The organism is Vibrio sp. 1402, assembly GCF_033340275.1.
Genome location: NZ_JAWOWE010000005.1, coordinates 87,432 through 145,102, shown reverse-complemented (window position 1 = coordinate 145,102; position 57,671 = coordinate 87,432). Strand labels below are relative to the sequence as shown.

Genomic DNA, 57,671 nt, shown 5'->3' with positions numbered 1-57,671 from the left:
GCATACGAACGACATCAAGACCAGTACGAATACCAGAGTCTACGAAGATCTTAAGATCACCTTTTACCGCATCCGCAATGCTTGGTAGTGCTTTAGCGCTTGAAAGTACGCCATCTAACTGACGGCCACCATGGTTAGATACCACAATGCCGTCCGCGCCGAAACGTACCGCATCTTTCGCGTCTTCTTCATCTAGAATGCCTTTGATAACCATTGGACCATCCCAAAAATCACGAATCCACTCAAGATCTTTCCAGGAGATAGAAGGGTCGAAGTTTGCGCCTAACCAGCCGATGTAATCTTCTAGCTTTGTTGGTTCGCCACGATAAGTTGAGATGTTACCTAAGTCGTGCGGTTTACCAAGTAGACCCACATCCAGCGCCCAGCTTGGGTGGCGCATCGCCTGGAATACACGACGCATGGCCGCGTTAGGGCCACTCATACCTGAATGCATGTCACGGTAACGTGCGCCAGGAACTGGCATATCAACGGTAAACACCAGCGTTGTTACGCCTGCTGCTTTTGCACGCTCAAGTACGTTCTTCATAAAGCCACGGTCTTTAAGTACGTAAAGCTGGAACCACATTGGACGTTCAATTGCAGGTGCGACTTCTTCAATCGGACAAACCGAAACAGTCGACATAGTAAACGGGATGCCTTTTTTCTCGGCTGCTTTTGCTGCTTGCACTTCGCCTCGGCGCGCGTACATACCAGTTAGACCAACAGGAGCTAGCGCGATTGGCATTGCCAGTTTCTCACCGAAGATCTCGGTTTCGAGGCTCAAATCTGTCATATCGCGTAGGACGCGTTGGCGAAGAGCGACATCACCTAAATCGTCAGTATTACGCTTCAGCGTGCGTTCGTCGTAAGAGCCGCCATCAATATAATGGAATAGAAACGGGGGAAGCTTGGCTTTCGCGGCAGCGCGGTAGTCAGTAGAAGCTGAGATAATCATAATGGTGTCCTAGCGGTTATTCTAAGCAAAGTTGTGGAGCAATTTGCTCTTTCGTTGAGCCTTCATCGCAAAGCAGTGAAGACATCAAAATGAGTATAGTTACCTATGGTTCACTTACGTTTGAATCGGTGATGTTGGTAACCCATTTACATAATTGGTTGAAAAATTTTATTAAATCACTCAATCAGTTATGCAAACTGGAAAGGGTGACACAGCTGTCGGGGGAATTGATGTAGCAAGCTAAATCAACATGTCGGGGTAGTAGTGCAGACAGCTGTGTCAAATTAGGCAGGGCTGTAAACCCTGCATTTCGCGTTACTTCATTAAGACATCTGTCATTTGGAAGCCATAAATCAGCACCAATCCAATAATGCCTGTCATTACAATGTAGTAGAACGTAGGGATAATCGTTTTACGCAATGTTGCGCCTTCTCGACCAAGCAAACCTACCGTGGCTGATGCGGCAACAACGTTGTGAATCGCAATCATGTTACCTGCAGCAGCACCGACGGCCTGGAGTGATACAACAATCACACTCGAAATAGACAACGTTTGTGCCACTTCGAATTGGAACTGGCTGAACATCATATTTGATACCGTGTTTGAGCCAGCGATGAACGCACCCAGTGCACCAACGGTGGCACTCAGCGCTGGGAACGCAGAACCAACAAGGTCAGAGGCGAAGTTTGCGGTTGTGACGGGCATACTTGCTAGGTCAGCACCGTTGATGCCTGAGTTGATAAAGATACGAACCATCGGAATGGTAAATACCAAGACAAAACCCGCCCCAATCAGTGTTTTGCTTGACTCGCCAAACGCTTCACGCAATGGCTTTACACTGCCGCTTTGTAACATTGCAGCAAGTAGTGCGACAAACACCAGAATGCCACCAGGAAGGTATAACGGCTGAATAGCAGCGCTAACGCCAGTCTCACCAAGAATGTTGCTGAACGACAAACTTACGCTTTGTACAAAGCCTTTCAGCTCAGGGCTAACGCGGCTTGCGACGAGAATAACTGCCAGCATTACATATGGAACCCAAGCTTTTACGATGCTCATTGGCTTGCCCGGATTGTCGTTTAGATCGACTTTTAGCGAGCCTAACCACTCTGCAGGCCATTTGTCTTCGCTTTCGAAATCCCACTTAGTCTTTGGTACTAAGAAGCCTTTTTTCGCTGCGGTAACAACGATAGACAGACCAACCAAACCACCGATAAGTGAAGGGAACTCTGCGCCCAAGAATACGCCGGTTAACGCGTATGGAACGGTGAAAGAGACACCAGCGAATAGCGCAAATGGTAGAATATCCAGGCCTTCACTCCAGCTTCTGTTCTTGCCGAAAAAACGTGTTAACATCATCGCCATTAATACTGGGATCATCGTACCTACGACTGCGTGAATGACAGCAACGTGCGCTGTGATATCTTGCAGGTACATTTCCCACGTTGCACCTTGTGCGGCCAACGACTCACTGATGTTATGGGTGTCTAAACCTTTGTTTACACCTACGATGATAGGCGTGCCTACCGCGCCGAATGAAACAGGCGTAGACTGAATCATCATGCCCATTAGGACAGCGGCTAGCGCAGGAAAGCCGATTGCAACCAGTAGTGGTGCAGCGATTGCTGCCGGGGTACCGAACCCAGAGGCGCCTTCAATGAACGAGCCAAAACACCAAGCAATGATGATGGCTTGTACACGGCGGTCAGCCGAAATATCGGTAAATCCATTACGGATTGTGGTGATCGCTCCAGTGTGTTTTAAAGTGTTGAGCAAGAAGATGGCACCAAACACGATCCATAGAACAGAGACAGTAATGCCCAGTCCTTGGAATACGGAGGCCAGTACGCGATTGGCTGACATATCCCAAAACATTAGTGCGATAGCGACGGTTAGACCGAACGCAACAGGCATGGCTTTTTTAGCAGGCCAGTTGAGACCAACCAATAAGATGGCGGCAACAACAATTGGCGAAAATGCCACTAGGGCAAGTAGGGTTTCACTCATTTGTACATCCTTCGTACGCTGACTTCTCGAACGGTGTCAATCCGCTGTAGAGGTGACTTTTTGTTGTAATGGTTTTGTTAATTTGGCGTGAATTTACTCCTTTATTTTTTGTTGATATAGGGAAATAATGAAAATAATTAATTCCAAAAGTGACATAATGGTATGAGAGCAGACGACTTAATCCTATTTTCTCAAGTAATCGAACTTGGCAGCTTTAGTAAGGTTGCAGAGGCAAATAACCTTACAAATTCGGTAGTTAGCAAAAGAATGGCGAGGTTGGAGGAAGAAATAGGGGCTCAGCTATTATATCGAACAACGCGCAAATTAACCTTGACCGAGGCAGGTAAGGTGTTACTCCACAGTGCTAAAAATGTGAAGCAGGCCACTCAGGAGGCTATGGATGCTGTTGCAGGCTTTGGAGAGAATGTGAGCGGTCATATAAAAATGTCCGTGCCGTGTATCTCTGGAGATTTGATACTTGCTGATGCTGTTGCCGAGTTTTGTAACCTTCATCCGGGTCTGACCGTGGACATGTCATTGGATAATCGCTTTGTCGATTTAGTGGCTGATGGTTACGATTTAGTCATTCGAACTGGCTACCTAGCTGACTCTAGTTTGATCGCACGACATATTCTCGATTCCCAATGGGTGGTATGCGCGTCACCTTCTTATATTGCGAAAAATGGGAAACCGATCGAGCCGATTGATCTCACCACGCACAATTGTCTGCAATACGCTTACCAAACCACAGGTGCAACGGATTGGGAGTTTAAAGGAGAAGATGGCAATTACATCGTCAAAGTATCGGGCTGCTTTTCTACTGATAACGCGACCGCATTACGTAAAGCCGCTCTGGGCGGCCATGGTATTGCTTACGTCCCGCGCTGCTTGGTGTATCACGATATTCGTAATGGTCAACTGGTGGATATTTTTCCTGAATTAGTAGGTAAAAAGTTGGGTATCTACGCGGTGTATCCGTTTACTCGTCAACCACCGAACAAAGTGAAGCTGCTTATTGAGCACATTCGTGACCGGTACTTAACGATATCTCATTATTTCTAGGTTCTTCATAGATTTAAAACAATGTCGTTGAAATCAAAATTGGGTGCTCTAAGGTAATCACCGCAATAAAACGATTGAAGATAAACAACTTAATAAAAACAACGGAGTAACACGGACGTTATGCATTACCCAAAAACACGTAAAGATTCTGTCGTGGACACTTATTTTGGTCACGACATTGCCGACCCTTATCGCTGGTTAGAAGATGATCGCAGTGAAGAAACCGCACAATGGGTTTCGGGTCAAAATTCGGTCACCTTCGATTTCCTTGGTCAGATACCGTACCGCCAACAAATCCGTGACTTAGTGGCGAACAGTCAAAACTACGAAAAATATTCCCAGCCATTTGTACGTGGTGACTACACCTACTTCTACAAAAACGACGGTTTGCAAAATCAAAGCGTATTGTATCGACGTAAAGGCGAGGGAGAAGCCGAGGTTTTCCTTGATCCAAATACTTTCTCCGAAGAGGGCACGACCTCTCTTGGCGAAGTCAGCTTCTCTAAAGACTACCGTTTGGTCGCGTATTCCATCTCGGAAGGGGGCAGTGATTGGCGTAAGATCTTTGTCATTGATACGGAAACCAAAGAACAGTTAGAGCCTGAGATTGTTGATGCGAAGTTTACGTCGATTTCTTGGCTGGGCAGCAAAGGCTTCTATTACTCAAGCTACGATAAGCCGCAAGGCAGTGAGTTGTCTGCTCGAACTGAGCATCACAAGCTTTATTATCATGAACTTGGTACCCCTCAATCTGAAGATAAAGTGATTTTTGGTGAGTTGGATACGCAAGTTCATCGTTATGTGTCTGGTACGACGACGACAGATGATCGCTTCCTCATTATTTCTGGCGCAGAATCTACATCGGGTAATCGTCTGTTTTATATCGATTTACAGTCTGACTCCCAAGCAATTGTGACGCTGCGCGATACAACGCAAGGCGACACCTACTTAATTGATAGCCAAGACGCAACCTTGCTGCTTTACACCAACCTAGACGCGCCGAATGGCAAAGTTGTCAGCTACAACACTCAGACAGAACAATGGGCTGACGTGATTGCTGAACAAGAACAGCCGTTAGAAATCAGCAAAGGTGGCGGTTATCTGTTTGCGACTTATATGGTAGATGTGCTTTCTAAAGTGCAGCAGTTTAACTACCAAGGTGAGTGGATTCGAGATGTACAATTGCCGGGAGAAGGCACGGCTTATGGTCTGGCGGGTAAAAAAGAAGAAACCACACTTTATTACACATTCACTAACTACGTGACGCCTCCGACGATCTTCTCATTTGATGTCGAATCTGGTGAATCCACACTGTTTCAGGAATCAAAGGCACCGTTCGATCGTAATGAGTATGAATCAAAACAGGTGTTTTACACCTCAAAAGACGGCACGCAAGTTCCGATGATCATTTCATACAAGAAGGGCGTTGCACTTGATGGTAGATCACCAACCATGTTGTATGGTTACGGCGGTTTTAACATCAGCCTTACTCCAATGTTTTCTGGCAATGTAGCCAACTGGCTAGAGTTGGGTGGTATATACGCTGTCGCCAACATGCGAGGCGGCGGTGAATACGGTAAAGCCTGGCACAACGCAGGCACTCAGCAGCAAAAGCAAAACGTGTTTGATGACTTTATTGCGGCGGCGGAATACCTGATTGAAAACGACTACACTAGCTCGGATCGCCTAGCGATTCGCGGTGGTTCTAATGGTGGTTTGTTAGTTGGAGCGTGTATGACGCAACGCCCTGAACTATTCAAAGTCGCGCTGCCTGCGGTTGGCGTGCTTGATATGCTGCGTTATCACACGTTTACTTCTGGAGAAGGCTGGAAGTATGACTATGGCACGTCGGAGCAAAGTGAAGCGATGTTCCAATACTTGCTTGGTTACTCTCCTGTTCACAATGTAAAAGAAGGCGTGCAATATCCTGCTACCTTGGTGACAACTGCTGATCACGACGACCGAGTTGTGCCAGCACATTCGTACAAATTTATTGCGGAGCTGCAAGACAAACAGCAAGGCGCTAATCCAGTATTAATACGCATTGATGTCAATGCAGGTCATGGTGCAGGAATGCCGCTGAGTAAGCAAATTGACCTCACCACAGACATGTATGCATTTACGTTACATAATATGGGTATTGAGTCGATTTAATGCCCTAGTTGTTCGAAGCTTCTGAGAATAAAAAAATGCCGCGACAGTGTCGCGGCATTTTTCATGGTTGGGGGAACTCAATTCATACTGTTTGCCAGTATTTGAGCCAGGTTGACTAAGTCTGACTCTTGAACCAACCAGTCTCGGCGGCCAAACCGAAAGGCAGCTACGCCATTCTTAAGACAAGATGAATTTATCACCTTTTCTTAATCCTAGTTTATGAATATGAAACTGTGATGAACCTAAGCCGCATTGTGCTGATTTTCACTGTTTTCAAGATCAAATGAGGCATCTATCAGTTTTTTCGTGTAGTCATTTTTAGGGTTTTGGAAAATCTTTTCGGCCGTACCTTGTTCCATGACCTCGCCCTTTTGCATGACTAGAACACGATCAGAGAGTGCTTTAACTACTGATAGATCGTGGCTAATAAACAAGTAGCCAATATTGTGTTTTTTCTGCAAATCTTTCAGAAGGTCAATCACTGTCAGTTGCACCGAGCGGTCTAATGCAGAGGTTGGCTCATCAAGCAGAATAAACGAAGGTTCAAGGATCAGTGCTCGCGCGATAGCAATACGCTGACGCTGGCCTCCTGAAAACTCGTGCGGATAACGGTTGATGGACGCGGGATCTAAGCGGACCTCACGGAGCACGTCGCGCGCTTTCTGCATACGTTCTTTTTTACTCAACATTGGTTGGTGGACAGTTAATCCTTCTGTGATGATCTCGCCGATAGTCATACGAGGAGAAAGCGAACCATAAGGGTCTTGGAATACCATCTGAACGTCTTTTTTCAGCTCAAAACGTTCTTTGTTTGTCAGCAAGGCCATATCTTGGCCTTTATATTCTATTTTGCCAGTTGAGGGCAGAAGACCTATCAAAGCTCGGCCGAGTGTAGACTTACCTGAACCGGACTCCCCAACGATCCCGAGGGTCTCTCCTTGTTTAAGCTCAAGAGAAATGCCTTTTACCGCTTCGAAGTACTCATTCTTGCTCGCAATAAAATGCGACTTTACCAAGAATTTGACTCGTATATCGTCGGCCTTTAAAAGCTGTGTAGCACTTTCGCTAATAGGCTCCTTACTGCCTTTAGGAATCGAGTTGATTAGCATACGTGTGTATTCGTGCTTTGGGTCCTCGAAGAGTGTTTGCGTTTCGCCTTCCTCGACGACTTCTCCTTTACACATCACAATGACACGATCTGCAAAGTGTTTTACGACGCCTAAGTCATGAGTAATAAATAGGATTGCCATGCCCATCTGAGCCTGAATTTCTTTAATCAGGTGCAACACTTCTGCTTGAACCGTGACATCCAACGCTGTTGTAGGTTCGTCGGCGATCAAAATATCGGGCTCGTTAATCAGTGCCATCGCAATCATGATGCGTTGCAATTGACCACCAGAAAATTCGTGTGGGTACTTGTTGTACGCTTTTTCTGGGTTTGGCATATGAACCAATTCAAACAGCTCTAACACCTTTGCTTTTGCTGTTCGTTTGTCGACCGGGCGGTGACACATGATGGCCTCAGCGACTTGGATACCCACCCGCATGTACGGGTTTAGTGAGGTCATCGGCTCTTGAAAAATCATGCCAATGCGATCACCGCGAATACTTTGCATTTCACGCTCTGTTTTATCCAAGATGGAGCTACCCTCAAACATGATGGATGAGCTTTCATGCAAAATAGCGTTGTCTGGCAGTAGTTTCATCAGTGCATTGGTTGATACTGACTTGCCAGAGCCAGATTCGCCAACGATGGACAGCGTCTCGCCTGCTTTTAAATCGAAGCTAACATTCTTTACTGCATCGACGATACCATCGTTTGTCGTAAAGCTGACTGATAGGTTGTTCACCGAAAGAATGGTTTTAGAAGACATCACAGATCCTTGTGGTTGATAAAGCAAATGATACTCAAGTAATGGACAGCACAAACCTAGTTGTCCTCAATGCTTGAGCTTTAGATTAATTATACAGGTGAGAAGGCGAAGATTTTGCCGAACTCATTGCTTGCAAATGTAAGAACTGCTCATGTGCGCGCGTTACGTGCTCGAGTTCTATCATCCATTGAGCATTACGTTGGGCAGAGCAAAATGCCGCCATGTGAGCTAACAAGTCTTCGCTCTGTTGACCAAGTAGGTGACCTACGCGCTCAATCAGTTCATGGCTCTCTAGCTGCAAAAATTGAAATAGCGCGTAAGTTTGATTGAGTATTGAGAACGCATCATGCTGTAAGCCGAGTTTGTTGAGAATCTCTGATTGCGTCACGCTGGCATCTCTAAGCCCCGTAATGAGACATACAAACTGGCAAGGTTTAGTTTGTGCATTTTCTAGCGCTAGATGAATGTGGTTGGGTAGATTGTTGAGCACGTCGTCATATAAACGATGAGCTTCTGGCCAATGGCCTTGTTCCATCAGTTGCTCCGCTTTTAAGTAGCGCATCCAGCATTGCTCAATATTCATATCCATCTCCACAACATTTGATTTGTTTAGATATTAAATGAAATTGATTATCAATTGCAAGTGCGTGTTAATATCACTTATGTGTTCATAAAATGTCCAATCAATCTAGGGTGGAAGGTAAATCACTTAAAATTAAGCAAATAATCTCTACACTCAAATAACGAAAATAAGAAAAAAGGAAGTGGATATGGCAATACTAAGATTGGAAGCTAAGCAGCTATATTCTGTAGCAGATCTAGAGAATATGCCATGTAAGTCGACCAAGGAGTTACCTCCAATTGATGAAATCGTGGGCCAAGAGCGCGCGCAAAAAGCGGTCGAGTTTGCGATGTCCATCAAAGAGAAAGGGTATAACATCTACGCCATTGGTCAGAATGGGCTAGGTAAACGCACCATGATCTTGCGCTATCTGAATCGTCACCAGCACGATGCAGCAGCCCTGTTTGATTGGTGTTACGTTGCGAACTTTGAGGATACCCGTACACCAAAGGTATTAAAGCTGCCTTGTGGTATCGGAAATAAGCTACGTGTTGATATTGAAGCTTTAATGGGCAAATTATTAAATGCTTTACCCCTAGCATTCGACAATGAAATGTACTTTAGCCGCGCTGAGCGATTAAAAAATCAATTGGCAGCTAAGCAACAAAACGAGCTGGATCGTATTAGTCGAGAGGCAAAAGAAAAGGGCATCAGCCTAACACTGACTACGCAGGGGGATTATCAGTTTGTCGCCATGAACGGTGATGAGCTTCATACGGAAGAGTCTTTTGATGTACTAAGCAAAAAAGAACAAGAGCAATTCAGCGATGCTATTGATGAACTCGAAGTGCGATTGCGCTCGATGGTTCGTGAGCTTACGGAGTGGGAAGAGACATACAGCGATAAAATCAAAAAGCTCAATGATGAAGTGACGCTTGATGTGATTACTCACTTCATCAAAAAACTCAAAGTGGATTACGCGCAATATTCCGAAATCAAAACCTACTTAACTGAGCTGCAAAAAGATATTGTTGAAAACGCAGATATCTTCCTTGACCAAAGTGGCGAGCAAGGCGAAATTGCGACGGCATCCTTGGATAAAAAATTGCCACGTCGTTATAAAGTGAATGTCTTGGTAAGCCGTAAAAGCAGCGAATTTCCTATCGTTGTTGAAGAAAATCCCAACTATCATTCACTCTTCGGGTCGATTGAGACTGCCACTTTCAAGGGAACGGTGTTTACCGACTTCTCGCTGATTCGTGCAGGGAGCTTGCATAAGGCGAATGGCGGCGTTCTATTAATGGATGCTCAGAAAGTACTTGAACAGCCTTACGTTTGGGATGGTTTGAAGCGCGCATTGCGTGCTCGTCAATTGAGTTTTACGTCTCTAGAAAAAGAAGTCACATTGACGGGAGCGGTATCACTCGATCCTGAACCGATTCCGCTTGATATCAAAATTATCTTATTTGGTGATTACCGAACTTACCAATTACTCCAACATTACGATCCAGAGTTCAGCGAGTTGTTCCGTGTGACGGCAGATTTCGAAGACGAAATGAAACGTACGCCGGAGTCTGAGCTGCATTACGCGCGCTTTATCTCTAGCGTGGTGCATGACAACAATATGCTGCATTGCGATCGCAAAGCCATTGCTCGGATCATCGAATACAGCTCACGTTTGTCTGGCGACCAATCCAAGCTATCTCTACATTCGGCTAATATCGCCAACTTGCTTCGAGAGTCGAACTACGTTGCTCGTCAAGCCAACTCCAACATGATCCGTATTGGGCATGTTGAAGAGGCGCTCAATAACCAAGAAATGCGAGTAAGCCGATTACGCGATAACGTAATGGAAACCTTTATTAACGGCACAACGCTGATTCGCACCGAAGGAGAAGCCGTAGGCCAAGTGAACGCACTTTCGGTATTGAGCACTAGTGACTACATGTTTGGTGCACCGAATCGCATCACAGCGACGACGTGTTACGGTGATGGGGATGTTATCGATATCGAGCGCAGCGTGGATTTGGGGGGCAGTATTCACTCTAAGGGCGTAATGATTTTGTCTGCCTACTTATCTTCCGTATTTGGTAAAACGGCACGAGTGCCATTAACGACAACCATTACCTTTGAGCAATCTTATGGTGGTGTTGATGGTGATAGTGCCAGCATGGCTGAGTTATGTGCGGTTGTGTCTGCTTTTTCAAAGCAACCAAACCGACAAGACATTGCGATAACAGGGTCGATGAATCAATTTGGTCAAGCTCAGCCTATTGGTGGCGTAAACGAAAAGATCGAAGGCTTTTATGATGTGTGTGTAATTAAAGGTCGTCATGACGGGCAGGGAGTCATTATTCCGCGCTCTAATGTTCACAATCTAATGCTTCGTTCCGACATCGTGAAAGCAGTCGAAAAAGGCGAGTTTAATATTTGGGCGATTGACCATGTTACTGAAGCTATCGAATTGTTTACGGGGAAAGTTGCTGGTGAGCCAACCGATGAAGGTTCTTATCCAATCGATACCATTTTTGGCCTTGCTCAAGCTAAGCTCAATTCGTTGAGAAAATAGGCTGAAACCGTCCTAAATGTGAATGTATCTCATCATAAGTGATCATAAGTTATCATAACGACAATATCCCGACGCCACTGTCGGGATATTGTCAATAACAGATTGAAAATGGAGAGTTTTTGTACTAGACAAAAGTGTGATCGACCTCTAATATTCGCCACTTGTTTATTCGTCTGGGATTTATCCCGTCGCAAGGAAGCATAGATATTCAAACTGCCGAAAAGTAACGTTGTTATAAGCACTGCTCGAGTTTGTTTGGATATAGACATCACGCATACAACTGAGGCCCTGTCATGCAGTTATCACTGAAAAATTTGTCAGTACGAACGCAAATTTTGGTTCCGGTATTATTTACCGCGATTGTTTTGTTTATTGCTCTTTGGATTACTAAAAACAACCTTCAAGCAGAGCAAGATGTTATTGCTTCCAACCAAGAATCTTTGGTTTTTCACAAAGACACATTGGCGAGTATTGACGACCAAATTTACCCTCTGCGCATAAGCGCGGTTTACGCTATTTACGATGCTTCTCGTCGTGAGAATTTTCTAACCGAATTGAAAGAAGGCTTAAAGCAAGTTGATGCCGATTTAAGCGCAATTGAAGCCCGAAACCTATTCCGTGACGATGCCGTTAAAGTTCGCCAAGCAATTGAATCCTATGTGCGATATTCAGAGCGCTCAGTTGCTTTCTTCAACCAATACGATCAAGGTTTGAAATCGGATAGCGAGTACCGTGCATTTGTCAAAGAGTATCGCAATGTTGGCCGAGAAATGGTCCAACAAATTAACACGCTATCAAAGCATGTAAACGAGCAAGCTGAACAATCTACTATCAGAAGTCATCAGCAAAATGAACGTGTGCAAAATAACGCTATGTTGACGGTTTTAGCGGTATTTGCTTTCTCATTGATAGGCGCTTGGTTCCTATCTGGCATGATTGTTACACCAATCCAAAAGCTGCAAGAAGTGATGCGTCAGTTAGCAATGGGTAATCTATCAGTACGTGCAGATGTCGATGGGGACAATGAGATCTCTAAGCTGAGCAAAGATGTAAACCAAACCGCAGAGCAGTTATACAACACTGTGGACCAGTTAACCCGTATTAGTGAGGAAGTTGCATCTGCATCGACCGAATTAGCTGCGGTAATGACGCAAGCGGAAGCGAACGCTCAACAAGAGTTGGCGGAGATCGAGCAAGTTGCATCTGCGGTTAACGAGCTTGCAAGCACTGCGAATAATGTGAGTGATAACGCGACCTCTGCTGACGCAACCGCGCGTGAAGCTGATGGACTTGCTCAATCAGGTTTGGCTATCTTCCAAGAAAGTGCGGAAGCAAGTGCGCAAATGTCTCAAGCATTGAACGATGCAGCGCAAGTTGTTTTGCGTCTAAAAGAGCAATCTGTACAGATCAACGATGTTATTGAAGTGATTCGCGGCGTATCTGAGCAGACCAACTTGCTAGCATTGAATGCTGCGATTGAAGCGGCGCGAGCTGGTGAGTCTGGTCGTGGTTTTGCGGTAGTAGCTGATGAAGTACGCATGCTAGCAGCGCGTACTCAAGACTCGACACAAGAGATCCAAACGATCATTGAAGAGCTTCAAGCGCAGTCTGGGCTGGCGAATGACAGTATGCAAGTCAGCCTTGATATGCTTAGCCGCAACAACGAGCTGACGCAACAAGCGAATGAGGCGTTGGTTGGAATTACCGAGTCGGTCGCCAACATCAACGATTCAAACACGCAAGTCGCAACCGCAGCCGAAGAGCAGTCTCAAGTTACTCAAGATATCAATCGCAACGTGGTTAACATGTCGGAGCTTGTAAACCAAAACGTAGCGGGCATCAGCCAAAGTGCAAGTGCGAGTACTGAGCTTTCATTACTTGCAGAGAAGCAGAAAGAGCAATTAAGTTTCTTTAAGCTTTAATTTACCATCTACTTATCAAATCTCTAAATCCCTGAGTGAATGCTCAGGGATTTTTTTGTTTGTAATAATCGGATTTATTATCAATAAGTCTATCTAAAACAGTCAGTTAACAAGATTTTTTGCGGGCAATATCACGTTTTGTGATATTGTTTTTACATTTTTTTCGTCAATTTTTTTTTGACGCGAACATTTTTTTTAACTCAACCGATAACTTGATGGTTGAGAGGTATTCATATCGTCATTTTAAGTGGTGTTTTCTTCTATAAGTGCTGTTTATTCAACACGTTGCGTGAAAAATAACAGCTGCTACTATGCCGCCAGTTTTCTCGTTGGTACAGAAAAGTCCTGTTTTTCTGGTGAGAAAACACATATAAAACAATGATATGGAAAATAACAATGAAATTAAAAACTTTAGCTGTAGCAGTGGCGCTAATGGCATCAGGATCTCAAGTTGTCGCTTCAGAACTATACAACCAAGATGGCACTTCTCTTGAGATGGGCGGCCGCGCTGAAGCGCGTCTTTCTATGATGGATGGTAAGGCAGAAGACCGTACTCGCATCCGTCTTAACTTCCTAGGCAAACAGGAAATCAATGAGAACCTATACGGCGTTGGTTTTTGGGAAGGTGAGTTTGTAACTGAAACTTATGATGTATTTGATTCTAAAGGTAACAAAGTTGGTGAGACAGACAGTCTTGAAACTCGTTACGCTTATGCGGGTCTGGGTGGCAAATACGGTGAAGTAACTTACGGTAAAAACGACGGCGCACTAGTGGTTCTTACTGACTTTACTGACATTATGGCTTACCACGGTAACACAGCAGCACTTAAACTGCCTGTTTCTGACCGTACAGATAACATGCTGTCTTACAAAGGCCAATTCGAGCAACTAGCTGTACGCGCTAGCTACCGTTTTGCTGATCGCACAACAGATGCACAAGGCTTTACAGACAACGAGGAAGATGGCTTCTCTCTATCTGGTGTTTACGCGTTTGCTAACACTGGTTTTGAACTAGGTGCTGGTTACGCAGATCAAAACGACAGCGATGAGTTCATGCTGGTAGCTGCATACTCTGTAGGTGACTTCTACTTCGCTGGTAACTACACTGGCGCGGATATGGATGTTGCAGGTAAGACTTTTGATTACAAAGGCTACGAACTAGCCGCTGCTTACACTATGGGTCAAACTGTATTCACTTCTACGTTCAACAAAGGTGAACTAGAAGACGCAGATACTGTAGAAAACCTAGCTGTTGATGTAACTTACTACTTCAAGCCTAACTTCCGTGGCTACGCATCATACAACTTCGATCTAATGGATAACGAAGGCGCGGCTGAAAAAGATGAGCTAGCGCTAGGTCTACGTTACGACTTCTAAGTCATGACTCTTATCTAAGATACTGCCTTATTCTTAGTAAATAAAAACCCCTTACTGAAAAGTAAGGGGTTTCTTGTTTTCTAGCACTTCAAAGCTTCTTGATAAGCGATAGGGGTTATCAAATCTATCTTTTTAGTGTGAGCTTAGTCCCATCAAATTTGAGGTGACTGAGGAGGTTTTTAGCGTTGTTTTTACCAACCTCATCAAACTCCATTCCGTAGCGAGCATAATGCGTTGATTTTTGTAAATTACAAATACGACCTCGCAACGGCGCTAGCATACGACTTTCTCCGGGCATCGTTAGATCCAATGAAACGTGGTCACCAACCTGAAGTGGTCGGCTCATTGGTGATGTTACAAAACGACAGCCACTACGAGATAAATCTCTTATTTCGCATTCAGTTCGATAGGCTTCTAAACAAACACGCGCTCTCAAATTTACTTCGTAACGCACTTCTTTGCGAAGCTGAAAGACCTGCATAGTGTTGGGTAGGTCTAGCACCAAAATTGGGTACGGATCGCCTAGTCGATGCTGTAATTGGGCCCGAAATGGGATAACGGCCCCTTCACCTCGATGAGAGTAGGCTTTTACATTGATCCAAAAGCCTTCTTGAAAATAGAACTTCAAGTCTTCATCGGAGATGTTCGGAACCTCTATCAATGCAGTATTATTTGAGTGACAGCCAACAAATGTGCTGGTTGTAATAAACTTTGTACCAACGGGGGTGGTGACGTTTAAGCTCACTTCACTGCCATGTTCGACCATTGCCATTGCATCGGTGCTATTTAATGTACTTGCCTGACGTTCTGGTGCCTTCTTGCTTTGCAGAGGTAGCTTGCCGTCTCTGGCAATTGGGCTCATATTTCTCATTATAATTGTCGTACCTGATGTAAGAAGGTAATCGCGTGAGGCGAAGCAGCACTCTCGCATGGTATCGATTTTATTCAGTGATATAGTTTGATTCAATCAATCTGTAACAAAAATTAGAGAGCAAGATATGCATGAAGTAACTCATGAGACCACGAATAGTACATTCTGGGTTGATTTAGAGCAGGGTTATAAAGCCAAGGTGATTTATCAGCTTAAGGGTAATGTCATGCACATTACATCAACGGTTGTTCCTGAAGCACTGCGAGGTAAGGGGTACGGAAAAGTGATGATGGAAGCGGTGTTGCCAGAAATTGAGTCACTCGGTTATCAAATCAAACCAGTTTGCCCATATGTTATTCACTATATGGAGAAGAACCAAACGTGGTCACATCTGATCGCATGATGAGTAACAACCACCAATGCTACCAAAATATTGGCCAGGAACTCAATCTCGGTAATTACCGCTCTGTAGAAGTCATACAATCGCTATGGGGAGGCTATGGGGAGTTAGTCCGAGTTACTTATTCTACTCGTTCGGTGATCATTAAGCATGTAAAACTCCCTAAGCCTTCAGAGCATCCTAGAGGCTGGAATACGGACCGTTCTCATCAAAGAAAGTTGCACTCTTATCAGGTGGAAGTGAATTGGTATGAGTATTTTTCCGGAGGGGTGGATACTCGCTGCCGAGTACCGCAAGGTCTAAAAACGTTCCAATCGGAGAATGAATGGCTCATTGTGATGGAAGATCTCGCCGAGGTGGGCTTTCCAAAAGTCATCACAGATGCACAGCTAAAGCATCTACAAGCCTGCCTCACTTGGTTGGCGAACTTTCATGCGCGATACATCGATGTTCGTTCTGATAAGTTGTGGCATATCGGTACATACTGGCACTTAGCAACCAGACCCGACGAGCTTGAAGCATTGCAAGACACTGAGCTACAAAATGCGGCTCAATTGATTGATCAAACGCTTTCGCAAGCTAAGTTTAAAACACTAATACACGGTGATGCCAAATTGGCGAACTTCTGTTTTGATGAAGAAGAATCAAACGTTGCTGCGGTTGACTTTCAATACGTTGGATGTGGGTGTGCCATGAAAGATGTGGCACTGTTTATGAGTAGTGCCGTTAAGCCAGAACGTTGTGCAGAGATGGAAGTTTGGGTTTTGGATACGTATTTTGCTCAGTTGCAACACGCGCTAATAGGCTATCAACCGAATCTTGACCCTAATGAAGTCGAGCGTGAATGGCGTCCTTTGTTTGCTGTGGCTTGGGCAGACTTTCAGCGCTTTGTGAAAGGTTGGAGTTCCGACCACTGGAAGATCAATCCCTACACAGAAGCATTGACTCGCAGAGCGTTGGCTTACTTACGAAAGTGAGTCGAAGTTTAAAAAGAAAAGCCTCCAATTAGTAGGAGGCTTTGTTTTATCTTTGGCCTGGTCTGATGCGCGCCATGTAATAGGTATTGATGAATTCACCATCGCGGAAGGAACCGTCAATCGCTTCACCTTCAATTTGAAATCCATGCTTTTTATAAAGCCCAATGGCGGCGTCGTTATCGGCATTGACCTCTATCTGAATTCTTCTCACATTTAACCAGTTATCTGCTAGTTCAGTGACTGTTTCTATCAATTTGCTACCAATACCGAGTCCATGGAAACTATCATGTACTCCGATGCCAAACGATGCCGTGTGCATCGTTCTTGGACGTAGAGAGTGGTGAAAGCCAATATTTCCGACGACTTTACCATCAATTTCAGCGACATAGCTATAAACACCATCAGGTATGTTTGACAACCTTTCCACCCACATCGCGAGCGAAGGCTTTGGGAGTTGCAGGGTTTCACGTTGTGCTTTTGGTTGTGAATAGATTTCTACGAGTGCCGCTGCGTCTTCGACGGTCGTTGGACGTACGATAATTTCCATGCCTCTCTCCTTCGCTTTTTAGTTTTAATTTTTAATCTAACCACAGTTTTCTTATTTGGATAGTGTTTTTTTATGTTTAATGGATAAATGCCTTTTAAATTAGCTTGTTATGATGTGTTTTTTTGAATTTTTAGTAGTGATTTGTCATCGAATTGAACGAGTAGATTGCAAAGGTGTTGAATTATTGTACTGAGAATGGCGCGTACTGCAGAGTATCGTGGTGAATTTCATGTCGCAGTAAATAAACGCATTTAGTCAAACTGTGACGACGGCACTGTGCGTCAGTTGACTTGAATCAATAGAGGATGGAGTTACCTCCTATGAGGTATAGGGAAACGACACGTTTAGGGCTATTTATGCTTAACTTGATAAGGGAGTTTTGTTGAGGAAATAGCATGAAATCCTCTCAGTCTAAAATATCGCAAAGTCGGCGCCGATTTTTGCGTGATACAGCTCGAACTGCGGCTGGTGTTGGCGCAGCTGCGTGTGTATTGGGCTTACAATCGCTACAAAGCCAAGCTCGAGAAACCAAAGGTGTGCCTATTCGTCCGCCTGGTGCATTGCCGGAAGGCGATTTCGAATCAGCTTGTATTCGATGTGGCTTGTGTGTTCAGGCATGTCCTTACGATACCCTGAAACTTGCGACATTACTTTCACCCGTCGCGACTGGCTCACCTTACTTTACTGCACGCGATATTCCCTGCGAAATGTGCGAAGACATTCCTTGTGTTGTCGCTTGTCCGAGTGGGGCGCTGGATCCGAAACTAACCGATATTGATGATGCTCGAATGGGTACAGCGGTTCTTATTGACCATGAAACTTGCCTTAACTGGCAAGGGTTACGATGCGACGTTTGTTATCGCGTTTGTCCGCTGATTGATGAAGCCATCACGTTAGAGATGGTTCACAACGATCGAACTGGCTATCACGCCAAACTTATCCCTACAGTGAATTCCGAAGTGTGTACCGGATGTGGTAAGTGTGAACAAGCGTGCGTGTTGGATGTCGCTGCTATTAAAGTCGTCCCGACGGATTTGGCGAAAGGCAAAGTGGGCAGCCACTACAATTTTGGTTGGAAAGAGCTCGACAAACCACTCGAAAATATCCTCCCTAGTGAGACGCCTGTGCCGGAAGGTGCGCTTGAATCGCTAAAAGGAGGTAAGTAATGGCAAAGAATTTAGCTCAAAATGCTGGCAAAGAAGCGCTTGAAAAGCTTGGTTGGTGGCGCGCGCATCGGTTTTTGATTTTACGTCGGCTATGTCAGTTCACCATCATTGCGCTATTTATGGCTGGGCCGACGCTGGGAATTCTAACTGGTAATCTGTCATCAAGTATGTTGCTCGATACCGTGCCGTTAAGTGACCCGTTAATCGTGCTTCAAGCTTTGGCGACAGGGCATGTTCCGGAGTTTAATGCGTTGTTAGGCGTAGTGATTGTCGTGGTATTTTACGCGATTTTGGCGCCGCGCGCATTTTGTGCTTGGGTGTGCCCGTTGAACATCGTGACAGACTTGGCGGCGTGGTTGCGTCGAAAGTTCAACATTAAAGCGAGCTATCGTTGGTCTCCCATGATTCGTTATTGGCTGATCCCTGTTTTGATGTTGGGCAGTGCGCTATCTGGCGCGATTCTTTGGACATGGTTAGATCCAGTTGCGGCACTGCATCGCGGGTTGGTGTTTGGTATGGGCGCAGGTTGGGTGCTAATCGCCCTAGTGTTTGTGTTGGATTTACTCTTGGTTGAGCATGGGTGGTGTGGGCACTTATGTCCACTGGGGGCTACCTATGGCGTGATAGGCCGAAAAAGCCTGTTGCGCGTTACTGCTGTTCGGCGCGAAGATTGCACCAAATGCATGGATTGCTTTTACGTTTGCCCAGAACCAGAAGTGCTTCGGCAGCCTTTGAAAGAGGGAGATCGTCGAGTTATGGATCAAAACTGCATTAGCTGTGGCCGTTGTTTGGATGTGTGTCCAGAACATGTGTTTGAATTTAAAAATCGCCTATCAGTAAAAGTCATTGATTAAGCCACTGAGCACATTTACTCATGCTTTAGTTCTCTTGATACTTGAACATCGCGCTTAGCCAAGGAATTGAGTGCGATGTTTATCTTCATAACAATATTCCTCAGCCATATCAGCTTGCTCTGGGTTGAAAATAATAATGATATTGCGAATTTGTTACATTTAAAGCTATGATGATGCCTTCATATTTAAAGGAAACATCATGACTACCTCATCGCACGGCTGGAGAACGCCGCAAAATTTCCTCCTGTTAATTTCCATTATCGTGCCCATTGCTTTTTCTACCTGGATGGCGTTGTTGAACAACTTTGTTATAGAGAAAGCAAACTTTGATGGTGCCGACATAGGCCTATTGCAAAGTGTGCGCGAAATTCCGGGTTTTTTGGCCTTTACCGCCGTGTTTGTATTGCTGTTTATCCGAGAGCAACGCTTTATGCTCGTCTCTTTGGCGATGCTTACGCTTGGTACGGCATTAACAGGTTATTTTCCCACTTTGTACGGTCTACTTTTTACAACCTTGTTAATGTCCACCGGCTTCCATTACTTTGAAACACTCAAGCAGTCTTTGTCTTTACAATGGCTATCTAAAGAAGAAGCGCCAGAAATGCTGGGTAAGTTTATTTCTGTTGGAGCTTTGGCTTCTCTGTTTACCTACGGCGCCATTTGGGTTTCGCTCGAACAGCTCAAACTTGATTTTAAAACGGTCTATTTAATGGCTGGTGGTTTAGGTTTTGTGCTCATTTTGGTGATGGCATTTGCCTTCCCACAATTTAAGACAAAAGTGCCTCAGAACAAGAAGCTCATCCTGCGTAAACGTTACTGGTTATACTATGCGCTTACGTTTATGAGTGGAGCACGCCGTCAAATTTTTACGGTGTTCGCTGGTTTCTTGATGGTAGAAAAGTTTGGTTACTCCGCCGCAGATATTACGTTGCTGTTCCTGATTAACTATGTCTTTAACTTCTTGTTTGCGAAGCGAATAGGCCGTTTTATCGGCGTTGTAGGTGAGCGCAAAGCGTTGATGTTTGAATACGTCGGTTTGATCTTCGTGTTTGTCGGGTACGGTTTGGTGCAAACGGCTGAGTGGGCGGCAGCATTGTATGTTGTCGATCATCTATTTTTCGCGTTAGCGCTTGCGATTAAAACCTACTTCCAGAAAATTGCCGACCCAGCAGATATGGCGTCGACCGCGGGCGTTGCGTTTACGATTAACCATATTGCGGCGGTTGTAATACCTGTTACGTTTGGTGTGATTTGGCTGGTTTCACCTGCTAGCGTATTTTACATCGGCGCTGGTATGGCAGCAGTGAGCTTGCTGTTGTCACTCAATATTCCAGCGAAGCCGGAAGAAGGCAACGAAACTCGCTTGTTGAAGTGGAGTTAAGTTGGTACTCACTATCTAATCATTAAAGCGAATACCTGTAATTAGACTCGCTAAAAAGGGTGCTTATGCGCCCTTTTCTTTTTATTGCAAATAGATAATCCCTCCAATGGTTGTCAATGCATGCCACGTCCGTTAGGGTTTAGAACTAAGTATTTCGAAATAACTTGGGCATAACTGACGCGAAACAATAAGAGGGGAGCTATACAGTGCAGATACATGGCAGAGAGTTGGATTTAGATCTAGGAAGCCGTCACATCGTTATTCAGCGCCGCTATGAGGCGTTAGGTGCTGCAAACGACCTACTCATTGCTATTTGGTTTTTAATTGGTAGCTTTTTCTTTTTGAATGATTCGTTGATTGAAAGTGGTACTTGGCTTTTCATCGTGGGCAGTGCGCAGTTGATCATTAAGCCCCTGATAAAACTGATGAGTTTAGTTCATGTTGGTCGTTTGAATAAGCAACTTTCTGGCACATCAGCGAGCCGCTGAAATTACCGCTTCTTTTGAATACTTGCAAGCAAGAAGCCAGCAGGCGAGTTATCGAGGGGAAAGACGGAAGATAACGTGGTCACAACACTAACCACGTTATGTTCAGTTTGAAGCTTCAGAATTTAAAACGGATACCAGAACAGTTGTGTGTCCATCACGCGCTTGCTGATCGCAGCAATCACTATCACCGCAATCCCAGCCATGCAGATCATATCGGCTTTGGTCAGTGGTTTTAAGCTGTACCAAGTGCGAGAGGAGTGGCGGCCAAAACCACGTAGCGTCATCGCGTTTGAGATTTGATCGGCTCTGTCTAAACTAGAGAAAATCAGAGGTCCAAGAATCTTCGCGACGTTCTTCATACGAGTGAACAACGGAGCCTTCTTGCTCAGTTCTACTCCGCGTGCTTGTTGCGCGTGCATGATGTTAACAAAGTCCTTTTTCACTTCCGGCAAGTAGCGCAGCGTTAAGCTTACGGCATAGGCGATTTTGTAAGGTACACCCAAGCGGTTCAAGCTGGCTGAAAACTCCGTCGGGTGAGTGGTAAATACAAACACCAACGCGATTGGAAACATGCTGAAGTATTTCAACGTCACTGTTACTAGGTAAAACAACGTCTCTTGAGTGAGCGAGTAATTACCGGGTAACGAGAGTAAAACCGTTGATGAGCCCATGAACTCAGTACCTTGTTGCGGTGCTAACGCGAACATAAACAGGGCATTGATCAGCAATACCGTGCCTGTACCGAATAACAGCGGTTTGTAGACATGAAAGGGCACTTTGGTCATTTTCAATAAGCCTACACCAAGCACGATCAACAGCGCGATGATTCGCAAGTCAAATGTGGTCAACACCACCGTTACCCAAGCAATGAAAAGCAAGAACTTAGTAATGCCATTCAACTTATGAAGTGGTGATTGGGTATCGATGTAGTTGATACCAAACTTCATCTTATTGTCTTTCATGCCACAGCTTTCTCTGGTTGGTTTACTTCGCCGCTTTTTCGTTGGCGGTGCGCTTTTTCTACATTGATAAAGTGCTGCATAAAGCCATTGGTGTCTTCGATGCCAACTTTCGTAGCCAACTCAAACAGACTTGTTGTGGTGAGGTTTGCTTGGTCTAGTAGCTCTGGACTGCTGAATACCTGCGTCATTGGTGCATCCGCGACTAATTTACTGTCTGCAATCACGATAGAGCGCGTGGTGTATTCCAGCACTAAATGCATGTCATGAGAGATGATCATCACGGTTACGCCCAACTCGCGATTGAGCTTTTCGATGAAACTCAGCATAGACGTGTAGTTTCGATAGTCCTGACCTGCCGTCGGTTCATCAAGGATCAGAAGCTCTGGTTCCAATACCAAAATTGACGCAATGGTTACGCGCTTTTTCTGGCCGTAGCTCAATGCTTCGATTGGCCAGTGACGGTATTTGCTCAAACCGCACAGCTCAAGGACTTCAAATACTTTAGCTTCGATTTGTTTCTCTTCAACGCCACGATTACGGAGGCCGAAGGCCACTTCGTCGAAAATCATGTGATGGGAAATCATGTGATTCGGGTTTTGCATCACCACGCCCACTTTCTGGCTACGCTCGAAGATGGTCAGTTCGTTAAGATCTTGACCATTTATGCTCATTGAGCCGCTATCCGCTTCAATAACGCCCATAATCAGTTTGGTGATGGTCGATTTACCCGAGCCATTTTTGCCAAGTACAGAGACAAACTCGCCACGCTTGATGTCAAAACTCACGTCTTCTAACGCGTTTTTCTCACCGTCGTAAGAATAGGTGAGGCCACGGACTTCAAGCAAAGTCTCGGCTGGCGTTTTAGGTGGTTGTGCTGTTGAACCATCAAACCATGCTTGTACCGCTGGTTTATATAGCTCCAACGGTAATGTAGTTAAGCTAGAAGGTTTTGCATCGCCCTCAATCGCGCAGCCTGCTTCTTTTAGTGCTGAAATATAAAGCGGTTCGCGGATGCCGTAATCTTCTAGCAGAGGCGACGCTAAAATTTCATCTGGCGTTGTATCGGTAATGATTTCGCCGCTTTCCATCAAGATAATACGGTCAACTGAGCAATGCAGAACGTCTTCAAGACGATGCTCAATGATTACGATGGTTTTGCCCGTTTCGCGGTGTAGATCATCGATAATCTCGATGGTTTTTTTACCCGTTTTAGGGTCAAGCGCAGCTAGTGGTTCATCAAACAAAAGGATATCGACGTCATCGACGAGAATGCCCGCCAAAGAAACACGCTGTTTCTGCCCGCCAGATAAATCGTGGGGTGAGCGATCTAACATCTGTTCCAAGTCGACCATTTTGGCCGTGGCTTTGACCAATGGGTACATGTCGATATTTGAAGTTAGCTGGTTCTCCAGCGCAAATGCAATGTCTTCGCCAATGCTCAAACCGACAAATTGGCTGTCCGTATCTTGCAGTACGGTGCCAACTTGCTCAGTGTATTGGTGCATGTCGAAAGGGGCGGTGTCTTGACCATTGATGGTCAATGTTCCACTGGTTTCCCCTTTGATTGCGTGTGGGATCAGTCCGTTAAGACATTGCCCAAGGGTAGATTTACCACTACCACTTGGACCGATAATGACGATTTTCTCTCCTTTCTCTATCCTTAGATTGATATTTTTTAGCGTCGGTTTGTCCAGCGACTCATATCTAAAAGAGAAGTTAGAAAATTCGATTGTCATTCGACATTAAGCCTCTGTTAAGTTACGGCTTTGCTTGTTACGTTTAGCGACAGACTTAAGAATGAAGAAGCCAACAATAGCAATAAGAATGGTGTTACCGATCGCGATAATAGAAAGCTGGGTAAACACTTTAGTGAACGGTTCTGCGTATAAAATCGTGTCGAGGAATGCAGAGCAGCCGTAACCAAATACGTTGCCTAATAGCGCAAGTACTACGAATAACGCGAAGTCTTTCATATTGAAATCACCTTTCTCCAAACGGTAGCGCGTTAGAGAAGGGAATAGACCGATAATCAAACCAACAATACCTGAACCAAGTACCCAAGTGAGCCATACGCCCCAACCTGCAAATAGGTCAGTAACCCAGTGACCAATAAAACCAACCAAGAAGCCAACAAGTGGTCCAAATAGTACTGAGAACAATGCTAATACTGCCATTGCTGGTTTTAGCGTTGTGTTTGCAAACACAGGGATGCCAAACATAGGTAAGCCGCCGATACCGTAAAGAGCAGCACCGATTGCAATAACCACAACAGTTTTAGCGGAAAGATTCATAGATAACCTCAGTTCAATAGTCGATTTTAAAGAACGTTCATTTATATTGTTGGAAAGCGTTAGTTATTTGATTGTGTAACATATATTCAAAACAACCAAGCTGCTTATTGTTTGCTCTATTTTTCTTCAGGAAATGTGTGATTTGATTCACGCATCCCTTTGACTGGCTTTGGTTTTAGCAAGCATTAAAAATAAGGCGCGCATTATACAGAATATTAATAAAAGTGGGAATGCTATCTATCTGGATGGCTAGAATGAATCAGGGGCTGATCGTCAGCCCCTGATTACACGGTTTGATGTTATTTTTACCAATAAATGAATGCGCTATATGTTCATTAATGGTCGAGGTATAAATAGTTCTGCCAGCTCTTCATACGAATAAGCACTTTGCGCATCACTGATACGTGAGTAAAGCTGTCTGAATAAACTGCAACTTCAACCGCAGTACCCATTGGTAGGTGGTATCCACTCAAGTCGTCGGTAATTTTCAGCTTCGCAAAAACACGTCCGCTCGTGCGCAAGGCATCAGTCCCAAGCAGAGCGCCTCGCGCTTGAATTTGGCTTTCACCAATGGCTGGAATCACGTCAATGACTTCGCCACGGAACACTTTGCCCGGAATTGCGCGGAACATAAATTCTGCTTCAAAGCCTGGCTTCAAGCGTTGTAATGAGTTCTGTCTGAATGCCGCGGTGTACGTAATGTCTTCGGTATGTACGAAGGTCATTGCCGGGGCAAGTGGCAACGGCACAGCCATAACACCAGGACGCAAAGCCAATTGCGTAACGTAACCATCGGTTGGCGCACGAACGACGGTTTGCTCTAGGTTAAACTCTGCTTTACGCAGCTCGGCAAGAAGTTGCGCGACTTGGGTATTTTCGCCTCCGATTTCAGAGTCCAGAGCGATTTGCGCTTGTTCTTGTTGCAAAATCGCAACGTCTAACATGGCTTCTGCCGCTTTATACGCTTGGCGTCGAGTATCTAAATCTTGTTCAGTAAACGCGCCACGATCAAAGCCCCTTTGATATCGGCTAAACTCCCTTTGTGCTTTATCTCTGTCCGCTTGCGCTTTCAATACAGCAGCTTCTGCTTCTCTTAGATCAGACTCTAAACCCAACGCACCTTGGCTTGCTTCTTTGACTTTCGCTTCAAGGCGAGCAACTTCTGCTTCAAAAGGCACAGGATCGATTTTGAAAAGAATATCGCCCGTTTTGAGCGGTTGGTTGGCTTGGACTGGCACTTCCACCACGCGGCCACGCACGCCAGAGACGATAGGCGTAGTCGGGAACACTTGGTTACCCAATTGAGTAAATGGGTGGTTGTAGTTCATAAGCAGCACGAGTGTGCCCACTAACACTACGCCGCCAAGTACGGCGGTTGGAACGGTCCATTTGTTTAGAGGAATATTGAAAATTTTAAAAATGGCAATACAAAGAGCGGCGTAAGTCAGAATCAGCAATAAGTCCATTATTCGTCCTCTTTACTTTGTTCAGGCAAAGGCTTTTGCTGAATCTTTTGTTGTTTCAACATCGATACTTGGTTTTTGAGTTCGTTGACTTCATCGATGAGTTCTTCAAGGCGGTGATGAATGTCGTGTGTTTCTTGTTCTAGTTGTTTAAAACCCCAGCCGCGTTCCTTGCGCCATAATGTTGCCCAGATCCATAAAAATGGCCACAGCGCATGCAAAGTGAAAAGGCTGACCCAGCCAGCGTAGTGAATTGCGTCTTGGTGCGGGTGCTCTCTCTCTTTGGCGATTTCATATGGAATATCATGGATGACAATGATTCCGTAAAAGATCACTAAAGCAACGAAGATGAGTAACCCAAGTGCAAAATAGTCTAGAAACATCTTACCTACCTGTGCGTATTGCGAAATGGAAAATCTACGTAAATTAACAATTTAAGTATTTGTCTTAACTACAGATGAATCAAGCGGTTTTTATGTAGGAATTATGTTTATGCGATGTAAGTATCCACTGATGTTTATTGGCAGTTAAGGTGTTGCTGAGTACTTATTTAAACAAGCAGTGAAGTGATATAGGAAGGATAAGTAAAAAGTATACTAAAGCCCCAGGTGTCAACCGGGGCATGGTTTAAAGTTCGGTACAGACTTGGTTTCTGCCATTGGCTTTGGCGCGATAAAGAGCTTTGTCTGCACGATAAAAAGTTCGCTGAGTATTCTCGCCTTCTCGATGCAAGGTAATCCCTATGGATACGGTCAGCCCCCGTTCACCAAGAATATCGTCCCAACCATATTGATAAATCCGTTCACGATAATTCTCGGCATGCATTTCTGCGCGTTCCAGTTGGGTATTCTCAAGGATCACGAGGAACTCTTCACCACCAAATCGTACGCACGATGCGCCTTTAAATCTGAAGTAGGACGCCAGTTCCTGTGACACACTTTTGATCGCTTTGTCGCCAACCAAGTGGCTTAGTTCGTCATTGATGGATTTGAAGTGATCGATATCGATGACCATCAATGCAAATGCAGTATCGTGCAGAAGTAGATCTTTTAGTTTAACTTCTAACCAGCGTCGGTTGTGTAAAGACGTAAGTGGATCGGTAAAGACGTCCTGCTGTAGCTGAGCAACAGTATTTTTATGCTGCTTGGTGGTTTCTTTTAGTTCTTTGTTTTCTAGCTCTGACAAAATGAGTTTGAGTTGTAACTCAAAGCGTGAAAGTCGGCGTAGTTGAGCAGACCCTAACTCACCGATCGGAATATGTTTTACAAGATCAGATTCGATTCTATGCGCTTTTTTTTCACAATTTAATGCTTCTTGATACAACCCTTGAGAGGCGTAAACTTGACTCATCGCGTTATAAAAATGTTGAGTAACGATAGGAGATAGTTGCTTTTGAATCCTTTTACTGATGGAGTCCAACGTTAAATTAGCTAAAGAAGTGTGCCCTACACCGTTTAGACAATACGCAGTCTCAATTTTGACCATCGTGGATAACCAGTATGTCGTGGCACTACCCGTTGTATACTGAACATTCGAAATAGCCAGCAACGCATTGGGGTAGTCTTCTTGCAGACGATGTAATTTGGCTCGGTAGAGGTGAATTTGTGCGGCGAGGTTTTTATCACTGACGAGAATGCTCAGTTCTTCACATTCACTCAATAGTTCTTTGGCGTCTGCGGTACGGTTCAAGCTGATATAACAGGCAAGCATGTACAGCTTGTAACGAAGGCGTAGGGATCGACTGCCAATAGCGTGATCGATAGCATCTATTTTTTGATAATAACGTAATGCACGTTGGTGATCCCCATGGGCATCGCACAAATTACCCATTCCAATAATGGCCAATACGTACTCATCAATATAGCCGTACTCGACGGCGATATTGGTTGAAGCAACATACTCGGTTAATGCCGCATTGTAGTCACCTACTTCAACCAAACGCTCACTCAAGCTTGCTTTCACAGAAAGAATATCTTCTACATCCTCTGGTAAAACAAGCAACTCAAGCGCTTGTTTCAATTCACTAATGCTGTCGTTGAGCTGTTTGATCTCTCTTCGATACTCGGCGCTAATGATATAGCAATGCGCTTTCTCTCGGTTTGTTGACGCAATATGTAACCCTATGTGTTCCCATAGCGTAATCGCTTCTTCACCTGAAACGGAAGAAGGATCGATACCTGCGTCAGTCACCTTGCTAAGCAGTTGTTCCATTCTTCATTACCTCAATATAACTTTCTTCGAGCTGTTCTAACGTGAATGGGAAGGTCAGGATATCTTGCAAATACAGTATCGGTTTCGGGCCTTTGATTCCGCGTCGCTTCCATGGATAGATGTCTAACATCGCTTGGACAGTGCGGTAGACCTCTTCTGCTGCTTGACCTTTTTCTGCAATTAACATTGCTAGCCTGTTACTGGAAATTCTCGAGATGAGGTCGCTGGAGGTTGTCAATGCATGAACGAGCTCGGTACAAACATCGAGAACTTCGGGGTTTGAATGCTGAATCATAATGATGGCGTGGTTAGAGCGTTTGAGCTCCGTTTTAAACAAAACTAACTGTTCCCACCAGTAGGTCTCAGAAACGACATTAGAGAACTGTTTTTCAGGGTCGTATTCGTGTTGAGAGCGAATATGATTGATCAGCTTACGTGCTCGCTGCTCTAGTTGGCGTTTAGAGCCTCTTGCTTTATCCATGCTGATTCGATGAGTTTGTTCTTTGAGCATTTTGAGTGCGTGCTTACGGTATTTCTTGAACGCGTTAAACGCAGACTCAAAGTCACCTTGTTCTTCAGCGACTCGTGATTGTTGGAAGCAAATTTGGCTGAGTAGCTCACCGTGGTCGAAACTGAGTGCAGACTCTTCTGCTGCAAGTAGCAACTTGGCAGCGCTGTCTGTATTTTGGCGCAAAAGCTCAAGTCTTGCTCGGCTAATAAAAGAGTGTGCTTTCATCCAAACGAGGTCATGCTCAATGGCGAGCTGGTGGGCTTTTTGGGTGGCTTCTTCGGCCGCATCAAGGCGTTCTAGTCCAAGCAGTGCTAACCCTTTAAAGTCCCAGATCTCGGCTTGCCATGTACTATCATCATGATCTTTTAATACTTCGGTTGCTCCATCCAGTACCGTAAGCATCTCGACAAACTTATTTAGTAAGTAATAGTCCCAAGCTAATAAGATGCGCGCTTTACCTTCTAACCAAGCAATACGAACATTGTTTGCCACTTTAACGGCTAACTCATGAGTTGAAGCGGCAAGTTGGTGTTCATTAGTGATGCGCCATACATTACCAAGCCCAATTAGAGATTCGATTTGAATTTCAACATCATCAACGAGAGCAGATTGTTCGAGCGCATTAATCCAATATTGTTGCGCGGAATAATACTTTGCTTGGCCCCAATATTGGAGAGCAAAAAGATGGAGAATTTCCGGGAGATGATCGTCGGTTTCAAGCTGTGTTTGTTTGCTGTAAGCGTCTTTGACGAGTTTTAAGCCTTGTCGGTAATCCATTAGGCACCAACAGCATTGCGCCATGATGAGTAAGGCTTTGATCTCTCCGTCCACAAATAAAATTTGTTCCGCGCGGATACGATATTGCTGCGCAATATTAAAGGTATGTTTAGGGGCCGATTTTATTTGGCCTTTAAGCTTAGTGAGATCATCTTCTAGCTGAATTTGGTTTTTATCCAACGTTCACATCCATGACTATCGAACTGGAAATCACACCTAATATTAAGTGGTTAGATGCATGTTTCTTTACCAAAGCGATGCGGATAACGTTTTGGTAAACGATCAGGGGCCGTAATGTATACCGTTACAACCCCTAATTACTACATCTAAATTACCAATAGAATAGCTACGATAGGAGCTGTTTGATTGTCAAAGGTGCATCAGAGACTTCTAACCTTTGTGCAGCGGTAAGACCTTGTTTATCCTGATAGCACAAATTATGCCAAGCTCTGAATATATCTAAAAGAGGTAAAATACCAGCAGGTCGTAATTTGCGACGTGGCTCGTTAATGAAGCTTTCGAAAAGAATCTGAAAGCGGTTTTGATAAAACTTCACATGACGAGTTGTCGCAACGTTAAACCATTTTTCAGGCTCATTTTGATCGCCAGCGAGGTAGCAAATGCCTTTGTGGTTTTCGTTTTGACTAGAGATTGCCCAACGATCGCGCCACCAACTCATATAGGCGATATCGACTTTGCCAAAGGGAGTGCTCATGTCCCAACTAGCGTCCTCTTCTACGTACATCAAGTCGACACTTTTCTCTTTAATACGAGGTAAACAAACGCTCAGTGCAGCTGAACGTAGTAGGGGATCTTGAGGCATGTATAGAGATACACGTTTGTTTGGGCAGCACATATCAAGTACGTGCAAATAGTGTGCATACGAGGTGTATGGCGGACGGACTAATGCCCCTTTTGAAGGGTAATGAAATACAGATAGATTACCAAGAGGGTCTTCTACGTTACCGCGAGCCAAAATTGTTTGGTATTTTTGGTCAATTCGCTCTCTGAGGTGATAAGAAGGTTCCGCAAGCGGCTCACTTGCTTCCGCTACATACTCCTGGGAAACAAAACGAGACACCTCATCGTAAGGATTATGATCGAGCGTTGCGATTGGCTCTTCATCAGCGGAATAATTGACGTGCTGGCAAAGAATATAGCCAGAATGCGCTTCGCCAGAAACAATCCAATACACACCATTATTGCTGTTCGGTTGCAATGCAATATAGTTTGAGGCCAATTCATAATACGTTGCGTGGTTTACCCAGCGCGCATCAATGGTTGCCAGCTTGCGGCGGCAGCGGCTAGCTATATGGTCAACATGATCGTAAAAGGTTTTTGGGTTAATACTAAGCTTGCGGCAGATTTCTCGTACGGAATATCCCGTAAACAATAAACCCATCAAGTTCTCTTGAAATTGAAGCTTCTTGTTGGCACCAGACCACTTGTCGACAAAGGTACTTTGACACACTTTACAGCGGTAACGTTGGCGATCGCCACTGTAACCGAAAGCGTGATAGAGGTGTTTGTGAGTGTGGACAGAAAGTCCAAAGTTGTCGCAATCATCATTACGGCAAGCAGGCAACCCGTCACTGTGGACGTGCCGCAGGCGATGAAGTTCGTTCACGACATCGCGATTATTAAGTAAGGGGGGGAAAGCTCCACATTCACGGCATACCATCGCCGGACGCTTAGGGTTCGCATGTTGCAGAACGTAACGCTTTGCATCACTCAATCCAAAGTTGTCACACGCCAATGTTTTACAAAAGTTGAGTTGTAACCCATCTGCGTCTTTTGGCAGTTCGCCGTTAGACACAATCGCCCCCTCGGGATAATTCGGGCAGCCAGCATAACTCTGGCTGCAAATTATTACTTACTATTTGTTCTTAGATGTTGATTGCAGTTTCTAGTGCAACTTTCATCATGTCGTTGAACGACTTCTGACGCTCTTCTGAGCTTAGTTTTTCACCACGGATGATGTGGTCAGAAACTGTCAGGATAGTCAGTGCTTTCGCGCCTAGGTCAGCTGCTACGCCGTAGATACCAGCCGCTTCCATGTCTACACCTAGGATGCCTAGTTTTTCCATCTTCTCGAAGATGTCTGCTTCTGGTGTGTAGAACAGGTCTGCAGAGAATACGTTACCTACTTTTACAGGCACTTCCTGAGCGCGCGCTTGGTTAACTGCTTCTTCTAGAAGACCGTAATCAGCGATTGCTGCGAAATCGTGGTTGTTGAAACGGATACGGTTAACTTTAGAGTCTGTAGAAGCACCCATACCGATAACAACGTCCATTAGTTTCACGTCGTCACGTACTGCACCACAGCTACCTACACGGATAACGTTTTTCACGCCGTATTCAGCGATTAGCTCGTGTACGTAGATACAGCAAGACGGGATACCCATGCCGTGGCCCATTACAGAAACTTTTTTGCCTTTGTAAGTGCCAGTAAAGCCGAACATGTTGCGAACGTCACAAACTTGTTTCACATCTTCTAGGAACGTTTCAGCGATGTATTTAGCGCGCAACGGGTCGCCTGGCATCAGAACTGTTTCAGCGAAATCACCTGGTTGTGCGTTAATGTGTGGGGTTGCCATAAGTGCTCTCCAAAGTTTTGTTTTGATAAAACGCCTCTATTATAGAACGCTATTACCAATTCTGTTGAACTTGTTCGTTTTCGTTGAGGCAATAATATCGGGACGTACAGTAGCCCCTTGAGAGCTTAGTCACAAAAACCACGTATTTAGAAACTGCAACTCCTATTGATAACTAAATCTGTTGAAACCAAAAGAGCAATCGATTTGCTTTTGAGCAGTTTGTCGATTGCGCGCACAAATTCTTTGTTTTTGGGCCAAACTTTTTTCTGAAAGCTGGTTGATCGAAATACTTTCGAGTGAAGTAAAACGATTAAATTGTACAACTTATTTTCTTGTACAATCTGGAAAGGCTTGCTATAAGTTATACAACAAAACTTTTTGTATAGGGATGCGTCATCATGGAATCTTCAATCAAAGTAGGTATCAGTTCGTGTGTTTTGGGTGAACGAGTGCGTTTTGACTCTGGTCATAAGGTGAGCAACTTTGTGACTAAAGAGCTCAGCCCGTATTTTGACTTTGTTTCGGTATGCCCTGAAGTCGGCGTAGGTATGCCAGTACCCCGTCCAACAATTCGTCTTGTTTCTAATGAAGAGCGTGTTGCATTGGTTGAAACCAAAAATCCAGAAAATGATCATACCGACAATATGCTCACTTACTCGGCCAATAAAGTAGATGAACTTCAAAGCGAGCAGCTTTGTGGTTACATCGTTTGTGCCAAGTCACCAACTTGTGGCATGGAGCGAGTCAAGGTTTACAGCAAGAACAGTGCTGCGAAAGAAGGTGTTGGCTTGTATACACAAACATTGATGCAAAAAATGCCTTGGTTGCCTGTTGAAGAGGATGGCAGACTTAACGACCCTGTATTGAAAGAAAATTTTATTACTCGAGTATTTTGTCTAAATGACTTTTACGACTCGATGGATGGTGAGCCTACTCGTGGCAAAATCATCGACTTTCATTCGCGCTACAAACTGACGTTAATGGCACACCACCCAGAGTCATACCGATCCCTTGGCCGCTTAGTTGCCGATGTCGCTAATTATGAAATTGAAGACTTTTACCAAGAGTATCGTTTAGGACTGATGAAGGCGTTAACGAATCGGGCTAGCCGCAAAAATAACACAAATGTGTTGATGCATTTACAAGGGTACTTCAAACGCTCACTAACTAAAGAAGAAAAAGAAGAGTTAGCGACAGTGATTCACGACTACCGTATTGGAATGCTGCCTCTGCTAGCACCACTTACGTTGATTAAGCATTACTTAAATACTTACCCAGACGAGTATTTATCAAAACAGAAGTTTTTAGAACCGTATCCGCAGGAGATGAGATTACGCTATGGTTTGTAGTTCAGAAGAAAAACTATACGCGATCCGAGATGTCGCAGAAATCACGGGTGTAAAACCAGTTACGCTGAGAGCTTGGCAACGAAGATACAACTTGATCCAGCCTCAGCGAACTGAAAAAGGACACAGACTCTATCGCCAGCAAGATCTCGATACGATTCGCGAAGTCCAGAGTTGGCTCGCGAAGGGGATTTCGATTGGTAAAGTGAAGGGGCTGCTAGGAAAAAGCGCCGATGTCGAAGTCAAAAACGAGGTTCGCACACTCGAAGAAGTTGAAAACATGCTGCTTGCGCTGTCTACCCTGAATCGAGGAAAAGCAGAGAGTTTACTTGCCTCTGTTCTTAAAGAGTACCCACTAAAACTCGTTATTGATCAGTTTATTAGCCCAGTATTTGATGCGCTAGATATGGTAAAAGGATCGTTGCGATCCTTGCAGGTGGGGTTATTTCAGACTTGTTTGATCACTCGTCTTGCCCTTGTTATCGATTCTGAAAACAAAGCCGCTTCCAAAGGAAAGTGTCTGCTCATTAGCTTTGAACAAAACAGAGAATCTGAGAGTTGGATTCAAGCAGCGAAGCTTTGTGAACAAGGGTATCACACGACTTTGATCGATAAGGTTGATGATGTTTCTGGTCTACTAGATCACGAGGTCATTGAAAATGGTTCGTTTATCTACCTTTTCTCCAATAAAGCACTAGCTGCTAAACAAGTAGCGTCCATCAAAATGCTTCACGCACAGCTAGGTGATCGGATGGGGTGCTCTGAAGTGATAGAGAAATTACACCTAACTTAGTAGACAAAAGATAGGAGCTACCATGATTTTAGTATGGTTTCGACGTGACTTGCGTACGTTAGACCACACGGCACTCAAAGCGGCATTGGATTCAGGTCAGCCTGTCGTCGCTTGCTTTATCGCGACGCCAGAGCAGTGGCGGGAGCATCACATGGCGCCGATGCAGGCAGACCTCATTGCTCGTCGCTTAGCTTGTCTTAACGAGGAGCTTGAAAGCCTTAATATTCCTTTTTTGTACAAAGAGGTGCCGTCGTTTTCCGATTGTACAGATGTGATTAGTGGGTGGGCGGAAACACTTGAAGCCACGTCTGTCATGGCAAACATTCACTATGAGGTGAACGAACGAGAGCTCGATACACAAGTAAGTGAAGCGTTAGCTTCTCACGATATCGAATTTGAACTGTTTCATGACAAATGTGTGCACGCGCCAACGACGGTTCTTAATAAGCAAGGCGAATATTTTAAGGTATTTACGCCATTCAAGCGTGCTTGGTTAACGCAGTTCCATATGCCGACGGTAGTAAAACCTCACGAGCAAGCGCCACTCAATAAAAAGGTACTCGAACAATTAGAGTCGGCTCGATTTAATTCAAGCTTCACATTTAGCTATCCTCGAGAATCCAGTGAAGACTGGCTGGCTTCGACTAATGATATTTTGAAGCAGCTTAGGGAATTTGCACGGGAGCGCAGTGACGCGTATCAAAGCGAGCGAGACTTTCCAGCTATTGATGGCACTAGCCAACTGTCTCCATACCTTGCGATTGGCGCACTATCACCAAGGCAGTGTATTGCTCGTTTGTATGCTGAAAATCAACAAAATGACCTTACAGAAGGGAAAGCAACTTGGCTAAGTGAGATCATTTGGCGTGAGTTTTATCAGCACCTATTGGTTTTCGAACCAAAACTCGTCAAAGGCAAAGGATTTATCGATTGGGAGGATAAAATCCAGTGGTCCTATGATGAGAAAGCCTTTGAGCGATGGAAGACAGGAACAACAGGATACCCAATCGTTGATGCAGCAATGCGTCAGCTCAATCAAACAGGCTGGATGCACAACCGATTACGTATGATTGTCGCGAGCTTTCTTACCAAGGACTTACATATTGATTGGCGATGGGGAGAAGCGTACTTCATGAGTAAGCTGGTGGACGGCGATTTTGCAGCGAACAATGGTGGCTGGCAATGGTCTGCTTCTACGGGCTGTGACGGGCAGCCATACTTTCGTATTTTCAACCCGATAAGCCAAGGCGAAAAGTTCGATGCTAATGGTGAATTTGTGCGCCACTGGGTACCAGAAATCAAAAGTGTACCGAACAAATACATCCATAAACCTTGGACTTGGGAGGGCTTTTCTTTACTGGAATATCACAAGCCGATGGTTGATCACAAGACAGAAAGAGAGATAACCTTACAGCTCTTTAAAAGTGCCAAGGAATAGAGTGAAATGCTTAGCAAAAAGCGATCAATGAGTTTCGCAAAACGTACCCTGCTATCTGTGTCGTTATCTTTAGTGAGTGGTCTATCATTCGCTAAGATGTACGAATTACCAGAGGATGGAAGCCGTTTAATTGGTCGCCTTGAAAACCACGTCGTGCAAGAAGGCGAAACCATGGCAAATATCGCTAAGCTCTACGATGTGGGTATGCTAGGTTTAATGGCCGCAAACAAAGGCGTGGATCCCTTCTTACCAGAAGAGGGGCATGTTCTTACTATTCCGACACAGCTAATCCTCCCAGACGTACCTTATAAAGGTATCGTTATTAATCTAGCCGAGCTGCGCTTATATTACTTTCCGAAAGGAGAGAATATTGTCCATGTATTTCCTGTCGGAATTGGCCGAATAGGGCGCGATACCCCAGTAATGACAACGCGTATCAGCCAAAAACGACCGAACCCTACATGGACTCCTCCAGCCTCTATTCGTGCCGAGTACAAAGCAAAGGGCATTGACCTACCAGCCGTTGTTCCTGCGGGGCCTGATAATCCACTTGGTATGTTTGCATTGCGTTTAGCTTACGGGAATGGCGAATACCTAATTCATGGTACCAACAAGGACTTTGGGATTGGTATGCGAGTCAGCGCGGGTTGTATTCGTATGGACCCAAGTGACATTGAGTGGTTATTTGACAAGGTTCGTAACGGCGAAGACGTTAACATCATTAACCAGCCTATCAAAATGACACTTGAGCCTGACAGAAGTGTGTTCTTAGAAGCACATGAGCCTTTGACTCGTAGTAATGGCGAGAAAGATGAACTCAAAGTGCCGAAAGAGTTAAAGTGGTGGCTGGATGAATTCGGTATGAAAAACGTGAAGGCTAAAGCAGCAATCGCTGCACAGAATGGGGTTCCCGTCGAAATAACCGCGCCTTAACGGGCGTTAAGACGCGGTATCAAATCTTACTTAGTGTAAGACTGAGCGATGTTATCGATACGCTCGTTAGCACGCTCAGCTTCTTCTTGAGCAGCCATTGCTGCTGCGCCTGATTTTTGAACGTCAGATTGAAGAGCTTGTACGTCTTGGCTTAGTTGGCTAACTTGGTTGCTTAGTTCGTCTAATTTTGCTGCATTTGCTGTAGCTGCGTCATCAGAAGAAGCACAACCGGCTAGTAGAAGTACTGAAGTTGCTGCAGCTGCGATCAACGTTTTGTTCATATAAGAACTCCTTGCTTATAGTGAAAGTCTCGCCACTAGCTATTATTTTATACAGTAGCGAGGTTAAATGTGGTTACATTTTATCAGTACATGATGTAGCAAAAGTCAAAAAAACCCAAGAATTTCATGGAGTACCTGACGTCAACTTTTACCTGAACTTAACAAAGTTTAACTACCTATCCTTTATTTCGTTCTCACAACAGTTTTCATAGCAGGTGTATTTGCCACGTTCCTGATATCAATAATTTAGACGATATTGACACAAATGAAAGTTTATTGGCCCAAATAACTGCTATTTAAGTCGTTTTGTTGATGGATAGAAGGCATATTTGAACGGCTTTTCTCTAAACTTCCTGTCCAGCTGCTCATCAAAAAGGCTAGTCTTTACTCTGAACTGAGCCACAAATGATGTTTTACCGTTACCACAGGGAATTAGTTTGTGTGATCTCTATCTATACTCCTATGATTTGCGGTATTATACCGAGCTTTATTTTTTTGCTGCGTTAGAGCGGAAACGACACTACAGAGCGCTCAGACGCTGACTGATTTATTGGAGAATACTTTGCAATTTAAAGATCTAGGCCTAGACAACCGATTGTTGAAGAACCTAAAACACTACGATTTTAAAAAAGCGACTGACATTCAGCAGCAGGCGATTCCTGTTGCGATTGCAGGCAAGGATCTATTGGCATCTTCGAAAACGGGTTCGGGCAAGACTTTGGCGTTTGTATTGCCAATGCTTCATAAGTCTTTAAAGACAAAATCGTTTTCTGCGAAAGACCCTCGCGCGGTTATCCTTGCTCCTACTCGTGAGCTAGCGAAACAAGTATATGGTGAGCTTCGTTCTATGCTAGCTGGCCTATCTTATGAAGCAGCACTGATTTTGGGTGGTGAGAACTTTAACGATCAGGTAAAAGCTCTGCGTCGTTACCCGAAATTTATCGTGGCGACACCAGGACGTTTGGCTGATCACTTAGATCATCGTTCGCTTTATCTGGATGGTTTGGAAACGCTGATTCTTGACGAAGCAGACCGTATGTTGGATTTGGGCTTTGCACCAGAGCTTCGTCGCATTCATAAAGCAGCCAAGCATCGTCGTCGTCAAACGTTGATGTTCTCTGCGACATTAGATCATGCAGACGTCAATGAAATCGCGGCTGAAATGCTCAATACGCCAAAGCGTATTGCTATCGGCGTTTCTAACGAAGAACATAAAGATATTACGCAAAAATTTTACTTGTGTGATCACCTGGATCATAAAGAGGCAATTTTAGATCGTGTTCTTTCTGAGGCTGAATACCGTCAAGTTATTATCTTTACGGCAACGCGTGATGATACTGAGCGACTAACAGAAAAGCTAAACGAAAAGAAACTGAAGGCTGTAGCACTGAGTGGTAACTTGAACCAGACTCAACGTAACACCATTATGAGTCAGTTTGAGCGCGCAGTATTTAAGATCCTTGTAACGACTGATGTTGCTTCCCGCGGTTTGGATATTGCAACTGTGACACACGTCATCAACTTCGATATGCCAAAGCATACCGAAGAATACGTACACCGAGTTGGTCGTACTGGTCGTGCTGGAAACAAAGGGGATGCAATCTCTCTTGTTGGTCCAAAAGACTGGGATAGCTTTAAACGTGTAGAAGCATACCTACAACAAGATCTTGAGTTTTCAGTGTTCGAAGATTTGAAAGGTAAGTTTAAAGGCCTTAAGCCACCTAAACCAGATTTTCGCAATAAGAAAGCGACCGCAAAGAAAGCTCGCCCTCAAGCGAAAAAGTCGGCGAAAAAACCAGCTAAGCGTGACAAGAGCTTCTACAAAAACGTATCTGTGGGTGATGATGTCTTCATCCCTAAGAAAAAACCAGCGGCACCGAGCTCTGAAGAGTAAAAGCTGCTGTAGTTTCCCATTGATTTTAGTTCTTAAAAATCCGAGTGTTCGCACTCGGATTTTTTATGTCTGTCGCTAGGTGAAATAGCGTCTTTCCATACTCACTCGTTTGTCAGCTTTTATATTTGTCTGGTTGTATATAAACAGCATAGAACGCTAATTTAGGAAGTTATTAAGTTTTATTACCTCGGTCAAAGCAAACGTTTTTCCTCACACACTAGATAAAAATCTCACATGATTATGAAAATGATAATTGATCTCATTTTTTATTTAAGGGCAGAATACGCGCCATTGTATTAATCCTATAAATGAATTCGCTCTCTATATGAAATTTACTCATGTTTTTTTAGGGCTCATAATTACCTCTAGTTCTGGCTTTGCTGCTGATGATTTCAACTGGCTTCGAGATGATGCTCGTAAAGATGAGCGAGTTCTTACCTACCTAACAGAACAAAACCACAAAACTGAACAGCACCAAAAAAGTTATCAGACGTTGACAAAAAACCTACTCACGCAGTGGGATACCATGGTGGCAGACAAAGGTGATAAGCCATGGTCGATCATGAGTGGAAGAGAGTGGACGCTAACGCGTCGCGATGGTCGTTACTTACTATTATCCCGTGCGAGTCAACATGCACCAGAAAACGTGGTGTTCGATTTCGATGAACGACAATCTGCGCATCAGTACTACCAACTTGGTCAATGGCAAGTGAATGGTGACACGCTCCTTTTCACGGAAGATATCGACGGTAGCGAACAATATCGTGCTGTGGTTGTTGATTTACTCTCCGGCCAATCTACGGAACTGGCGACGCACGTCGATAGTGGCGTATTGTTGTCACCTAACGGGAAAGTGGCATTCCTCGTTGCAAAAGAAAAGCGCACTCAGCGACCTCATCAGATCTTACGTATCTCCACTGAATCTTTGGCAAAAACAGTCCTATGGAATGAACCCAAGTCAGATTGGTTACTTTCTTTCTATCGTGCGGCAGATAGCCGTTATGCTGTGCTGCAAAGCAACAACGAGTCAACAACAGAGCAGAAGCTTGTCGATCTAGAAACGGGCACTGTCTCAGATTCATTGCGAAAGCCTGAAGTGGGTGTGGAATATTACGCGGATGTGGCGAAAGGTTACATTTATCTGAAAAGCAACTTTGAAGGAAAGTTCGCCCTTTACCAAGCCGAACTCGCACCGCTTGGCGCAACATGGCAACGCTTCACCAATCCTCGTGAGCCGCTTGAACAGTTCTACCTTTATGATGCAGGAGTTGTGGCACTTAGCAAGCCAAACAATGTGTCGACTTTGACGGTGTATTCTTACCAAGGTCAGGAAAAAGTGATACTGCCATTGGAACACGATGGTAATGTCGCTTGGCTAAGCACGTTGGGCGATTTTGAATCAAACAAAATTCGTATCCGAAGCATGTCGATGACTACGCCTCCTCAGTGGGAAGAGTTCGATGTAAAAACGCTGAATAAATCCTTGTACTCTCAAGATGCTTACCAAGACTTTGATAGTCAGCGTTATGTAACCCAACGTATTTTTATTAAGCACGACGGCGTTTCTGTCCCGGTCTCTTTGGCGTATCGCAAAGACAAATTGCACCCACAATCTCCTGTGTTGATTTACGGTTACGGCGCGTATGGTTTTACGATGAAACCGTACTTTATGCCTCAGGTTATCAGTTTACTCGACCAAGGTGTGATTTACGCTATCGCCCATGTCCGTGGCGGTGGGTACTTTGGCGATGAATGGCACGAGCAAGGCCGTGGTGTGCGAAAAGCCAATTCTATTGGTGATTTTGTCGCGGCCGCGAAGGCGCTGCAAACATTCGAACGTGGCAATAGAGAGGTTTTCGCCATCGGTTCTAGTGCTGGTGGTACGTTGGTGGCCGGAGCGGTTAATCAAGATCCTAAATTGTTTTCAGGTGTCGTACTTAAAGTGCCTTTTGTTGATGTGGTTGCAAGTATGTCGGATACCTCACTTCCGCTTACCACACAGCAGTATGGCGAATGGGGTAACCCAACCAAACCTGAACAATTGGCGTTAATGAAGGCGTACGATCCGATTCTCAATATCCATAAAAACGCTTACCCACCCATGTTGGTTCAAGTCGGTTTAATCGATCAGCGCGTGCCATATTGGGAAGGCGCAAAGTATCTCGCTAAAGTTTCAGCGTTAAGTGAGCGCAACGGGCCGTACTTGTTGCAAACTAATTTTAATTCGGGCCACCAAATGGACCCGCGACAAGCGCAAGAACAACAAGCAAAAGAATACGCATTTCTACTATCACTCATTAAAACATCTAAAGCGGAGCAGTAAATGAAGCTTACCCCAGTGTCAGCGGCAGTACTTTTGGTACTTGCTGCCAGTCAAGTGCACGCCGAATCTAAGGTTTTCTCAATGGAAGAGGTGGTGGTAACCGCCAATAAAATCGATCAGCCATTGTCAAAAGTGGCAGGTAGTGTCGCGGTTATCACAAACGAGCAAATCGAAGAAAGAGGCGAGACCGAGCTATATGACGTGCTGCGTAACGAACCTGGTGTAAGTGTGACGGGCGGTGCAGGACGTCCGCAAAACATTACCATCCGTGGTATGACGGGGAACCGCATTATGATCGTTCGTGATGGCATTCGTTCTGCGGATGGCTTCGGTGCGAATGACATTAATGATGCAGTTGGGAGAGATACTTTTGATTTATCCAATTTTGAATCGCTGCAAATCATTAAAGGGGCAAGTTCTTCGGTGCATGGCTCTGGCGCGATCGGCGGTGTGGTGATTTTAGAATCCAGTCAGCCGGGTGATTTCTTAAAAGACAAAGACTTCTACACCGATGTTTCCGGTACTTACACCGATATCAGCAACAAGTACAAAGGCACGAGTAATCTAGCTTTTCGTTCCGGTGATACAGAGAGTTTGTTTAACGTTTCATACTGGCAAGGACAAGAGACACGTAACTTTGATGAAGATTTGTATAACCGCGACCTCGATGGTTACAGCGGTGCTTATACGATCAACCACTTTTTCAATGAAGAGGTGATGTTGAAAGCCAAAGCGGAACTCTACACCCAGAACCAAGAGCGTTTGGAGGGTTCACCGTCCATTCAACCTGATGGAATTTGGCATATTGAAGACTTTGCTGAGGATGAAACCACAGAAGAGTACAGCGCTTATATTGGTGCAGAGGTGACTCCGATTAATCCAACTTGGTTCGAAGAGTTGGATACCAAAGTTTACTGGCGTCACACCGAAGTGGTGGAAGACACCAACCGTTTAATGCGCCAAGTGGATCACAATGGTTTGATCACCAAGCGTCGCGAGCTGGAACACAAAACCTTCATTGACGAAACAATTGGCTTCCGTGGCGATTTCACCAATACGATTTATGCAGCAAATGCTGAGCACCAATTGGCTTACGGTGTTGAGCTTTCTACAGACTATTACGAGCGCACAGATAGCGATTCCAAGATTGATTGGAACGGGGTAACGCCTTCGACCAAACAACCTTTCGCTCCTGCTCGTGCTTATAACATTGGCTTGTATGTTCGAGACATGGTGGAACTGGATAAATGGACCATCACAGGTGGCCTACGCTTTGATGCGCACCGTCTCACGCCAGACGGTGCGGGTGAAGTGGGCGGCTTCCCATTAAAAGATATGGATAGCTCAGAGGTATCTCCAAGTCTGTCGGTTTCTCGTGAAGTATTTGCCAACAACATTGCTTATGTATCTTATAACCATGGTTACCGTGCTCCGGAATACGATAAAGCGTATGGCTTCGTAAGCCACGACTTTGTGCCGCTCACGCCGTTTGTCATTGCACCAAACATGGATCTAGAGGCTGAAACTTCCGACTCATTTGAAATCGGTAACAAGTTCGATAACGGTCGTGCGTATGTCTATGCGTCTTTGTTCTACAACAAGTTTGAAAACTTCATCGACGTTGTGACCACGGGCTTTGACTCAAGCAATGGTAATTACATTAAACAATACCAAAACCTCGATGGTGTCGAGACGTATGGTGCAGAGCTTTCTGCGGGTTACGCGATCACTAAGCGATGGAACATCAGCACCAAGTTTGGTTACGTAGATGGCAAAGACGCGGAAGGTGAATACGTTCGAAGCATTACGCCATTCGAAGGTAACGCTCAACTGAAATACGCCAACCAAGACTTCAATGCTTACGTGACTTGGAACTGGGCCGCGGCAATGGATCGCGTTCCTAAATGCCAGACCACGCTTGGCCTAGCGACAGATTGCGCGCAGACAAGTGCGTGGAATACGTTTGATATTGGCGCAACTTACCACGTTTCCAAAGACCTTCGTGTTAGCGCAAACATCATCAACCTGTTCGACAAAGAATACATCCGATACCAAGACGTAGCGGGTATCGCTGAGGAAAGTAAGCGTTACTCAACTGAGCCAGGGCGCTACTTCACGCTGACTGCAAAATACGAATTCTAGGACGAAATCATGAAGCTAAAACCATTGGCGTTTTCACTGCTTATTGCATGTACCCCTGCGGCGCTGGCTGCAGAGTGGGATTATCCCTCAACGGATTCTGTGGTGACCAATGAAGCGCAAGCGAAAACTTATCTAGACAGCCACTACTCAGAAGCGGGTGAGTTTAAGTTCCGTTACAAAACCCAGTCTCAGCTTGGTGAGCATTACAATTTTGATGTTTGGGTAAACGGTGAATATCAAGCACAGCGCACCTTAGTAGTAACAACTGATAAAAATCATCACGTTGTGCGAGTGTTTAAGAGCCTTGAAGATACGATCATTCGCAACGGTAAACCAACGGTTGCAATGGAATTGGAATCACCTCGCCAACTGCAAGCACAAGAGCCACCTGCTTTGAGCTCTGGAAGTCTGGTTAATGTTGAGGTTGCTTTATTCAACCCAGATCTTCGCACCATGCAACAGCAAGCGGCACCAGAATCGACGTGGTCAGCACTGTCTGATTACCCTCAGCCGATCGAGTACGTCACCAAGTCGATTGAGGTTTTAAAGTCCGGCGGTAAGTTCTACCTCTCTAACCCAAGATTAAAGCAAGTGGATGCGACGGGTTTATTTGCAGCCCCAGCACCTGGTGAAGCGCCTGTACTCGATACGTTGGACTTCCTCAGCGCAGAAGGGGTTCAAGCATTTGACAGTGTTGATGAGATGCAAAGCACCGAGTTTGGTGACAATGCGTTCCCACAGTTGATGGCTTTTTATCATCTTGATAGCTCGATCCAATATCTGACAAGCCTGACTTACGACTTGTTTGACGAACCGCTTCGTTTTGACGCTCGCGGTTTATCAAAAGATAACTCTACTTACTATTACGGTCCGAAAGCACTCATGCTGGGTGTCGGTGGTGTTTCTCCGGATGCAGTCGATGCTGATGTCGTGATACACGAGCTTGGGCATGGCATTCATTACCAAATCGTACCGGATTGGGCGTACGGTCACACTGGTGCTATCGCAGAGGGTTTTGCTGATTACTGGGCGGGCAGCGCGAGCTACCGCATTCAATATTTGGATGCTTCGCGTCGTGGTCAAGAATTCGAGTTAGATACGGTGTTCAACTGGGACGGTGTGTTCGGAACACGCAAAACAACTCGTAGCTTATGGAACCAAAGAGCACGTTACTTCGAGAGCTCAGAGTATCCAGCGCACGTCAGTGTGGGCGGTGAACTAGGTGACGAGCTATGGTCAACGCCGCTGTTTCAAGCGCTTAAAGCATCGGTTGAACGATACGGTGATGATACCGATAACGTGTTCCGCGAGTTTGACGCCATTGTACTTGAAGGTATGTACGGCATTGGTCGTGGCGTGAAAATGCATGATCTGGCGGAATCGACCGTGTTTGCCGCAAACACCTTGTTCCCAAATAAAAACTACGCCCAACTCCTGACGGACAGCTTCAACAGACACAACTTACTTAAAGCGCCTCTTCGTGTTCGCTATGACGCTCGATACATCGCACAAGGTCAAGACGTTGGTTTGAGCCTGAGCCAAACTGGCCGTGAAGCGAGCATCAAAGGGCAATGGCAGCTAAACAACGCATCTGTTTTCGACTTTGATGAAACGCTTTCTGACTCGACCTCAATGAAGGTGGCGTTACCAAGCGGTCTAACATGTGGCACGCAATTCGATTCCTCTATTTCATTGGATTATCAATTTTCTGAAGGCCTAAAGACTCACCAGTGGAGTGAAAAGGTGATGCTGGTTAATGGTACGCCAGAGCTCGATATCCAGCCTCAACCAGTGAACTCCGCTTTGCCGGAACAGGGCGACAGACTGTTCTCTCAGACGCTATCGGACAAGTCACGCACGATTGATGATTCGTTTGCGGTTTACCTGAACATCGAACATGACTCACTGCAAGATCTGCAAGTGACGCTAGTGTCTCCACAAGGCAAATCGGTCGTGCTACTTAGCCATCAATCAAGCAATACCAAAGGATTTAAAGGTTACTTCACCGCTCAGTATGACGAGGAGTTACAAGCACTTGTCGGTCAACCGAGTTGGGGTACTTGGCGTCTCGAAGTGTCTGACCGCGTGTCAGGGAACTCTGGGGTGTTGAAAGAGTGGGGTGTGAGTCACTTTGCTCAGTATCAGTGTAGTGCTGATACCACTAAAGAAAGCAGTGGCGGTGGTTCAGGTGGCAGTGGTTCGCCTTGGACCTTGTTAGGACTTTTCCTGCTTTCAATGGTGAGAGTGATTCGCTCTCGTTAATTAAAATCAAAAGAAGATAAAATCTATGAAGTTTCAATATTCTTTCGTTGCTATGTCACTAGCCCTAGCTGGCTGTGGCGGAGGTTCTGGTGGTGACACGTCGGCACCGACCTATGATGTAGCTGGCACCATCGTTTCTGCAGGTACACTTCTTGATACGCCAGTATGTATCGATTTAAACCAAAACTACGTCTGTGATTCCACTGAACCGAGTGCTAAAACGGATAATGCCGGTAAATTTAGCCTGACTTCAAGCGACAAAAACGTACTAACCAGCACCATTCTTGCTCAAGTTGATCAAGGTTCAAACCAAACGTTGCGTCTTGCGGCTCCGGGTCAAAATTTAGCAACGGGTAACACGGTCAATGGTGTAACAACGTTGCTCGCGGGTCTTGTAATTGACGGTAAAACCGTTGCTCAAGCTGAAGAGATTGTGAAAGCGCAACTCGCCGATGCCGGCGTTTCTCTTTCTGGTACGGTGATGTCTAACGCAGAAGCTAGCGAGCTAGACAAGCTAGAGCAAAACACGGTTGTGCTATTAGCTGCGATGCAACCAAAGCAAATGATCAAAGGCGTAGCGCTGCTTGCTCAAAATCTTAGCTTTCAAGGTAAATCGTTGGCCTCTGATCTTCTGTCTGAAGCGGAAGTAAGTGCATTTGCTGAAGAAATTGTAGCGGTTGCTGAACAAACGGTTGGTAGTAACGATACGGGCGCCGTTCTTTATTTTGCTGAAGGAGCAGCAGACGTTGCTGAGGTTCAAGCGTCTTACCCTGGTCAAGATGCAGAATACGGCTTCGACAAAGAAGACAAGCAAACGTCGACAGGCGCTGGCTTTAAGTTCGTTAAGCTAGATTCACAAGGTGCAGCTTTAGCTGCAGATGCGACTGAGTGGGCTTGTACTATGGACGAACGTACTGGTCTTGTTTGGGAAAATAAGAGTGCGGATGCGAGCTCGGTTCAATTTAAAGATCGCCTATTTGCGTTTGAGTCTGAAACATTTAAGCCGTATTACGAAGATCTTGAAGTCGTTGGTTGTGTGGATGCTGCTGATGGCATCTGTTCAACAAGCCAATATGTTGAACATATAAACAAGCAATCACTATGTGGCATTAGTGACTGGCGCCTACCAACATACCAAGAGTTCTACGATGTTCTAGACTTAGGTGAGACAGAGAAAGATGCCGACGGCAATGTCTATGGTATGACGACAGCTTACTTCCCTCAACAGGGTAAAGGCAGCCCAGATGCTAATTCAGGTGCTATTTGGCTAAGTGATTTCACATTTAATAATTACTCTCCTGCTAACTACGAAGGTGCACTTCAATTTGCAGTGATTGCAGCGAGGGGCGCTGACCGTGGCCACGTAAGCTTTGTTGAAATTTATTCTGACAAAGTAGAGCGTGACACAGGCACGTCATTCCAATTCCCAATCCGTCTAATAGCAGTAAAGGGCCAATAAGATGAAGAAATTAATAACTGTACTATCTCTTGCTTTGGCTTCTCAAACTGTAATGGCTGCACAAGAGTGTTCTACTGACTTTGCTAAAACGGCACCTAACACGCGTTATACATATTCTGAGAGCGGTACCGTAACTGACCTGAAAACAGGTCTAACATGGATGCGTTGCCCTGTTGGTTCAACGTGGAATACGGCAAACGAAGCTTGTGATGGCGCTGCGACTAAGATGTCATGGCAGTTAGCGCTATCAACCGCTGAGCAAATCCGCAATGAATCAGGTAATCATGCTTTATATGACTTCGCTGGCAAAAAGAATTGGCGCATACCAAACATTAAGGAGTTAGTCGCGTTGACAGAACGTGCTTGCCATAGCCCTGCTATGAACGGCACTGCATTCGCAAGTGGCTACACGCTAGAGGTGGGTGACTATGCTGGTTACATCTGGAGTAACACACCAAACGGTGATGGCTCAAACGTTATGGTGTTTGATTCATTTAATGGTGAGGTTTACAACTGGAACCCACTAGAGTCAACGAACATTTCCTCTGTTCTGCTGGTTACTGACGAGGAGTAATCACCCCGTTGGATTTTCACGAATCCAGATGTTAATAAGCTCCGCCAGTGCGGAGCTTTTTCTTTTCTAACCTTTGGAACTTATCGTGTTGAGCAGAGTATTTAAACTTGGAACTGCTTAAGTTGATGTTTTTGATTTTCTGCTAAACCAGACAACTCTTGCGCTGCCGCGGCGGATTGCGTAATGCCAGTGACGTTCTGGCTCACTAGTTCATAGATGTTCGTTAAGTTGTTGTTGATATCAGCCGTAACCTGTTTCTGCTCTTCTGATGCGGTCGCAACTTGAGTGTTGATTGAGTTCAGATCGGCGATAGCATTACTGATATTAGCAAGTGATTGGCTAACTTCTTGTGTAAGAGCTTGGTTGTCTGACAACATGGCTAAGCTGGAATGCATACTTTCATTTGCGTGACCAGATTGTTGCTGTAGCTCTTCTATAATGGTTTGGATCTCTTTGGTGGACTCCTGAGTTCGCGCTGCCAGCATACGTACTTCATCGGCCACTACCGCAAAGCCTCTGCCACTTTCGCCCGCCCGTGCAGCTTCAATCGCTGCATTCAGTGCAAGTAGATTCGTTTGCTCAGAAATACCTTCAATCACTTCGATCACGCGACCAATGTGTTCTGATTGATCTTTTAGCGAAGTCACGACGGCAGCGGCTTCGTTAAGTTGTTCCGCCATCTTTTCACTTGCGCGAGTACTTTCCCCAAACATGCTTATACTTTGTGAGGTTAACGTACGTGCTTGATTTGATGCACTATCGGCTTCTTGTGCATTGGTCGATACTTCAGCTGCGGTCGACTCTAGCTGATTGATCGCCGAGGCTACTTGCTCAACTTCTTGCTTTTCTTGATCCGAGTTGACGCTGCTTTGAGTCATAACAGTTGCTAACTCGGTTGATGCTGATGCCACATCTTCACTAATGCGAACCAATGCGCTTACAGTTTCACGCAGTTTTTCTATGGTCTGGTTTACATCCCGAGCCAACTGAGACACTTCGTTTTTCCCGATGGCTTCGGCCTTAACTAGTAGGTTTCCCTTCGCGACTTCCTGCATCGTTACTTGAAGGTTACGAATCGGCGCAACGATGTAGCTGGCGAGTACCCAACTAATAAGTGAAGCGGCACTCAAGATCACCGCAAGCGAGACGGCGCTGTAAGTTAGCGTGGTTGAATGTTGTTCGCCATTCGTTTCGACTTCATCGGTGACGATTTGATTCAATTGTTTAGATAGTTTGTCGATGGCGTTGATCATCGCTTCGCCAGCTAATCGATACTCAGCCATTGCAGATTCGTACTTTTGATTGAAATCAGAGGTGGTGTAATCAGAAGAGTGTTTAGTGGTGAGCAGAGGTGTCATGGTAACGCGAGTGAAATCAACATAGTGATTCATGGCTTTACGCATAGCATTGACTTCATTTTGAACGCCAGGGAGATTGTCGATGGAGTTAAGAAAATCGCGGTTTTTGTTTTGTCGCTCAGAAAGCTCTTGGTTGAGAGACTGAACATCTTCGGCTCTAAATAGACTATAAATGGCTTTGATGCGCATGGCGTAAGTGTTGTCTACGATGCCGCTAAGTTCCTCTTTGTGAATGATTAGCTTATGGGTGGAAGCCGAAACCTTATTGAATGCTTGATCGAGTTTACCGATTCCGACACTCAGTCCAATGATGAGTAATATAACTGTGAATAGAACAGGCAGAAAAACCTGAAGTTTAATAGAAAGCGTACTAAGAAATTGACGCATGAGATTGACCCTCTATCGGTTTGATTATTATCTTTTTTATAAATAAGCATTTCGATTTTAATTGTTACATTTGCCAAATCAATGAGTTACTCATATCTAATTGTTATGAAATGTACCAAAATCGATGGGGTTATCATCTTGAACATGAGGCAACGTTATAAAAACGTTACGTTCAAATTGAGAGAGGGATAAGTCGCGGAATTAATAGTTAGAAATGACAACGTGTCATAGAGGGTTCAACTAAGTGAAACACAACTGTCATATTCAAATTCTAAAGTGAGCACCGTTCAAGTGAAACACAACGGCAATAAAGCCACTTAAGGAAATTGTGATGAAAAAGACAGTAATCGGTGCAATCGCACTTCTAGGCGCAATGGCAGTGACTCCTGTTTCTGCTAAAGAAACTATCTCTGCAGTGGGTTCTAGCAGCGTAACTCCACTGATGGAAGTTTTCTCTGAAACGTACATGAAGAAGAACCCTAACGTATTTATCGAAGTTCAAGGTCCTGGTTCTTCAGCTGGTGTAAAAGCAGCGAAAAATGGTTCAGCAGACCTTGGTATGTCTTCTCGTAATCTAAAAGACTCTGAAAAAGAATCAACACTAATCGAAGAAGTGGTTGCTCGTGATGGTATCGCAGTGGTTGTTAACCCACAAAACAAACTGCCAGGTCTAACAGCCGAGCAAGTGACTGCAATCTACAAAGGCGAAGTATCAAACTGGAAAGAAGTCGGTGGTGCAGACAAGCCAATCGTAGCCATTACTCGTGACACAGCTTCTGGTACTCGTGGCGCATTTGAAGACATCATGTCTCTAAAAATGAAGATTTCTGGTAAGAAGGTATCAGCTATCTCTCAACGTGCTCAAGTTGCAAACGGTAACGGCGCACTGAAAACAATGGTTGCATCTAACCCATACGCAATCGGCTACATTTCTCTTGGTACTGTAGACAACACTGTTAATGCGCTAGCAATCGACGGCGTTGATGCAACGGTAGCTAACGTTAAAAACGGTTCTTACAAAGTAGCGCGTCCATTCCTTGTTCTTTACAAAGAAGGCAAGCCATCAACAGAAACGCAAAAATTCCTAGACTGGATGCTAACTGACGAAGCGCAAGCGCTAGTTGACCAAAAAGGTTACATCTCAGTTAACTAATCCCATCGGGACTCTAAAGTTTGCTCAGCCCAACGTTTCGGGCTGAGCCTTTTCTATCCATTGTGTTCAACGGCATTGCCCAGAACCGTGAGATTTTTAAATGACCATCGCAACAAATAGTGAAAAGCTTATGAATACTGACGCTAGAGCTATCAGCAAGTCAGGCCTACGCGAGAAGCGTCGTGTAGACTGGAAAGAGCGCATCTTCCACGGCTTGTTCCTAACGAGTGCCGTAATCGGCATTGTTTCATTAGCCGTTATTGCATACTTCATCGTTCGAGAGAGTATTCCGGCATTCCAAGAAGCAGGCGTATCGGGCATTGTCTTAGGACAAAACTGGTTACCACCTGCGCTTTACGGTGTCGCAACCATGATTGTGGCATCTATCGTATCGACGGCTGGTGCTGTCATTGTTGGGGTTCCAATTGGTGTTCTGACCGCCATTTTTATCGCTGAAATCGCACCAAAGCGATTAGCAGACATCATCCGTCCAGCGGTTGAGCTGCTAGCCGGTATTCCTTCAGTGGTCTACGGTTTCTTCGGTCTGGTTATTATCGTTCCATTGATTCAGAAAGTATTTGATGTACCTGCAGGTAACACTATCTTGGCCGGTATTATTGTTCTTGGTGTGATGATTCTACCAACAGTAATTACGGTTTCTGAAACGTCTATCCGCGCTGTCCCTCGTACTTATAAAGAAGGTTCTTTGGCACTGGGCGCATCGAAAATCTACACCATCTTTAAGTTGCTCGTTCCAGCGGCTCGCTCAGGCATCATGACAGGTGTGATACTGGGTATCGGTCGTGCATTGGGTGAGACCATGGCGATTATCATGGTTATGGGTAACGCGCCGGCAATGCCAGAAGGCATCCTTGATTCGGCTCGTACACTAACTGCAAACATCGCTATTGAAATGTCTTACGCAAGTGGTGTTCACGCGAACGCACTTTACGCTACAGGTGTAGTACTTCTGGTCTTCATCATGTCGTTGAACGCTGTACTACTGTACCTAAACCGAGAAAAAGCGAAGTAATCGCTCGTTAAAGGTGACTATTATGGATCGCGCAAAACTAAAAAAAGCACGCCAGTTCAAAGATAATGTCTTTAACGCATTTGTCTGGATCTCGGCAGCACTAACGGTAGGTTTTTTGTTCTGGATTATCTGGTACATCCTATCAAACGGTCTACAACACGTAGATTGGAACTTCATTACTGATAACTATACGCGCACAGGTGAAGAGCACGGTATCTTCCCAATGATTGTGGCGACCATTTACATGGTTATCGCTTCTATCGCAGTGGCAGCGCCACTCGGTATCATGACGGCAATCTACTTGACCGAATACGCGAAAGTGGGCAGTCGTTTGGTGAAAATCATCCGATTCTGTACCGAGTCATTGGCGGGTATCCCGTCGATCATTTTCGGCCTGTTTGGTATGACTTTCTTCGTGGCGATTCTTGGCCTTGGCTTCTCGATTCTGTCGGGTGCATTGACGCTAAGTATCCTAATCCTGCCAGTTATCATCCGTACAACGGAAGAAGCGTTGATGGCAGTACCACAAACGTACCGTGAAGGCTCTTATGGCCTCGGTGCTTCTAAGATTTACACTATCTGGCGTTTGATTCTTCCAAGCGCAATGCCAGGTATCTTAACCTCGGTCATTCTAAGTATTGGTCGTGTCATTGGTGAGTCTGCTCCAGTATTCCTGACAGCAGGTATGGTTGCACGTATTCCGGATTCTTTATTGGATTCAGGTCGTACGCTAACCGTTCACCTATACAAACTGACTACCGAACTGTTTACCGTTGAAGAATGGAATCAGGCTTACGGTACGGCAACAGTGCTTATCGTAGTTGTTCTCTTGATCAACATGGTAACGAAACTGATTGCTAGACGTTTTAACACCGCAACTTACTAACAACACTAATTAAGAACGCACGTTAAAAGACACGAATTCAAGAATTAAGAGATTAAGACAATGAACAAATTTGATATTGAAAACCTAGACCTATTCTACGGTGACAACCAAGCACTGAAATCGATCAACTTACCAATTCCAGTTCGCCAAGTAACTGCACTTATCGGCCCGTCAGGTTGCGGAAAATCAACGCTTCTACGCTGTTTGAACCGAATGAATGATCTAATCGAAGGCGTGAAAATTACAGGTAAATTGGTGATGGACGGCGAAGATATTTACGGCAACATTGATGTTGCTGACCTTCGCATCAAAGTCGGCATGGTATTCCAAAAGCCAAACCCATTCCCGATGAGCATTTACGAGAACGTGGCTTACGGCTTACGTGCTCAAGGTATCAAAGACAAAAAGACAATTGATGAAGTGGTAGAGCGTTCGCTGCGCGGTGCTGCACTTTGGGATGAGGTGAAAGATCGCCTTAAATCACACGCATTCGGTCTTTCTGGTGGTCAGCAGCAACGTTTATGTATTGCACGTACAATCGCGATGGAGCCTGATGTGATTCTGATGGATGAACCAACGTCGGCACTTGACCCAATTGCGACACACAAAATCGAAGAGTTGATGGAAGAGCTAAAGAAGAACTACACCATCGTTATCGTGACTCACTCAATGCAACAGGCGCGTCGTATCTCTGACCGCACTGCGTTTTTCCTAATGGGAGAACTGGTCGAGCACAACGATACGCAAGTGATCTTTAGCAACCCTCAAGACGACCGTACTCAAGGCTACGTAAATGGTGATTTCGGTTAATCCACCGTATTTACAAGCATAACTAAATAACTATAAGCGATGGTAACTTTGCCCCTCTTGATGAGGGGCCTTTTTCTTTTTAAGTCGTGGGCTTATAACGCCTACCAACACAAAAAATCTTGTAAATAAGTACAACTTTCCTCCCCAGTTTATAAAGTATGTAACTTATGTGAAACATGGCTTTAAAAGTGCTGAAGAGCTCTCGAATGTAACACTAAGTCTGATAATTTTGCGAATGACTTAACAGCTCAAATTTGAACGTATTGATTGCATATCATGGCCTAAGTAGTTTTTTATCGAGGATAAAAAAGTAGATTAGGTTGGTAGGGTGAGTTTAAGAAGTTTTACAAGAAAAGTGTCTTCAACGAGGGACCATCGGTTGCTAGCGGAGGCAATCTTTGATCATTTAGAGAGTCTGTTCTCCCCTCAAGCCCTCGCTATTTTTGAAGATCCTTCAATTAACCCTCGTCATTCGATGAGCTTCTCTCGCGGAGAGCTTTACCCAACCCAAAACTATCCTGAGACATTCTGGGAGTGGGCAAGTCAGTTTGATACCTCTGAAAGCATCATACCTCTGGCGATCAACACTTGTAACTGGAATCACACCCGAGATTTAGGTGGTGATAGTTACATCATGATGCTCGACAACACGCCTATCAAACGTACCTACCTACTGATTCAATCTGTTCATGCTCGCACGGCACATAATATCTATGAAGAAAGTTACGACGCAATGCAGCTTGCAGCGGCGCGTTGGCAATGTATTCGTGCCGAAAAAAATGCCTCGAAAGAGATCAGGCACAGAGATATTCGTGAAGCGCAATATGTTGATGAGATTAGCCAACGCGAGCGCTTTATCGAAAATATGAAGTTAGTTCAGCAAGTTGCACTCGAAATCTCTAATCCTGATTCTTTAAAGGACTTGTACTACAAAGCCGTCGAAGCGTTACGTGAACGACTTGGGTTTGATCGCTCTACACTGATGCTTCTCGATATGAAAAAGCGCAGCTTCAGTGGTACATACGGCACGGATGAGTCAGGAATTACGATTGATGAATTTCACACACAATACGATTTACATCAACTTAGCGAGGAGTATATCACCGCGTTATCTAGCCTTGAGAGCAACTTAGTGATTGTAGAAGACGCGCCAATATACACAGCAGGCAAGGTCATCGGGCAGGGCTGGAATGCGATGTTGATTTTACGCGATGGCAATGAACCGTTTGGGTGGTTCGCGCTAGATAACTTTATTCATCGTAAGCCGATAACGGCATATCAAAAACAGATGTTGGACTCGTTTGGTTCACTCTTCTCTCAAATTTACATTCGTAAGCGCCAAGAACAAAACGTACGCATGTTGCATTCAAGCATGGTTGAGTTATCACGTTGCACTACTGTCAGTGGAGTATGCAAATCGGCCGTCACTTTCGCCATTAAAAATCTTGGTATTGATCGAATGGCGGTGTTTTTAACTGATGAAAATTGCTCTTACATGCAAGGAACGTGGGGTACCGATATTCAAGGTAACGTGGTGGATGAATCTTACTTCTTTGGCGAAACCCAAGATTTCTCTCTTATAAATTTGGCTCGCTCAATGCCAAACGAAGTCGCATTTGAAGAATCAGTGCCTATTTATCATGACTGTAATATTGTTGGCTTTGGTTGGGCTGCGATGACGGTATTGACTTCAAATAGCAGTGGTCCTATCGCCTTTATCGCTGTTGATAATTTGCTGACACGTGCGCCGTTAACTTCTCAGTTACGTGAAGTGATTCGTATGTTCGCGTCCAGCTTAGCTGAAGTATTGCAACGTACTCAAGCTCAAGAGGCGATTCGCGAATTAAACGAAAACTTAGAGCTGGAGGTTCAGAACCGAACAAAAGAGTTGGAGGAAGCCAATCGACAGCTTGAGGTACTTTCTAAGCTCGATCCTTTGACGCGTCTTGGTAATCGCCGCATGTTAGAACATGTGATGCAAAAATATTGTGCCCTAGAGTGTGAAGACGACATGTCGTTTGGCCTGATCCTGATTGATATTGACCATTTTGGCTTATTCAATAATCACTATGGTCATCTCGAAGGCGATATCGCATTGATGCGAATTGGCTATATCTTGGATCATCATACCAAAGGTGAAGATGAAGTTTTTTGCCGTATCGGAGGTGAGGAGTTTGCATTGCTCATGATTGGTTCTGAGCAAGAGGAGGTCCGACTGAGAGCAGAGTGCATTCGTCAGTGCATCGAGGGCGAGGGGATAAAGCATCGACATAACCCAGAAGGGGAGTTACTTACCGTTTCAGTCGGTTACTCCTGTTATAAAGCGAAAGGCAAAGACTTTAATTTCGACCATTTATATCAGTTGTCGGATAAGGCACTCTATCAAGCGAAGAATCATGGGCGAAATTGTGTAAGGCGATACGAATACGAGCCCCAAGTTTTGTTGAGTAAGTGATGTTCATAAGAGCAACTTGATAGGGAAGAAGCGGCGGTTGGTGCTCTAGATAAAACCGCTAAAGCAAAATTTGGCCGGATAAGAGAATTGGCAGCTCATGAGAGCTGCCATTGTTATCTAGTTATTTATAGCTTTTCGAGTTGGTGGTCGGTTTTCGTTACGTTTGCTTTGCCAAGGTTTTGAATTTTCGCTAACAGCGAATCAGGGCTCCAAGGTTGTTGGTTAGCACTAAAACGCGCTTGATTCATGGCATTAAGCTCTTGCTTAATTGCTTGTACGTCACCAGGGTTTAACCTGTCTTGATGAGTGGTTAAATACTCATTTACAGAGCGTTCAATTTTCGCAGCATCGCCCTCTTCGATGACTTTTTTTAGCGCGTCGATGCAAAGTGGTTGTTCAGTATTTGAAACCGTTCCACTCGCTGTTATTGACCGCTTTTTCCATGCCCAAATTGCGATTCCCAATGTCATTATCCAAAGCCCTAAGAAAACAAAGGTTAACGTTCGCCAGAGACTGTTTACACCGCCGCTTGATTCAGGACTAGGGGCTGGCACTAAAGGCGCTGAAAGAGGCGATTCCGGCAACGTGATTAGCCCAGTGTCATTTTTCTCTACGTCTAATGTTAGCTCTGGTAACGTTGTTTTCTTCGCTTCATCATTTTGACTGTCCCACCAGTTCACGTCGTATCCTGGTAAGGTATATTTCCCGGCCTCTGTAGGAATAATGACTTGCTTCACCGTCATGGTAACGGTGCCATCTCTCGCGCTATCGAACTTAGGTTGTTCGGGATACACGCGCAGTGAACTCGGGTAACTAATATTGACTCGTGGCAGATATTCGGCTTGTGTACCGCGAGCCTTAACTTGAATGGTTCGAGTGAGTGAAGAGCCTTGTTTTACTGTGTTGATCGCGTTAGTCGACAGTAGATTACCTTGATCGTCTTGCCAGCTCTGTGTCATTTCTAACGCTGAAGCAGGAAGCCATTCACCTTTAAATTCGCTCGGAATCGGTTTGACCGTGATTGGCATGCGTTCCGCTTTGGTGTTGATAGGCATTATTTTGGTTGAGCCCGTCAAGCTGTCGCCATAAATATAAGAACCAGTCAGTTTAGGACCTATCAAGGTATAAGTGCCTGGTTGATTGGCCGTTAAGCGAAACGACTGCTCTATGACCGCTACTTCTAACCCATTTAAGATCTTCTGTCTTTGTTGTAAGCCACCCAGTGCCTCAAGCTTCATGCCTTTAATCTGCGGAGGTACTATTTGCGGGTTATCTAGGCGTCGAGTGTCCGCTTTAACTAGAAGTTGTATACGTAATGTTGCAGATTGCTGAGGGTAGAGCGTACTGTTGTCGACCGTAATATTGAAGCTAAATAGATCATCAAGATTGGGGTCTGTTTGGCTCGCGTTGACACGCAGTTTGATCGGCTCCGTTCTCATACCATCAGCGGAAAAACTTGGAATAGTCAGAACACCTTCTTTCATTGGTGCAATTGAGATACTCCACTCGGTACGCACTGATTTTCTTCCGTTAATGTTATTGCTAGAGCGGCCATAACGAGGTTGACCCAAGAAGAAGTCTTTCTCTAGAACACTGAAGTCGATTGAGTCTGAGCTGAGCTCAGTATCTGAAATGATTCTGAGGTTAATCACTTCATTCTTGGCTACTTGTGTTTTATTCACACTAGCTTGAAGTGTCTGTGCCATCACCGAGAAACTGGATATTAGGCTGGCCACAAAAATAAAGACCAGTTTTACGCCTTTGTTCATCACAGGCTTACCACTCCTTTTGAGATTGTTGTGGAGGTTGTTTTTGTTGCGCTTGAAGTTGCATTTGCGCACGGATCAAAAAGCTTGGGTCGCGAGCACTTTCTACTGCTTCTAGTCGACGGAACTCAGGATCATCCTGATGCATTTTTTCGGGATGCGCTTTAGCCTGTATTGGTTCACCTTGATCCTTCGCTTGCTTGTCATCTCGTCGCGGTTGATGTTGTTCCGTTTCTTGTTTTTCTTTTTTATTTTCAGAATCTTGCTGATTTTGTGATTGTTGTCCTTGCGCTTCTTTCCCTTCGTTTTGAGACTTTTGTTGCTGTTGCTGTTGCTGTTGCTGTTGCTGTTGCTGTTGCTGTTGCTGTTGCTGTTGCTGTTGCTGTTGCTGTTGCTGTTG

44 protein-coding genes and 1 pseudogene (1 of these 45 only partly in view) are annotated in these 57,671 nt (G+C 44.9%); 26 read left to right on the top strand and 19 right to left on the bottom strand.

Annotated features, from left to right (window positions below; genetic code table 11):
- Both lldD and R7044_RS11660 read right to left on the bottom strand, forming a co-directional pair.
- Positions 1-955, bottom strand: partial view of an FMN-dependent L-lactate dehydrogenase LldD gene (gene lldD / locus R7044_RS11665; RefSeq protein ID WP_005383962.1) — the 5' portion only. The gene continues 185 nt to the left of window position 1, outside the view; the window shows 955 of its 1,140 coding nt (coding positions 1-955); it begins with the start codon at positions 953-955; its stop codon lies beyond the left edge, outside the window.
- Positions 956-1,270: 315 nt separating this feature from the next.
- The gene (locus R7044_RS11660) at positions 1,271-2,962 is read right to left on the bottom strand and encodes an L-lactate permease (RefSeq protein WP_005375111.1); all 1,692 of its coding nucleotides are present in this window, start codon (positions 2,960-2,962) and stop codon (positions 1,271-1,273) included.
- 162 nt (positions 2,963-3,124) lie between these two features.
- On the opposite strand from R7044_RS11660, the gene R7044_RS11655 reads away from it, so the two are divergent.
- Together R7044_RS11655 and R7044_RS11650 are read left to right on the top strand one after the other, a co-directional pair.
- On the top strand, positions 3,125-4,024 hold the full coding sequence (locus tag R7044_RS11655; protein WP_005375112.1) for a LysR family transcriptional regulator: 900 nt from the start codon (positions 3,125-3,127) through the stop codon (positions 4,022-4,024).
- A gap of 120 nt (positions 4,025-4,144) precedes the next feature.
- On the top strand, positions 4,145-6,178 hold the full coding sequence (locus R7044_RS11650; RefSeq protein WP_017635487.1) for a prolyl oligopeptidase family serine peptidase: 2,034 nt from the start codon (positions 4,145-4,147) through the stop codon (positions 6,176-6,178).
- Positions 6,179-6,420: 242 nt separating this feature from the next.
- Here R7044_RS11650 and R7044_RS11645 read toward each other — a convergent pair whose 3' ends face one another.
- A complete protein-coding gene (locus R7044_RS11645; protein WP_213916970.1) occupies positions 6,421-8,052 on the bottom strand; it encodes an ABC transporter ATP-binding protein in 1,632 nt (543 codons plus the stop codon).
- Between the two features lie 85 nt (positions 8,053-8,137).
- Positions 8,138-8,635 (bottom strand): hypothetical protein, encoded by a 498-nt coding sequence (locus R7044_RS11640; RefSeq protein ID WP_005375116.1) that lies wholly within the window; start codon positions 8,633-8,635, stop codon positions 8,138-8,140.
- A 187-nt stretch (positions 8,636-8,822) separates the two neighbouring features.
- Between R7044_RS11640 and R7044_RS11635 the strand changes: the two genes are divergently transcribed.
- The 3 genes from R7044_RS11635 to R7044_RS11625 all read left to right on the top strand — a co-directional run bounded on the left by R7044_RS11635 (position 8,823) and on the right by R7044_RS11625 (position 14,482).
- Positions 8,823-11,183, top strand: coding sequence for a Lon protease family protein (locus R7044_RS11635; RefSeq protein WP_005375118.1), 2,361 nt, complete (start codon positions 8,823-8,825; stop codon positions 11,181-11,183).
- Between the two features lie 293 nt (positions 11,184-11,476).
- Positions 11,477-13,105: a methyl-accepting chemotaxis protein gene (locus tag R7044_RS11630; protein ID WP_005375120.1), complete on the top strand. Its 1,629-nt coding sequence runs from the start codon at positions 11,477-11,479 to the stop codon at positions 13,103-13,105.
- 396 nt (positions 13,106-13,501) lie between these two features.
- Positions 13,502-14,482, top strand: coding sequence for a porin (locus tag R7044_RS11625; RefSeq protein WP_005375122.1), 981 nt, complete (start codon positions 13,502-13,504; stop codon positions 14,480-14,482).
- Between the two features lie 124 nt (positions 14,483-14,606).
- Here R7044_RS11625 and R7044_RS11620 read toward each other — a convergent pair whose 3' ends face one another.
- Complete coding sequence (locus tag R7044_RS11620) at positions 14,607-15,353, bottom strand: flagellar brake protein (RefSeq protein WP_042521645.1); 747 nt, start codon at positions 15,351-15,353, stop codon at positions 14,607-14,609.
- Positions 15,354-15,480: 127 nt separating this feature from the next.
- Between R7044_RS11620 and R7044_RS11615 the strand changes: the two genes are divergently transcribed.
- Both R7044_RS11615 and R7044_RS11610 read left to right on the top strand, forming a co-directional pair.
- The gene (locus R7044_RS11615; protein ID WP_064376386.1) at positions 15,481-15,756 is read left to right on the top strand and encodes a GNAT family N-acetyltransferase; all 276 of its coding nucleotides are present in this window, start codon (positions 15,481-15,483) and stop codon (positions 15,754-15,756) included.
- Positions 15,753-16,730 (top strand): phosphotransferase, encoded by a 978-nt coding sequence (locus R7044_RS11610; RefSeq protein WP_172563965.1) that lies wholly within the window; start codon positions 15,753-15,755, stop codon positions 16,728-16,730. The genes R7044_RS11615 and R7044_RS11610 overlap by 4 nt, the downstream gene beginning before the upstream one ends.
- A 46-nt stretch (positions 16,731-16,776) precedes the next feature.
- On the opposite strand, the gene R7044_RS11605 is transcribed toward R7044_RS11610, so the two are convergent.
- Positions 16,777-17,277 carry a GNAT family N-acetyltransferase gene (locus R7044_RS11605; protein WP_017820512.1) on the bottom strand — a complete coding sequence of 167 codons (501 nt, stop codon included), beginning with the start codon at positions 17,275-17,277 and terminating at the stop codon, positions 16,777-16,779.
- A 395-nt stretch (positions 17,278-17,672) separates the two neighbouring features.
- Between R7044_RS11605 and napG the strand changes: the two genes are divergently transcribed.
- The 4 genes from napG (at position 17,673) to R7044_RS11585 (ending at position 21,166) form a co-directional block, all read left to right on the top strand.
- A complete protein-coding gene (gene napG / locus R7044_RS11600; RefSeq protein ID WP_064376387.1) occupies positions 17,673-18,443 on the top strand; it encodes a ferredoxin-type protein NapG in 771 nt (256 codons plus the stop codon).
- The gene (gene napH, locus R7044_RS11595; protein WP_047104522.1) at positions 18,443-19,297 is read left to right on the top strand and encodes a quinol dehydrogenase ferredoxin subunit NapH; all 855 of its coding nucleotides are present in this window, start codon (positions 18,443-18,445) and stop codon (positions 19,295-19,297) included. The genes napG and napH overlap by 1 nt, the downstream gene beginning before the upstream one ends.
- Positions 19,298-19,496: 199 nt before the next feature.
- Positions 19,497-20,678, top strand: a complete 1,182-nt coding sequence (locus R7044_RS11590) for an MFS transporter (protein WP_005375129.1) — start codon at positions 19,497-19,499, stop codon at positions 20,676-20,678.
- A gap of 206 nt (positions 20,679-20,884) precedes the next feature.
- On the top strand, positions 20,885-21,166 hold the full coding sequence (locus R7044_RS11585; protein WP_025768568.1) for a YrhK family protein: 282 nt from the start codon (positions 20,885-20,887) through the stop codon (positions 21,164-21,166).
- A gap of 122 nt (positions 21,167-21,288) precedes the next feature.
- On the opposite strand, the gene R7044_RS11580 is transcribed toward R7044_RS11585, so the two are convergent.
- The 9 genes from R7044_RS11580 to deoD all read right to left on the bottom strand — a co-directional run bounded on the left by R7044_RS11580 (position 21,289) and on the right by deoD (position 31,978).
- Entirely contained in the window at positions 21,289-22,128 is an 840-nt protein-coding gene (locus R7044_RS11580) for an energy-coupling factor transporter transmembrane component T family protein (RefSeq protein ID WP_033906719.1), read from the bottom strand.
- A complete protein-coding gene (locus tag R7044_RS11575) occupies positions 22,125-23,864 on the bottom strand; it encodes an ABC transporter ATP-binding protein (RefSeq protein ID WP_225455589.1) in 1,740 nt (579 codons plus the stop codon). Before R7044_RS11575 ends, R7044_RS11580 begins: the two co-directional genes overlap by 4 nt.
- A gap of 6 nt (positions 23,865-23,870) precedes the next feature.
- Complete coding sequence (locus tag R7044_RS11570; RefSeq protein WP_005375133.1) at positions 23,871-24,419, bottom strand: ECF-type riboflavin transporter substrate-binding protein; 549 nt, start codon at positions 24,417-24,419, stop codon at positions 23,871-23,873.
- 335 nt (positions 24,420-24,754) lie between these two features.
- Positions 24,755-25,885 carry an HlyD family secretion protein gene (locus R7044_RS11565; protein WP_005375134.1) on the bottom strand — a complete coding sequence of 377 codons (1,131 nt, stop codon included), beginning with the start codon at positions 25,883-25,885 and terminating at the stop codon, positions 24,755-24,757.
- Positions 25,885-26,265 (bottom strand): DUF3302 domain-containing protein, encoded by a 381-nt coding sequence (locus R7044_RS11560; protein WP_064376388.1) that lies wholly within the window; start codon positions 26,263-26,265, stop codon positions 25,885-25,887. Before R7044_RS11560 ends, R7044_RS11565 begins: the two co-directional genes overlap by 1 nt.
- Before the next feature lie 244 nt (positions 26,266-26,509).
- A complete protein-coding gene (locus tag R7044_RS11555; RefSeq protein ID WP_017820511.1) occupies positions 26,510-28,093 on the bottom strand; it encodes a GGDEF domain-containing protein in 1,584 nt (527 codons plus the stop codon).
- On the bottom strand, positions 28,077-29,561 hold the full coding sequence (locus R7044_RS11550) for a hypothetical protein (protein ID WP_005375137.1): 1,485 nt from the start codon (positions 29,559-29,561) through the stop codon (positions 28,077-28,079). Before R7044_RS11550 ends, R7044_RS11555 begins: the two co-directional genes overlap by 17 nt.
- Before the next feature lie 166 nt (positions 29,562-29,727).
- Positions 29,728-31,197, bottom strand: a complete 1,470-nt coding sequence (locus R7044_RS11545) for a lactate dehydrogenase (RefSeq protein WP_017820510.1) — start codon at positions 31,195-31,197, stop codon at positions 29,728-29,730.
- A gap of 70 nt (positions 31,198-31,267) precedes the next feature.
- Entirely contained in the window at positions 31,268-31,978 is a 711-nt protein-coding gene (gene deoD, locus R7044_RS11540) for a purine-nucleoside phosphorylase (RefSeq protein WP_005375140.1), read from the bottom strand.
- A 398-nt stretch (positions 31,979-32,376) separates the two neighbouring features.
- Here deoD and R7044_RS11535 point away from each other — a divergent pair, with 398 nt between their 5' ends.
- From R7044_RS11535 to R7044_RS11520, 4 genes are read left to right on the top strand one after another with little or no spacing between them, the layout of a single operon-like run.
- Positions 32,377-33,327: a YbgA family protein gene (locus R7044_RS11535; RefSeq protein WP_005383935.1), complete on the top strand. Its 951-nt coding sequence runs from the start codon at positions 32,377-32,379 to the stop codon at positions 33,325-33,327.
- On the top strand, positions 33,317-34,117 hold the full coding sequence (locus R7044_RS11530; RefSeq protein WP_005375142.1) for a MerR family transcriptional regulator: 801 nt from the start codon (positions 33,317-33,319) through the stop codon (positions 34,115-34,117). The genes R7044_RS11535 and R7044_RS11530 overlap by 11 nt, the downstream gene beginning before the upstream one ends.
- A 22-nt stretch (positions 34,118-34,139) precedes the next feature.
- Entirely contained in the window at positions 34,140-35,555 is a 1,416-nt protein-coding gene (phrB, locus tag R7044_RS11525; RefSeq protein WP_005383934.1) for a deoxyribodipyrimidine photo-lyase, read from the top strand.
- Positions 35,556-35,561: 6 nt separating this feature from the next.
- Positions 35,562-36,488, top strand: coding sequence for a L,D-transpeptidase family protein (locus R7044_RS11520; RefSeq protein WP_017820509.1), 927 nt, complete (start codon positions 35,562-35,564; stop codon positions 36,486-36,488).
- Between the two features lie 26 nt (positions 36,489-36,514).
- Here R7044_RS11520 and R7044_RS11515 read toward each other — a convergent pair whose 3' ends face one another.
- Complete coding sequence (locus tag R7044_RS11515) at positions 36,515-36,769, bottom strand: Lpp/OprI family alanine-zipper lipoprotein (protein WP_005375145.1); 255 nt, start codon at positions 36,767-36,769, stop codon at positions 36,515-36,517.
- Positions 36,770-37,319: 550 nt separating this feature from the next.
- On the opposite strand from R7044_RS11515, the gene R7044_RS11510 reads away from it, so the two are divergent.
- The 6 genes from R7044_RS11510 (at position 37,320) to R7044_RS11485 (ending at position 47,423) form a co-directional block, all read left to right on the top strand.
- Positions 37,320-38,663, top strand: coding sequence for a DEAD/DEAH box helicase (locus R7044_RS11510; protein ID WP_151515347.1), 1,344 nt, complete (start codon positions 37,320-37,322; stop codon positions 38,661-38,663).
- A gap of 325 nt (positions 38,664-38,988) precedes the next feature.
- A complete protein-coding gene (locus tag R7044_RS11505; RefSeq protein WP_033906726.1) occupies positions 38,989-40,986 on the top strand; it encodes a prolyl oligopeptidase family serine peptidase in 1,998 nt (665 codons plus the stop codon).
- Complete coding sequence (locus tag R7044_RS11500; protein WP_225455588.1) at positions 40,987-43,128, top strand: TonB-dependent hemoglobin/transferrin/lactoferrin family receptor; 2,142 nt, start codon at positions 40,987-40,989, stop codon at positions 43,126-43,128.
- A gap of 9 nt (positions 43,129-43,137) precedes the next feature.
- Positions 43,138-45,390, top strand: coding sequence for a proprotein convertase P-domain-containing protein (locus R7044_RS11495; protein WP_017820505.1), 2,253 nt, complete (start codon positions 43,138-43,140; stop codon positions 45,388-45,390).
- 25 nt (positions 45,391-45,415) lie between these two features.
- A complete protein-coding gene (locus R7044_RS11490; RefSeq protein ID WP_017820504.1) occupies positions 45,416-46,849 on the top strand; it encodes a DUF1566 domain-containing protein in 1,434 nt (477 codons plus the stop codon).
- A 1-nt stretch (position 46,850) separates the two neighbouring features.
- Complete coding sequence (locus R7044_RS11485; RefSeq protein ID WP_017820503.1) at positions 46,851-47,423, top strand: DUF1566 domain-containing protein; 573 nt, start codon at positions 46,851-46,853, stop codon at positions 47,421-47,423.
- 101 nt (positions 47,424-47,524) lie between these two features.
- Here R7044_RS11485 and R7044_RS11480 read toward each other — a convergent pair whose 3' ends face one another.
- A complete protein-coding gene (locus R7044_RS11480; protein ID WP_005375152.1) occupies positions 47,525-49,168 on the bottom strand; it encodes a methyl-accepting chemotaxis protein in 1,644 nt (547 codons plus the stop codon).
- A 331-nt stretch (positions 49,169-49,499) separates the two neighbouring features.
- Here R7044_RS11480 and R7044_RS11475 point away from each other — a divergent pair, with 331 nt between their 5' ends.
- The 5 genes from R7044_RS11475 to R7044_RS11455 all read left to right on the top strand — a co-directional run bounded on the left by R7044_RS11475 (position 49,500) and on the right by R7044_RS11455 (position 55,505).
- The gene (locus R7044_RS11475; RefSeq protein WP_005375153.1) at positions 49,500-50,321 is read left to right on the top strand and encodes a phosphate ABC transporter substrate-binding protein; all 822 of its coding nucleotides are present in this window, start codon (positions 49,500-49,502) and stop codon (positions 50,319-50,321) included.
- Between the two features lie 100 nt (positions 50,322-50,421).
- A complete protein-coding gene (pstC, locus tag R7044_RS11470; protein WP_005375154.1) occupies positions 50,422-51,354 on the top strand; it encodes a phosphate ABC transporter permease subunit PstC in 933 nt (310 codons plus the stop codon).
- A 22-nt stretch (positions 51,355-51,376) separates the two neighbouring features.
- Positions 51,377-52,240 carry a phosphate ABC transporter permease PstA gene (gene pstA / locus R7044_RS11465; RefSeq protein ID WP_005383923.1) on the top strand — a complete coding sequence of 288 codons (864 nt, stop codon included), beginning with the start codon at positions 51,377-51,379 and terminating at the stop codon, positions 52,238-52,240.
- Between the two features lie 60 nt (positions 52,241-52,300).
- Positions 52,301-53,050 carry a phosphate ABC transporter ATP-binding protein PstB gene (pstB, locus tag R7044_RS11460; RefSeq protein ID WP_225455587.1) on the top strand — a complete coding sequence of 250 codons (750 nt, stop codon included), beginning with the start codon at positions 52,301-52,303 and terminating at the stop codon, positions 53,048-53,050.
- 328 nt (positions 53,051-53,378) lie between these two features.
- Positions 53,379-55,505 (top strand): GGDEF domain-containing protein, encoded by a 2,127-nt coding sequence (locus R7044_RS11455; protein ID WP_054574929.1) that lies wholly within the window; start codon positions 53,379-53,381, stop codon positions 55,503-55,505.
- 125 nt (positions 55,506-55,630) lie between these two features.
- Here the strand turns inward: R7044_RS11455 and R7044_RS11450 are convergent, their stop codons facing one another.
- On the bottom strand, positions 55,631-57,277 hold the full coding sequence (locus R7044_RS11450) for a BatD family protein (protein ID WP_064376399.1): 1,647 nt from the start codon (positions 57,275-57,277) through the stop codon (positions 55,631-55,633).
- A 4-nt stretch (positions 57,278-57,281) separates the two neighbouring features.
- Positions 57,282-57,671 (bottom strand): annotated as a pseudogene (locus tag R7044_RS11445) (hypothetical protein); the annotation flags it as partial.

What these genes read in the sequence shown, in the direction of transcription:
- R7044_RS11500 (WP_225455588.1), top strand. Translation starts at nt 40,987, where the DNA reads ATGAAGCTTACCCCAGTGTCAGCGGCAGTACTTTTGGTACTTGCTGCC.
- R7044_RS11655 (WP_005375112.1), top strand. Translation starts at nt 3,125, where the DNA reads ATGAGAGCAGACGACTTAATCCTATTTTCTCAAGTAATCGAACTTGGC.
- napG (WP_064376387.1), top strand. Translation starts at nt 17,673, where the DNA reads ATGAAATCCTCTCAGTCTAAAATATCGCAAAGTCGGCGCCGATTTTTG.
- R7044_RS11640 (WP_005375116.1), bottom strand. Translation starts at nt 8,635, where the DNA reads ATGAATATTGAGCAATGCTGGATGCGCTACTTAAAAGCGGAGCAACTG.
- R7044_RS11635 (WP_005375118.1), top strand. Translation starts at nt 8,823, where the DNA reads ATGGCAATACTAAGATTGGAAGCTAAGCAGCTATATTCTGTAGCAGAT.
- R7044_RS11530 (WP_005375142.1), top strand. Translation starts at nt 33,317, where the DNA reads ATGGTTTGTAGTTCAGAAGAAAAACTATACGCGATCCGAGATGTCGCA.
- R7044_RS11605 (WP_017820512.1), bottom strand. Translation starts at nt 17,277, where the DNA reads ATGGAAATTATCGTACGTCCAACGACCGTCGAAGACGCAGCGGCACTC.
- deoD (WP_005375140.1), bottom strand. Translation starts at nt 31,978, where the DNA reads ATGGCAACCCCACACATTAACGCACAACCAGGTGATTTCGCTGAAACA.
- R7044_RS11485 (WP_017820503.1), top strand. Translation starts at nt 46,851, where the DNA reads ATGAAGAAATTAATAACTGTACTATCTCTTGCTTTGGCTTCTCAAACT.
- R7044_RS11535 (WP_005383935.1), top strand. Translation starts at nt 32,377, where the DNA reads ATGGAATCTTCAATCAAAGTAGGTATCAGTTCGTGTGTTTTGGGTGAA.
- phrB (WP_005383934.1), top strand. Translation starts at nt 34,140, where the DNA reads ATGATTTTAGTATGGTTTCGACGTGACTTGCGTACGTTAGACCACACG.
- R7044_RS11475 (WP_005375153.1), top strand. Translation starts at nt 49,500, where the DNA reads ATGAAAAAGACAGTAATCGGTGCAATCGCACTTCTAGGCGCAATGGCA.
- R7044_RS11660 (WP_005375111.1), bottom strand. Translation starts at nt 2,962, where the DNA reads ATGAGTGAAACCCTACTTGCCCTAGTGGCATTTTCGCCAATTGTTGTT.
- R7044_RS11490 (WP_017820504.1), top strand. Translation starts at nt 45,416, where the DNA reads ATGAAGTTTCAATATTCTTTCGTTGCTATGTCACTAGCCCTAGCTGGC.
- R7044_RS11495 (WP_017820505.1), top strand. Translation starts at nt 43,138, where the DNA reads ATGAAGCTAAAACCATTGGCGTTTTCACTGCTTATTGCATGTACCCCT.
- R7044_RS11575 (WP_225455589.1), bottom strand. Translation starts at nt 23,864, where the DNA reads ATGACAATCGAATTTTCTAACTTCTCTTTTAGATATGAGTCGCTGGAC.
- R7044_RS11625 (WP_005375122.1), top strand. Translation starts at nt 13,502, where the DNA reads ATGAAATTAAAAACTTTAGCTGTAGCAGTGGCGCTAATGGCATCAGGA.
- R7044_RS11565 (WP_005375134.1), bottom strand. Translation starts at nt 25,885, where the DNA reads ATGGACTTATTGCTGATTCTGACTTACGCCGCTCTTTGTATTGCCATT.
- R7044_RS11630 (WP_005375120.1), top strand. Translation starts at nt 11,477, where the DNA reads ATGCAGTTATCACTGAAAAATTTGTCAGTACGAACGCAAATTTTGGTT.
- R7044_RS11520 (WP_017820509.1), top strand. Translation starts at nt 35,562, where the DNA reads ATGCTTAGCAAAAAGCGATCAATGAGTTTCGCAAAACGTACCCTGCTA.
- napH (WP_047104522.1), top strand. Translation starts at nt 18,443, where the DNA reads ATGGCAAAGAATTTAGCTCAAAATGCTGGCAAAGAAGCGCTTGAAAAG.
- pstB (WP_225455587.1), top strand. Translation starts at nt 52,301, where the DNA reads ATGAACAAATTTGATATTGAAAACCTAGACCTATTCTACGGTGACAAC.
- R7044_RS11570 (WP_005375133.1), bottom strand. Translation starts at nt 24,419, where the DNA reads ATGAATCTTTCCGCTAAAACTGTTGTGGTTATTGCAATCGGTGCTGCT.
- R7044_RS11505 (WP_033906726.1), top strand. Translation starts at nt 38,989, where the DNA reads ATGAAATTTACTCATGTTTTTTTAGGGCTCATAATTACCTCTAGTTCT.
- R7044_RS11580 (WP_033906719.1), bottom strand. Translation starts at nt 22,128, where the DNA reads ATGAAAGACAATAAGATGAAGTTTGGTATCAACTACATCGATACCCAA.
- R7044_RS11560 (WP_064376388.1), bottom strand. Translation starts at nt 26,265, where the DNA reads ATGTTTCTAGACTATTTTGCACTTGGGTTACTCATCTTCGTTGCTTTA.
- pstC (WP_005375154.1), top strand. Translation starts at nt 50,422, where the DNA reads ATGACCATCGCAACAAATAGTGAAAAGCTTATGAATACTGACGCTAGA.
- R7044_RS11645 (WP_213916970.1), bottom strand. Translation starts at nt 8,052, where the DNA reads ATGTCTTCTAAAACCATTCTTTCGGTGAACAACCTATCAGTCAGCTTT.
- pstA (WP_005383923.1), top strand. Translation starts at nt 51,377, where the DNA reads ATGGATCGCGCAAAACTAAAAAAAGCACGCCAGTTCAAAGATAATGTC.
- R7044_RS11620 (WP_042521645.1), bottom strand. Translation starts at nt 15,353, where the DNA reads ATGAGAAATATGAGCCCAATTGCCAGAGACGGCAAGCTACCTCTGCAA.
- R7044_RS11590 (WP_005375129.1), top strand. Translation starts at nt 19,497, where the DNA reads ATGACTACCTCATCGCACGGCTGGAGAACGCCGCAAAATTTCCTCCTG.
- R7044_RS11615 (WP_064376386.1), top strand. Translation starts at nt 15,481, where the DNA reads ATGCATGAAGTAACTCATGAGACCACGAATAGTACATTCTGGGTTGAT.
- R7044_RS11555 (WP_017820511.1), bottom strand. Translation starts at nt 28,093, where the DNA reads ATGGAACAACTGCTTAGCAAGGTGACTGACGCAGGTATCGATCCTTCT.
- R7044_RS11650 (WP_017635487.1), top strand. Translation starts at nt 4,145, where the DNA reads ATGCATTACCCAAAAACACGTAAAGATTCTGTCGTGGACACTTATTTT.
- R7044_RS11515 (WP_005375145.1), bottom strand. Translation starts at nt 36,769, where the DNA reads ATGAACAAAACGTTGATCGCAGCTGCAGCAACTTCAGTACTTCTACTA.
- R7044_RS11610 (WP_172563965.1), top strand. Translation starts at nt 15,753, where the DNA reads ATGATGAGTAACAACCACCAATGCTACCAAAATATTGGCCAGGAACTC.
- R7044_RS11480 (WP_005375152.1), bottom strand. Translation starts at nt 49,168, where the DNA reads ATGCGTCAATTTCTTAGTACGCTTTCTATTAAACTTCAGGTTTTTCTG.